Here is a 56,650-nt window from a genome sequence, read left to right on the forward strand (position 1 = left end):
GGGAACACTGATTCCTGTAACGCGACTGTGACCGTTGAGGACAACGTTAGCCCTAACGCCATATGCCAGAACATTACGGTACAGCTTGATGCCGCCGGTAATGCGTCCATCACCGCTGCTCAGGTTGACAACGGCTCTAACGACAATTGTGGTATTGCATCTATTACAGCATCTCAATTATCTTTTAATTGTTCTAATGTTGGAGACAATACAGTAACACTTACGGTTACCGATGTAAACGGAAACTCTTCTACATGTGATGCAATTGTTACAGTTGAAAATAATATTAGTCCAACAATTACATGTCCTGCTGATGTAATAGCTGTTACATCTGATGATGGAACAGGTAACTGTTCAACAACTGTAGCTTTAGGACTTCCAACTGCAACAGATAACTGTTCTATAAATTCTGTACTAGCTCAAGTTAATGGTACAACTATTGACCCTATAACTTATGAATTTAACTTAGGAGTTACTACTGTGACTTGGATAGTTACTGATCCTTCAAACAACTCAGCTTCATGTACGCAAACCGTGACGGTAACAGATGACGAGAACCCTACCATTACCTGTCCTGCTGATGTGTCCGTTACAGCTGATACCGATAGCTGTGAAACACTCGCCGCAAGCGTAACACTGGGCACTCCTGTTACAAACGACAATTGTTCCGTAGCATCAGTAACGAACGATGCCCCCAGTACATTCCCGCTTGGGGACACCACAGTAACATGGACCGTTACCGATGGCTCCGGAAATACCGCTACCTGTACACAGACCGTGACCGTGACCGACGACCAAGACCCCATTATTACAGAATGTCCAGCGCCCATATCCATTACTGCAGATGCAGATATCTGTGCCACAGATGCTACTAACGTAACTTTGGGAACTCCTGTATTTACCGATAACTGTTCCGCTGGGGCTACCATAACCAACGATGCCCCTGCCTCGTTCCCTATTGGTGATACCACAGTGACCTGGACCATTACAGATGGCTCTGGAAATACCGTAACATGTACACAAATTGTTACCGTAACCGACGACCAGGACCCCGTTATTACGGAATGTCCAGCAGATGTCGCCGTTACCGCTGATACCGGTGTATGTTCAACCGATGCCTCTAACGTAACCCTGGGCGCTCCCGTATTCAACGACAACTGTTCGGGCGCTATTGCCTCTAACGATGCACCTAGCACATTCCCGCTTGGGGACACTATTGTTACCTGGACGGTAACCGATGCGGCCGGCAACACAACTACCTGTACGCAAACCGTAACGGTAACAGACGATGAAGACCCTGTTATTACTACTTGTCCTGCTGATGCTACTGCCAATACCTCTGATGACGGTACTGGAAACTGTACCACAACTGTTGCCCTAGGTACTCCTGTATCTAACGATAACTGTTCAGTAGCTACTACTGAGGCACAAGTAAATGGTACTACCATTGACCCTATAACTTTTGAATTTGGTTTAGGGGATACTACCGTAACCTGGTTAATTACCGACGGTTCTGGAAATACAACTACCTGTACACAAACCGTTACCGTTACCGACGATGAGAATCCTACAATTACCTGTCCCGCTAACATAAACGTTAATATTGACGCTGCTGCTTGTGATGTTTCTACCGTAAATTTGGGTACACCTATCACAGACGATAACTGTTCCGTGGCCTCTGTAACCAACGATGCGCCTAGTACATATCCGTTAGGAGATACTATTGTTACCTGGACGGTAACCGATGGCTCTGGAAATACAGCTACCTGTACACAAACCGTTACCGTTATTGACAATGTAGACCCTACTATTAGCTGTCCTGCCGATATATCGATATCCGCCGATGCAGGGCTTTGTTCCGCTTCTGGTGTAAACTTGGGCACACCTACAACATCCGATTGTGTGGTGTCTACCGTAACTAACGATGCGCCTAGTACATTTCCGCTTGGGGATACTATTGTTACCTGGACGGTAACTGATAGCTCTGGAAACTCAGCTTCATGTACGCAAACCGTGACGGTAACTGATGACGAGAACCCTACCATTACCTGTCCTGCTGATGTGTCCGTTACAGCTGATACCGATAGCTGTGAAACACTCGCTGAAAGCGTAACACTGGGGACTCCTGTTACAAACGACAACTGTTCCGTAGCATCAGTAACGAACGATGCCCCCAGTACATTCCCGCTTGGGGACACCACAGTAACATGGACCGTTACCGATGGCTCCGGAAATACCGCTACCTGTACACAGACCGTGACCGTGACCGACGACCAAGACCCCGTTATTACAGAATGTCCAGCGCCCATATCCATTACTGCAGATGCAGATATCTGTGCCACAGATGCTACTAACGTAACTTTGGGAACTCCTGTATTTACCGATAACTGTTCCGCTGGGGCTACCATAACCAACGATGCCCCTGCCTCGTTCCCTATTGGTGATACCACAGTGACCTGGACCATTACAGATGGCTCTGGAAATACCGTAACATGTACACAAATTGTTACCGTAACCGACGACCAGGACCCCGTTATTACGGAATGTCCAGCAGATGTCGCCGTTACCGCTGATACCGGTGTATGTTCAACCGATGCCTCTAACGTAACCCTGGGCGCTCCCGTATTCAACGACAACTGTTCGGGCGCTATTGCCTCTAACGATGCACCTAGCACATTCCCGCTTGGGGACACTATTATTACCTGGACGGTAACCGATACGGCCGGCAACACAACTACCTGTACGCAAACCGTAACGGTAACAGACGATGAAGCCCCTACTATTATCTGTCCTGATGACATTACAGTTAATGCAGATGCAGGATTATGTTCTGCTTCAAATGTAGATCTTGGCGTACCTGTAGCAAACGATAATTGTGGTGTTGCAACTGTTCTAAATAATGCTTTAGAACCTTTCGCTCTAGGACAAACTATAGTAACATGGACCGTAACTGATAATTCTGGAAACACTGCAACTTGCGAACAAATAGTTACAGTAGTGGATGGAGAATTACCTGAACTTACTTGCCCACCTGCTGTTACAGTAAATGTTGATGCTGGTAGCTGTGAAGCTACTAATGTAGATTTAGGCGATTTAGATGTACAAGATTGTACAGATGTAATCATTACTAACAACGCTCCGTCTACTTATCCTTTAGGAGACACTACTGTTACATGGACAGTAACTGATCTTGCTGGTAATTCTGAAATATGTGACCAGATAGTAACTGTTATAGACAACATTCCGCCAACTTTTGTTGAGGCGCTTCCAACAGATATTACTGTTGAGTGCGATAATGTTCCTACTGAAGAAACATTAACAGCTACAGATAATTGTGGTGATGCTGTAGTAACCTTTGAAGAAGTTAGAATAGATGGTTCTTGTGTTTCTAACTATATTTTAGAACGTACTTGGACAGCTACTGATGAAGCTGGTTCTACAACCGTTCATACTCAAACTATAACTGTTCAGGATACAACACCCCCTGTGTTTGTAGAAAGATTACCAGACGATGTTACTGTAGAATGTGATGCAATACCAACACCTGAAACTATTACAGCTACAGACAACTGTAACACCGCTACTGTAACTACCCAAGATGTAATTATTGATGGCCCATGTGTTGGAACATATACAATAGAACGTACTTATACTGCAACTGATGAATGTAACCTATCTATAGCTTACACTCAAACCATTAATGTAGTTGATACTACAGCACCAACTCCCGTAGAAGCTATTGAGGAAAATATTACAGTAAGCTGTACAGACATTCCTGAAGCACCAGAAGTTGAGTTTCAAGATAACTGTTCTAGTGACATTGTAGTAGTGTTTAACGAAGTTAACGGATTTGATGATACTGTTTATGAAGATTATCAAATTGTAAGAACTTGGACTGTTAGAGATGCTTGTAATAATGAAGCTACTTACACACAAACGTTAAATGTAATGTTAGACGAAATTATTACTCAAGTTAATGGTCCTGATAGATGTTATGATGATGGTATAATAGACTTAGACGAATTCCTAACTTCTGAAAATAAAGAAGGTACTTGGGAAATGTTAGAAGGCGACCCTGTAGCAGAATTGAATGGTAACTTATTCAACCCAACTACTTTAGAGCCAACTGTTGATTTCTTACCAAATAATGGTGATTCTATTGACTATATTTTTAGATATACAGGCCTTGATAATGGTTGTATTAACATAACAGAAGTAACAATAAGAATAAATCCAGATTGTGTGGTTTTACCATGTGGCGACTCAGATATTGAAATCTCTAAAGCACTTACACCTAATGGTGATGGTTTTAATGACACGTTTGATATTATGGGTATAGATTTATGTGGATTTACAGCTAATGTTAAAATTTTCAACCGTTGGGGAGCATTGGTATATGAATCTGATAATTACACTTTAGGTGAAGGTCAAGGATCATGGCAAGGAAACTCACATAAATCATCAGTAGGATCTGCTGGAAAAGTACCTAATGGCACCTACTACTATATTATAAACTTAGAAAATAGTGGATTACCACCTTATACTGGCCCTATCTACATTGGAACCAAATAAAACGTAACCTATGAAATTTATTAAACATTACATAATTGCTTTTGCGTTATTTAGTTGTACAGTTGGAGTAGCACAACAGCTTCCACAATTTACACAGTACATGTATAACACAATTTCTATAAATCCAGCTTATGCTGGAAGTAGAGAAGCTTTAAGCATTGTTGGATTACACAGAAGCCAATGGGTTGGTTTTGATGGTGGACCAATAACACAAACACTATCTATACATTCCCCATTAAGAAATGATAGAATAGGTTTAGGGTTATCTTTTATTGAGGATGATTTAGGCCCTGAAAATTTCACCTATTTGTACGGAGATTTCTCTTATACTATTCCTACTGGTGCTACTGGAAAATTGGCTTTTGGACTTAAAGCAGGCTTTACCAGTTATAGTTTAGATCCAGATTTTAGAAATTCACAGAGTTTTGATCCCTCAATTAGAGGAATTCAAGATAGATGGACACCAAATATTGGGTTAGGTTTATTTTATCATACCAATAGATTTTATATTGGAGCCTCTGCCCCTAGAGTACTAAATACTGATAGAAATACCGACGAAGGTTTTGAAGCCCTAGAACGATTAAGTTATTATGCTATTGCGGGTGTTGTACTAGATATTAGTGACTCTGTTAAGTTTAAGCCTTCAACATTAATGAAAGCAACCAATGGAGCACCATTATCATTCGATTTTACAGCAAACTTTCTTTTTAACGAAAAATTCTGGCTAGGTGCATCTTACAGATTAAACCAAGATACAGGAGCATTTGGTGGTTTTGCCGATATTCAATTATCTAGACAATTACGCGTTGGGTATTCATACGAAAAACCAATTTCAGACATTAGAGCTTATACCAGTGGTACCCACGAGGTATTATTAATTTATGAATTTAAATTCCTAAGCTCTAAACTAAAATCTCCAAGATATTTCTAATAAACTGCAAGAAATCATTATGAAATCAAAAACTTACATATTAGTTTGTATTGCATTAGTAATGATGTCTGCAGTATTTGCCCAACCAGGTAAGCAAAAAAGAGCAGACACATTATTTAATAAATTTTCTTTTGTTAAAGCTGCAGAAGTATATAAAGATCTTATTAAAAATAATTATAATAAAGACTACGCTACAAGACAATTAGCCGATTGTTATGCTTACTTAAGAAATCCCTCTGCCGCTGCCAGATATTATAAGCGTGTGGTAGAACAAAAAGATGTACCTATTGAGTATTACTACAGTTATGCACAAGCTTTACGAGGTATAAAGAAATATAAAGAATCTAGAGAATGGATGCAACGTTTTAAAGATTCTGGTGGTGTTACCAATACCGATAGCTTTGAAAAAGACCAGCTTTTTATGGCCCATGTATTCAGTTCTAAGAAACAATATTTTTTAAAACGAACACGTATTAATTCAAAATTTAGTGATTTTGGAGCCATAGAACATAATGGTAAAATATATTTTGCATCATCTAGAGACGAAGGCGTTTCTGTAAAACGCGTTTATGGATGGAACGAGCAGCCTTTTTTAGATGTTTATGTAACTGAAAAGGATAGCAAAAAAAGAGTAGATCATACCCATAAGCTTAAAGGTGATGTAAACTCCATATACCACGATGGTCCTGTAGTAATTTCTAATGATGGGAAAACAATGTATTTTTCAAGAAATGCTGCTAATAAATATGGTAAGGAAAATGATAAAAGAGGAATTAGCAACATAAACATTTACAAGGCAACCCTTAAAGATAGCCTTTGGACAGATGTTGAAAAACTTTCAATTAATAGCAATGAATATTCTGTACAGCACCCTGCATTAAATAAAGACAATACTCGTTTGTATTTCTCTTCAGATATGCCTGGTGGCTACGGAGGTTCAGATATTTATTATGTAGATATTAATCCTGATGGTACTTATGGCGCACCAATAAACCTAGGAAATGTTGTAAACACTAAAGATTCTGAAGGTACACCTTTTATAAATAATGAAGGGATTCTATTCTTCTCTTCTGATGGGCATTTAGGTTTAGGATTATTAGATATTTTTGGAACGGTAACTGATGAAACCGGAACTATAACAGATGTTGTTAACCTTGGAGTTCCTGTAAATTCTGAAAAAGATGATTTTTCATTCACAATGAATACCGACGGATTATCGGGTTACTTCTCTTCAAACAGAAGAGGTGGTAGAGGTGATGATGATATTTACGAATATTACCGCAAACCTCTTCTTAATGTTCGCGGACAAGTTGTTGATGCTATAAACACCAAACCTATTCCAAATTCTGAAATAAATCTATTTGATGCCGATGGCAATAAAATAGCTTACATGGTTACAGATAAAGATGGGTACTACAATATAAATATTGATAGAAACAAAGATTATAAAATAGTAGCGAGCTTAGATAAGTATATAGATGATTACAGAGAATTTACCTCAAAAAATATATCTAGTATAGAGTCTGTTATTGTAGCAAACTTAATTTTAAACCCTGTTCAAAATGTAGAAATATTAGCAGATTTATCATTAAATACAATTTATTTCGATTTTGATAAACATAATATTCGAGAGGATGCTAAGAAAGAACTAGATAAAATAATTAACTTAATGAACAACGATTATCCGGAAATGATAATTAGAATAGAATCGCATACCGATTCTAGGGGTTCATTAACTTACAATGACAAATTATCTATAGACCGTGCTAACGCTACCTACGAATATTTAATTTCCAATGGTATAGATCCTAGCCGAATTACAGAACATAAAGGCTTTGGAGAGAGACGACTTACCAATGGTTGTGAAGATGGAGCAAAATGTGAAGATGAAGAGCATCAACTAAACCGTAGAACACAATTTATAGTTGTACAAATGGAATAAAACGCAAATTAACCACTTGTGTCATCAAAAATATGTTGTTTTATTAAAAACAAGACCCCATGAAACAAAAAAACTACTTGTTATTATATGCCCTTAGCGTATTAAGCTTTAGTACTTTTGCACAACAAGGCTTACAAAAAAGAGCAGACAGTCTTTTTCATAAATTTGCCTTTGTAGACGCTTCTAAAGCCTATAAAAAACTAATAGAAAAAGATTATAATACAGATTATGCCACTAGACAATTAGGAGATTGCTATGCTTACATGCGTAATCCTGAAAAAGCAGCTGTATACTACAAAAACGCTGTGGCACAAGATAACGTCCCTATTGAATATTATTACAAATACGCACAAGCCTTAAGAGGTATAGAAGATTACAAAGCATCTAGAGTTTGGTTAAAAAAGTTTAACGATGCAGGTGGTGTTATAAATGAAAATAAAATAACCAAAGATCCAGACTTTATAAATGCTATTTTTAATGCAAAACATCAGTACTTTCTAAAAGACGTAAAAATAAATTCAGAATTAAGCGATTTTGGCGCATTTGAACAAGATGGCAAACTATACTTCGCTTCATCTGCAGATAAGGGCGTATCTACTAAACACATATACGCTTGGAACGAACAGCCTTTTTTGGATGTTTATGTTACAGAAAAAAATGCTGACACCATCGTTCATCACCTATCAAAATTAAAAGGCGATGTAAACTCGGTATATCATGATGGCCCTGTTACCATTACCAAAGATGGAAAAACCATGTACTTTTCAAGAAACAATTACGACGATAAAAAACTAGGAAAAGATAGAAATGGTATAAGCAACCTAAAAATATACAAAGCTTCTTTGGTTGATGGAGAATGGACAAATATTAAAGAATTACCATTTAATGATGATAACTATTCTGTTGGTCATCCTACCTTAAATAAAGACGAAACAAAATTATATTTTGCTTCAGATATGCCTGGAGGCCTAGGTGGATCAGACATTTATTATGTAGACATTAATAAAAATAATGGTTACGGCATACCACAAAATGCTGGAAATATCATTAATACAAAAAGAAACGAACTGTTTCCGTTTATTAATACAGAAGATATTTTATTTTTCTCCTCAGACGGCCATTTAGGACTTGGGCTTTTAGATATTTTTGCAACTGTTTACGATGAGGAAGGTAAACTAACAGATGTTGTAAACTTAGGAATACCAGTAAACTCTAATAAAGATGATTTTTCATTTTTTATGAATACCGATGGTATTACAGGCTATTTTGCATCAAATAGAGATGGAGGTGTTGGTGATGACGATATTTATGCATACAATAGAATTCCTCGTTTAAAGCTTGAAGGTACTGTTAAAGATATTATTAATAACACCCCTGTAGAAAATGCCATTGTAACATTGTTGGATACAGATGGAAATAAAATAGCCTATGTTGAAACCGACAAAAATGGTGAATACGATATTAATATTGATAGAGATACCGACTATTTAGTAACTGCAAATAAAGATGGTTATCCACAGTATGAAACATCTGTTACAACAAAAGGGCTAGACGATACTATTAAATCAATAACCGCCAACTTTGAAATTAGTCCAACACAAAAACAAGAAGAAATTATTATAGACAATCTCGGTCCTATTTACTTTAATTTTGATAGTGCAAAAATAAGAAAAGACGACTCAGATGAATTAGCCCGAATTGTAAACTTAATGGTAAACAAATATCCTGAAATGACCATTACTATACAGTCGCACACAGATTCTAGAGGGCCATCGGCATATAATGATATTTTATCTTCAAAAAGAGCGCGCTCAACCTATAATTATTTAATATCTAAAGGAGTAGATCCTTCAAGAATAATAGAATATAAGGGCTTTGGAGAAAGCAAGTTGGTAAACGATTGCGATGGTACAACACCTTGTTCCGAGGCACAGCACCAACTTAATAGACGTACAAATTTTATAGTTATTAAAGTAAAATAATTTAAGCTTAGTATATAATATTCGCACCACCAAGATTTAAGTTTTGGTAGTGTTTTTTTTATCTTTATTTCAACTAGATAATTAAATATGTGAAGCATAAAAATCCTTCCAATTCCGGAAGGGTCTAATCCAAAAGCTAAATTTAATAATAACAAAGTTATACTATACAACCTGCTAATTAACTTATTAATTAAAAGGTTATGGGGTTTAATACTTTATAAGTTAAAAATATAGTTAAAGCTGCATTATTAATTTGTTTACTAAACTTATAATAAGCGTTTAAATATTTTAAGGGTGAGATATCATAAACGTTTGAAATAAATTAGGACGCATTTTATTTCAATAAATACACCTATTTAAATTATGTATGATAAAGAATATTTTTATAATTTATTTCTTAATAAATATGTTGGTAAAGTACCATTTATCGTTGATGTCTTTTTCTGCTGAAACATCAAAATATGTAAAATCGCCTTCAATATTATTTTTGTGCGATTCACTTCTTAACCACGCTCCTACTACAGATTCGGCAGAAGAGTATCCGTAAGCAACATTTTCTGATACACTTTTGGCACCGGCCTTACTCTTTAAATAATTACTTCTTGTAAAAAAATTGGCGTGTGATACTGTTTGGGTATCTACCATATAATCTGTGTGTGAAAAAGCTGTAGATTTAATTATCGTCATACTCTCTAAAGGCGCTAAACCTAAAGAAAGTCTGTGGTTATTAATTAATTCTAAAATTTGTACTTCTATGGTCTTGGTTTCCGGTACAGAAACGCTATCTATTAGGGCGTCTGCTTGATCATCCATAGACTCTGGTGCACAGGAAAATGAAAGTACAGCAATAACCGCCAATAGCGATAATTTGGTTAGTAACTTCATGGTTAAGTAAATTTAGATTTGGGACTATAAATCTACTTTCTAAACCATGGTTAGAGCGTTAACAAAATGTTAAAATCGATTAAAAACATGTATTTAGTCGAATATAAATGTTTTTAATCGATGAAATACATTATATAAGTAAGTAAATATCTAATAATCGATTTAAGGCGATAATCGCTCTATTTTCCAATTATAATCTGTCTGTATTTGGTACCTAATTCTATCGTGTAATCTATTTGGTCGCCCTTGCCAAAACTCGAGTTCTACAGGCTTTACTATGTAACCACCCCAGTACTTTGGTCTTTCTATAGCCTTACCCTCGTATTCATGCTCTAAAGCCTTTAATTTCTCTTCCAGAAAAGCTCTATCTGGTACTACTTCACTTTGGTTCGATGCTAATGCTCCAAGCTGACTTCCTATGGGGCGAGACTCAAAGTAACCATCACTTAAATTCGGGGCGATTTTTTCAGCCTTACCCTTAATAATTACTTGCCGTTCTGCACCATGCCAGAAAAAGGACAAACACACGTTTGGATTTTTAGCAATAGCCTTTCCTTTTTCACTATTGTAATTAGTGTAAAATATAAATCCTTCGTAGGTGAATTTTTTAAGTAGCACTACTCTACTTTTAGGAAAGCCATCCAGCCCTATTGTAGAAATAGTCATGGCATTATTCTCATCTTCAGAAAAGTACTTGTCTACCTCAAAAAACCACTTTTGGAACAATTCTAGCGGGTTTTCTGGCGCATTCTCTAATAACAATTCTCCCTTGTTATAAGTCTTTCTATAATTACTTAAATCGTTTTCCATTCAACGAAATTAATGAAAAAATAACTCCAATAAATACAAAAACTCATTTAAACTTCTTAATTTCGGTGCTCTCTCTTTTTAACTAATTTAATATAATTTAAAATTCATTCCCAACCAATGAAATTTGAAAAGTCCCCTTATTTTAAAACATTAAAACCTTATAAACTAGAACTTAATTTTGGCAACTATTACTTTTGTGAAAAATTTATTGTTAGCGAACTCTTTGAAGGCGTTCATTTCGACTGGGATATGGTGCAAGAGCTAATACAAGAAATTCATAAGTTTTACGGTGAAGGTGTAAAACTAGGATACATAGCCAATAGAATTAATGCGTATTCTGTAGATCCACAAAACTGGCTAAAAATTGAAAAAAAATATAACATCCTAGTAGCTGCCGCCATTGTAGTGTATAATAACGCCTCATATATTAATGCATCTTTAGAAAAATTATTTACCCAAAAAAGCATTAAAAGATGCTTATCTTTAAAAGAAGCTATAGAGTGGATAGAAAGTTTAGAAGAGTTTAACTAAACGGCTTTGTATTTAGGTTAATAAATTAATTTATACAGACAAATACTTTGTATTTTATTGTTTAAATTCAATAATGGATTTAAGATGCATGAAATTTGAATTGTCTGTTTACGCAAAAGAGCTAAACTACCATAAGGTGTCGTTTCCTTTTGGGGTACTATACCTTTGTGATAATTTTTTTATATCTGAAATTTTTTCTGAAATACACCTAAATGAAGATAAGATTTTTAAAATAGTAGAAACTCTTGTTGATTATTATGGTAAAAATGCAAAGGTATGTTACATTTCAAATCGAGTAAACTCTTATTCATCTACGCCACAATTATGGGTAAAAGCTCTGGAAGAAAATGATATTTTTTCATCAGGAGCCATTGTGTATTACAGTTTATCTGGTTTAATGAATTTTGAGATTGAAAACTACATATGCCCAAAGGAAATGAGAAGTTTTAATACTTTAAGCGCTGCTATAGAATGGGTAAAAAATAAAACTTGTGTTAGTGAAAACTAAATATCTTACCGTCTTGGGCTAGCTTTACGTTTTTAAATACAGTTTTGGCTTCATCCTTAAAAACTTCTAAGTTTGGATACCTAGATGAATAATGCCCTAATATTAAAGTACCTGCATTGGCTTGTTTTGCAATTTTAGCTGCTTCTTTTGCTGTAGAATGTTTAGTTTTAGGTGCTAAATGCGCATGAGCTTCTAAAAATGTAGACTCATGGTATAGCACATCTACATCCTTTATAATAGGTACAATATCCGTTTTATAAACGGTATCACTACAAAACGCATAGCTTTTAGGTTTTTCAGCAGGAAAGGTTACTGTTTCGTTATCTATTAAAACACCATCTTCATTTTCTATATCAAACCCCTGTTTAAGCTTTCGGTAGTATGCCATATCTATATTTGCTTCTTCTACGGCATCAATATCCAATTTTCTATCACCTTCCTTTTCCTTAAATAAATAACCATTTGTGTAAACCCTATGTTCTAAAGGAATGGTATGTACTTGAATTTTATCATCCTCGAAAATCAATTCTGAAGTTGTTGAAGACAGCTCATGGAAATACAATCTATAGTTAGTCCAAGAATCAGCAAGCTTCATTTGAAGGGTAACAACTTCCTTAATACCTTTTGGCCCGTATATATGTAAGTCTGTCTCACGAGTTAAAAGTCTAAAAGTTGAAATTAAACCTACCAAACCAAAAAAATGATCGCCGTGTAAATGAGATATAAATATATGTTTTATACGGTTAAATTTAATTTTGTGTTTGCGTAATTGTACTTGGGTGCCCTCGCCACAATCTATTAAAAACATGTGATTGGCAATTTCTAAAACTTGGGAGGTAGTGTTACCTAAAGTTCTTGGAGTTGCACTGTAACAGCCTAAAATGGTTAATTTCATTAAATTGTTATTAGTTTGTTGTTTAAACAGCTAAATGCCTTTTAAAACAACTAAACGTTTTAAAACCCTAAATCGCGTTCCATTTCTTCCATCTCAATAATATCAAAAGCTTCTTGCTGTGTTGGTACAACTACCAACTCATCTGGAACTTCATCTAAATTTATATTTTCTGAAACGATAACAAAAGAATGTTTTTTACCTCTATGGATGTTCGATATATTTAAAAACTCTATAATGTCCTTAAGACCTATTTTACCTAATGTGGTTAAAATAACAATAATATTGTCGTTCTTGTATTTAGGATATAAAGCTTCTAACTTTTTAACAAGCTCTACAATTGTATATTTTTCTTGGGTTAAAATGGTAATATTACCTGTTTTGTCTATAATCATAATCTACTATTTTATTTTAGAAGCCAATAAATAAATAACTGCCATTCTTATAGCCACACCGTTTTGAACCTGATCTAGAATAATGGCTTGTTTAGAATCGGCCACATCACTGGTAATTTCTACTCCACGATTTATGGGGCCTGGGTGCATAATGGTTATTTCTTTATTTAAGCTATCTAACAATGTTTTGTTTACTCCAAATTGTTGGGTATATTCTCTAGTTGATGGAAAATAGCTAATATCCATTCGTTCGTTTTGTACACGGAGCATATTGGCTACATCGCACCAATGTAGTGCCTTTCTTAAATTAGTTTCAACTTTAACACCTAGTTTACCTATGTATTTAGGAATTAAAGTTTTAGGGCCGCAAACCATTACTTCTGCGCCTTGCAATTGTAATGCAAATATATTGGAGAGTGCTACTCTACTGTGTAAAATATCGCCAACTATAACTACTTTTTTACCTTTTACCTCTCCTAGTCTTTCTCTTATGGAGTAAGAATCTAAAAGTGCTTGGGTTGGATGCTCATGAGCGCCATCTCCAGCATTAACTATACTTGCTTTAACATGTTTAGATAAAAATACACCAGCACCAGGGTTTGGATGACGCATTACCACCATATCTACTTTCATAGATAAAATGTTGTTTACGGTGTCTATTAAGGTTTCTCCTTTTTTTACTGAAGATTGACCTGAAGAAAAGTTAATAACATCGGCAGATAATCGTTTTTCTGCCAATTCAAAAGATAATTTAGTTCTCGTGGAGTTTTCAAAAAATAAATTAGCAATGGTTATATCTCTTAAAGAAGGTACTTTTTTTATTGGCCTATTAATGACTTCCTTGAAATGATCGGCTGTTTCAAAAATAAGTTTAATATCTTCTTTATTAAGATATTTTATTCCCAGTAAGTGATTTACACTTAATTCGCTCATATTATCGGTATTCTGTGGCAGTTTTTAATTGCCAGTACTTTTCTTTTTTAACTCTAGTATTTGTTTAAGCGTTCTGTATCATTTAATCATTTATCAATTAAATATACAGAATCTTCATCATCATATTCTTTCCAATTTACTTTTACTTTTTCACTATTAATTACATCTACTTGTCGTCCTCTATAATCGGGCTGTATAGGCAGGTGTCTACTAAAACGGCGATCTATTAAAGCTAGTAATTCTATCTCGTTTGGTCTACCAAAAGATTGTACTGCAGTTAATGCTGCTCTTATACTTCTACCTGTGTACAAAACATCATCAATAAATACTATGTTTTTATCTTCAACTAAAAAATCTATTTTGGTTTTGTTGGCTTCTAACGGTTTATCGCTTCTTCTAAAATCATCTCGATAAAAGGTAATATCTAAATATCCTAATTTAACATCTTTTACCTTATAATGTTCTTTTAGAATTTTTGTTATTCTATCTGCTAAAAACACCCCACGAGGCTGTAAACCAATTAATACCGTATTAGAGAAATCGTTGTGTTTTTCAATAAGTTGACAAGCCAATCGATGAAGAATGATGTTTACCTCTTTTGCGTTAAGTAAAACTTTCTGACTCATATGCTACCCAAACGTGTTTGGTACACAAAGGTAATGCAAAAATTTAAAACGAATTAATTTTAATTTGTTTTAAAAACTACAATTTTAAAATCTATTATATTATTCTAGATTTTAAATGCCAATTGGTATAATTTTGTAGGAACAAGTTATTTAATACAGTAAATTATGGATGAGTATATAGATGTTGCTACCAAAGATGGTGCCTTAACAGGAAGGCGCGAACTAAAATCAATTATCCATCAAAAAGGGTTGTATCACCATACCTCCCACGTTTGGTTATATACTAAGAAGAAAGAAATTTTATTGGCACAACGTTCTGCAAAAAAAGCAATTTGCCCCTTGCTTTGGGATGTATCGGTAGCAGGACATATTGATGCTGGAGAAACACCCAAAGGCGCTGCTGTTAGAGAAATAAAAGAAGAAATTGGACTGGAGATTCCTAAAGAACAGCTAAAATTAATAGGCGTATTTAATTGCTTTCAGAGTTATGATAACGGTTTGATAGACAATGAGTTTCACAATACATTTACAGCCGAACTTAAAGTAGATATTTCTGAATTATCACCTCAAAAAAACGAAGTAGAAGCCCTTAAATTGGTAACATTTAATGAATTTGAAACGCTACTAAATAATATTGGAAAAGACAATCATTTTGTAGCTTCAAATAAAAAGTACTATCAGGTAGTTTACAAAAAAATAGTAGATACTTTATCGTAAAACAATCTTTTAGTTTAAAAGCTAAATCTTGCTTATATTTACAGAAAGCAAGATAATTATGAGTAAAAATTTAAAAGCCAAAGTAAATAATAACTTTGATTTTGATATTAGTACAGATGATGTTTCTAAGCTGGATATCATAAAAAGTTCAAACTCAAACTATCACCTACTTCACAATAATAAATCGTTTCATTGCAAGATAATTGCTTCAAATTTCAATACTAAAGCATATCAAGTTTCTGTAAACAATACGGTTTATGATATTGCTATTGCTAACGATTTAGACGTACTAATTAAAGATATGGGCTTTTCCATTGGCTCTAAAAAGGCAATTACATCTATTACAGCGCCTATGCCAGGGCTTATATTAGAAATTAATGTTAAGGTTGGTCAGGAAATTCAAGAAAACGATCCGCTACTTATTCTTGAAGCTATGAAAATGGAAAATATCATTACATCACCTATTGATGGAGTTATTAAAGCGATTCACGCTACAAAAGGAGACGCTGTTACCAAAGACCAACTGATAATAGAATTTGAATAATTATGAATAAAATTCTTGTTGCCAATAGAGGTGAAATTGCTATTAGGGTAATGAAAACCGCAAAAAAAATGGGCATTAAAACTGTAGCTGTATATTCTACCGTTGATAGAAATGCACCACATGTAAAATTTGCAGATGAAGCCGTTTGTATTGGCGCACCTCCTTCTAACCAATCGTATTTAAAAGCCAATAAAATTATTGAAGTAGCAAAACATCTAAATGTAGACGGCATTCATCCTGGATATGGCTTTTTAAGCGAAAATGCAGATTTTGCAGAGTTATGCGAAAAAAACAACATTGTTTTTATTGGTCCTCGTTCTAAAGCCATAAAAATAATGGGAAGCAAACTAGCTGCAAAAGAAGCTGTTAAAGCCTATAATATCCCTATGGTTCCTGGCATAGACGAAGCCATTACAGATGTTGAAAAAGCTAAAGACATTGCTAAAGAAATTGGTTTTCCTATTTTAATAAAAGCTTCGGCTGGCGGCGGCGGAAAAGGCATGCGCATTGTTGAAAACGAAAAAGATTTAAAGTCTCAAATGAATAGGGCCATTAGCGAAGCAACCTCAGCTTTTGGAGATGGCTCAGTATTTATAGAAAAATATGTGAGTTCCCCTCGCCATATCGAAATTCAAATCATGGCCGATAGCCACGGTACTATTCTTCATTTTTTTGAGCGAGAATGTAGTATTCAACGCCGCCACCAAAAAGTAGTAGAAGAAGCGCCTTCATCAGTATTAACTCCTGAATTACGCGAAAAAATGGGACAAGCTGCCATAAAAGTAGCTAAGTCTTGTGATTATCTAGGCGCTGGAACCGTAGAGTTTTTGTTGGATGCTGATCACAACTTCTATTTTCTGGAAATGAATACGCGCCTGCAGGTAGAGCATCCTGTAACCGAAATTATATCGGGTGTAGACTTGGTAGAGCTTCAAATTAAAGTAGCTCGTGGAGAACAACTAAACATAGAACAAAACAATTTAAAAATTAACGGTCACGCTATAGAACTTAGGGTATATGCTGAAGATCCGCTAAACGATTTTCTTCCTAGTGTAGGTCATTTAGATGTTTATAAATTACCTGAAGGCAAAGGTATACGAGTTGATAATGGTTACGAAGAAGGTATGGATATCCCAATTTACTACGATCCAATGCTCTCCAAACTTATTACTTACGGAAAAACACGAGAAGAAGCCATTATGTTAATGAAACAGGCTATTGATAATTATAAGGTAAAAGGCGTACAAACCACATTACCTTTCGGAAAGTACGTTTGCGAACATGAAGCGTTTACCTCTGGAAACTTCGATACTCATTTTGTTAAAAACTATTATGCACCCGAAATACTACAAAAAAACACCCAAAACGAAGCTAAAATTGCTGCTTTGGTAGCTGTAAATCAATATTTAAAAGACCAAAAGACATTGAGATTACCCACCAACTAAAGATTATGGACTCTAAACAAGATAAAATAGATAAACTTAACGAACGTATTGCGCTTTCTAAGCTTGGAGGCGGACAAAAACGTATAGACAAGCAACACGCAAATAAAAAACTAACCGCCAGAGAGCGCGTAGACTATCTTCTAGACGAAGGGTCTTTTGAAGAAATTGGCGCTTTTGTAACACATAGAACTAAAGATTTTGGTATGGAAGACCAAATTATTTATGGGGATGGTGTAGTTACAGGTTATGGCACCATAGATGGAAGACTCGTTTATGTTTATGCGCAAGATTTTACTGTATTTGGTGGCTCTTTATCTGAAACTCATGCAGAAAAAATTTGTAAAATAATGGACATGGCCGTAAAAGTAGGTGCCCCTATAATAGGACTTAACGATTCTGGCGGTGCGCGTATTCAAGAAGGTGTACGCTCTCTTGGTGGTTATGCCGATATATTTTTTAGGAATGTGCAAGCCTCTGGAGTTGTACCACAAATTTCGGCTGTAATGGGACCCTGTGCAGGTGGAGCCGTGTACTCTCCTGCAATGACCGATTTTATTATTATGGTTGAAGAAACAAGCTATATGTTTGTTACAGGACCAAACGTTGTAAAAACCGTAACCAATGAAGAGGTAACCAGCGAAGAGTTGGGTGGGGCGCATACACATGCATCAAAATCTGGTGTGGCACATAAAACTTCAAGTAATGATGTAGAGTGCTTAAACGACATTAAAACACTAATTAGTTATTTACCACAAAATAATAAAGAAATACCCCAACCTCTAAACTATGACATGAAGGATGAAGTTAGAGAGGTTTTAAACAACATAGTACCAGACAACCCCAACAAACCTTACGATATGCACGAGGTTATTTCTGGTATTATAGATGACGATTCTTTTTATGAAATACATAAAGAATATGCCGAAAGTATTATTGTTGGTTTTGCAAGATTAGGAGGCAAAAGTATTGGTATTGTTGCAAACCAACCAATGTCCTTTGCAGGTGTTTTAGGGGTAAGAAGTTCTAGAAAGGCTGCACGCTTTACACGTTTTTGCGATTGTTTTAATATTCCATTGCTTGTACTTGTTGATGTACCTGGATTTTTACCAGGAACAGACCAAGAATGGAATGGTATAATAATTCATGGTGCTAAATTACTGTATGCGTTAAGTGAAGCTACCGTACCCAGAATTACTGTAATAACACGAAAAGCTTATGGTGGCGCTTATGATGTTATGAACTCTAAACATATTGGTGCAGATTATAATTTTGCATGGCCAGGAGCAGAAATAGCCGTAATGGGAGCTAAAGGGGCAAGCGAAATAATTTTTAGACGTGAAATAGCCGCTGCCGAAAATCCAGAAGAAAAACTGGCCGAAAAGGAAGCTGAATATGCCAAAAAGTTCGCAAATCCTTATCGTGCCGCTAAACGCGGTTTTATAGACGAGGTTATACTTCCCGAAAATACACGAAGAAAACTATTAAAAGCTTTTGCTACATTAGAAAATAAAGATGTTGTTAAACCAAAGCGTAAACACGGAAACATTCCTCTTTAAAATAATACATACAGAAAAAGGAGCCTAAATTTTAGACTCCTTTTAATTGTAATCAATAAACTTTTTCAAGTAAGAATAAGTTTAAAAAATTAATTGTAACATCTTTCTGTTATGTAATGAAAACGGATATTAATAGCCAACCAACCCTTGTATATTAAATCCTGTTTAATTTTTTCCCTAATAGAAACAGGAAAGACTGTTACGCACAATTAATTTAATTGATAATAGCAAAGCACAAATATGAAAAAACTTAGGTGTTAAGCATAATTTTTTACTACGCATTACGTACTCACTTTAAAATATAGCATATTAATTGTCATGAATTGTACTATGCAAGGTATCTTTAAAGGTTTTATGCAAATGTTCTACTAAGGTAGTTCGTTCTTTATCAAAATTTATTTTTTTAGAAATTCTATAACGTTTACTCTCTACCGATCTTATAGATGTATTCAAGAATACCGATATTTCTTTGTTATTAAATCCTATAAGAATGTAATAACATATAATAACCTCCGATTTATTTAACTGCGGATATGTCTCGTCTATTTTTCTAAAAAAATCAATATTTAATTCATTAATCAACTCTAGATGGCTTTCACTTTTATCTAAAATAGTAGAAGAGTTAATATGTAGATTTGTATAAAGTTCTTTAATTCTGGATTTTTGTTCCTCCAAACACTTTGTTGTTGCTATATCTTTAACTTCTTTCTTAAGGTTTTTTATATAGGCCTCTAAACCATGTACTTTTACTGTAAGCTGCTCGTTATTAGATTTTAAATATGATAGTCCTTTGGTTTTATCTTCTACTTTCTTTAAGTGAACGCGTTGTTTTACGTAAAAAAAGTAATAGATTAAACTTACTAAAACAATAAAACCCAATAACCAGAATACTATTTTTAATATAGATGCTTTTTGGTTTTTTTGTTCAATTAATTCAGATTCAGCATTTAACAAATCATTGTTAACATCAAAACTCGCACCTAAATTATCAACAAAAAGGTTGTTTCCATACATTACCAAAGAATCTATATAAGCTTTAGACATTTCAATATTATTTGAATGTTTATGTGCACGTGCCGATAACTCATAATAATCCTGAAGTGCATCTCCAACCATGTATTTTGTGTTTTTGGATGCATTTGTTAAATAATAAAACGTAGAATCTATTTGTGTTTTTTCAAAATATATTTCAGCAAAAAACAAATCTATTGAAGCCATAAAAGATTTATAATTGTAAAGCAAAATAGTCTTATTGTTTTTTAGCTTTTTTAATCTTTTTAAATATTTGTGTGCCTCTTGTAGGTTTTTAAGCTGTAAATAGTTAGATGCCAACATGTAGTTAGCGAACATATAATAGTAGCCAACCTCATCTTTAATACTACGGTAGTAATTTAACCTATTTAATAAAATAGCATTGCTTTCCTTAAATTTACCGTCAAGCGACTTGTAATAGGATTGCATTGTTTCAATTTGTAAAACTGCATATTTATCTTCCTCGCATTTTTCTAAATACATTTTGGCTTTGTCTAAATATTTAGTGTCGGCTGTATCTGCTGCAATTAAATATTTATCGGTATGTAAATCTAAACTAGCTTGCCCCGCAATACAATAGTTATCTTCCTCTACTGCGTATTTTAGTGCAAGAATATTGCTTTGTTGAAATTTAGTATACTCATTATGCTCATCATGAATAAGAGCTTTTACTGAGTAATATTCAGCTATTCGGCCTTTTATATTTTCTTCTAAAGGTTTTGGAATACTATCTAGAAACTGTAATGTTTTTTGGGAATTGATATCAACGGTAACATTCGCAGAATCTAAAAAGCGATAATAATCGCCTTCTCCTTGTCCATAACAAGAAGAGGACACTAGTGAGAGAAATAAAAGTACCCTAACTATTTTGAGAGAAAAATTGTTCTTAGGTGCTGCCAATTGTAAAGGCTATTGTTAATATGCTAATAGTACAAAAATAGAAAAATCATCGTAAATAGATAATTAAACACTCAGAAATTATAAAAAATATCTTACAACAAACACAATGCAGTGATTACTAACCTACTAGCTTATGCGAAATATGCTTAATCTATTTGAGTAGGTATATACAATATAAAAAGCTACATAAGTTTGAATGTGCCTACTACTACAGAATAATGGTTTAGCAATCAACACCTTGATAGGTATAAAATTAGTAACCATCAAGTTTAACAATAATAAGATTGTGTTATAAAATGAGAAATAAAGTATATAGCTTAGGAAATAATATACTTTTGCTGCATGCAAAAAGAAAACCAATTTAATTTTGAATTTGTAGCTTTAATGGCATCCCTAATGTCTATTGTAGCATTATCAATCGATGCCTTACTACCTGCCCTTCCTGATATTGGGGAACACCTTAACGTTACTAATACAAAAGACAACCAGCTCTTCATTACCATGATTTTTTTAGGTATAGGTTTTGGGCAGTTATTATTTGGCCCACTATCAGACAGTTTTGGCAGAAAACCTATTGTTTATGTTGGTTTTGCACTGTTTATAATTGCTAGTGTAATTTGTGTAAACACTAAAAGTTTTGAAATAATGGTTATAGGTCGTGTATTGCAAGGTGTTGGCTTATCTTCTCCCAGAAGTATCGCATTATCTATGATAAGAGACTTATTTAGTGGCGATTATATGGCCAAAGTTATGTCTATAATTGTAATGTTTTTTATTCTTGTACCTATTGTTGCGCCAACACTGGGGCAATGGTTAATGCATCTGTTTAATTGGCAATCTATATTTTATTTCAATTTGTTATTTGGTGTTTTAATTATGGTTTGGTTCTGGCTACGACAACCAGAAACTCTACCTAAGGAAAAACGTATAAAGTTTTCTTCTCATTTATTTTTTGATGGCCTAAAGGAATTTATTAAACACAAGGAAGCTGTGGCCTTTACATTTGTTTCTGGTTTTATAACGGGCTCTTTTATGGTATATTTAAGCACCTCGCAACAAATTTTTCAAGAGCAATATAATCTAGCGGAGTTATTTCCCTATATTTTTGCAAGTTTAGCCATTTCTGTAGGTTTGGCAACTTATTTAAATAGTAGGTTAGTTGAAAGATTTGGCATGTGGCGTATGGCATTTACAGCTGCTATTGCATATTCTGTTGTTTCTATAGTTTATGTGCTTGTATTTTTCTCTGGTAACAATCCAAATATTTTTGTGTTACTAAGTTTTTTTGCATTACAGTTTTTTGCTGTAGGCTTCCTTTTTGGGAATTTAAGAGCCATAGCAATGCAACCGTTAGGCCATATCGCAGGTATTGGTGCAGCAATAAATGGTTTTGTAAGTACGGTATTGGCGGTGCCTATTGCAAATTATATTGGTAATTTTGTATCTACTTCGGTATTACCTCTATTTATTGGATTTTCTATATTCGGACTTCTATCAGTATCTGTTTTTATAATAATGAGAAAAAAAGTTAAAACAGTGGAAGCATAATTTACAAATAGCGCTCTTTTATAATATCTATGTGCCATAAATAATGTCCTAAATTTATAAACGCCAGTGCGCGCGGCGATATTGGAGCATTACTTGCGGTACCTATAAATTCTAAGTCGGTTTCTTTTAATGTTTTTAGTAATACCATAAAACTGTCTCGGGTAGTTGTAAATTCTTCCAGAAGAAGCGTTATAGACTTGGAGTTAGCATTACTGGTCATTATATAATCATCTTGATTAAATCCAACCAAAGCACTATTATCCTTACGCCCTAAACGAAAACAACGGTACAGAAATATACGTTCTGTATCAATTAGATGCTGAAACACTTCCTTAATAGTCCATTTTCCTTCGGCATAGGCAAAATTTTGTTTTTCAATAGGAATAGACCTAAAGAACTGCAATACTTCATCTTTTCCTGTTTTAAAACCTTCATGTAAACTAATGGAGTCTGGAACTTTTTCTAGATATGTATTATAATAGTCGTGATACTCATTTTTGGTAATTACATGTCTTTTCATTCAGCTTAAATGTTGTAAATTCTAGTTTTCAATATCTAAAGTAAAACAAAAAAACGCTTAAATAAAATTTAACAGCTTCACCATGCTCTTTTAAAGAATTTTTATACTTTAATGGCTAATAATTTTAATACACAAACCCAATGAAAATAATAGGTATCGGTAAAAATTACGTTAACGAGACATCTGAAATAGATGCTATTAAAACTGGAAATCAGTTAATTTTTACAAAACCAGACAGTTCTTTAGTTACAGGAAACAAAGATGTGCCTTATCCAAAAATAACTAACGAGATTGCTTACGAAGTAGAACTCGTTGCCAAAATAGGTAAAACAGCCAAGGATATAGCTGTTACAGATGCGCCTTCCTATATAAGCGAAATAGCCATAGGAATAGATTATACAGCAAAAGATGTACTCGCAAAAAGCAGAGAAAACAAAGGGCCGTGGGCTTTAGCTAAAGGATTTGATGGTGCCTCCCCTATTTCTAGTTTTAAACCAATAACAGCGTTTTCAGATTTAAATGATATTAATTTCGATTTAAAAATTAATGGTGAACAAAAACAGAAAGGGCATACTGCTTTAATGATTTATAGTTTTGCTGAAATTATAGCTTATGTATCTACCTTTATGACACTTAACGAAGGCGACTTAATTTTTACAGGAACCCCAGCATCTGGTACCGGATTAATTTACAAAGGCGACCACTTACAGGCTTCAATTGAAGGCGAATTACTCTTAGATTTTAAAATGATATAAGCGTACCTTGTTGCTAAATCTATGAAAAACTCTATTGCAGACCGAGTTGTGTACTTTTTAAGTGGTTACCCGCCATTTAATATGCTTAATGAAAAGAGTTTACACAAAATAGCAGCTCAGGTACAAATTATATATTTAGAAAAAGGCGATGCTGTATTTGAAAAAGGTGATGCCTACCATAATGATTTTTACATAGTTAGAGATGGTGCTATATATCTATACCATACTAACGAAAACGACAAAAACATTATTGGCATAAATGATACAGGCGATATTTTTGGTTTAAGGGCATTAATTACCAAAGAAAATTACAAATTGTCTGCCGTAGCAAACGAAGAGTCCATAGTTTACGCAATACCTATTGAGGTTTTTGAGTCTGTTACAAACAATATTGTAAAAATAAATAAATATCTTATTACATCTTTTGCAAGTAACGCTTACGACCCTTATACTGCGGAGGAATACAATGAAATTTTTGTAGATTATATACCCAATAAATCTAGCGATATAGCTAATTTTCAAACAGCACATTTTACCACAAAGCCCATTACATGCAAACCTTCTAAAACTCTACAATATGCAGCAAATAAAATGTGCAAGCACGATATTAGCTGTATTATTGTAGTAGATGAAAATAAGCACCCTATTGGTATTATTTCTAACAATGATATTAAAAATAAAATTGCTACAGGCCTGTACCCTATTACAACAAAAGTGAGCAATATTATGTCGGCTCCTGTTATTACCGATAAAGAAAATATTACTGTTGCCAACGCACAATTAAAAATGATACAACACAGTGTAAGCCATATATGCATTACAAAAGATGGCACACCAAACTCTAAACTTACAGGTATATTAACACACCACGATATTTTAGTAACACAAGGCAACAACCCTTCTGTAATATTAAAAGACGTTAGACGCGCAAAACGCACACGCTATTTAAGAATAGCTAGATTAAAAGCAAACACACTTTTAAAAAGTTATTTAGAGCAAAACATACCTTTAACTCATATTCTAAAAGTTATTTCTTCTATAAATGATGCTGTTACAGAACGTGCTATCTATCTTTCTATTAAAAAGATGAAAACACCACCTCCTGTTGCTTTTTCATGGATTTCCATAGGAAGCCAAGGCAGGCAAGAACAATTATTATTCACAGACCAAGACAATGCACTTATTTTTGAAGATGTACCAAAACACAATTACAATACAGTAAAAACGTACTTTATTGAACTTTCTAAACATGTTACAAAAACCTTAAATATAATTGGGTTTGAGTACTGTAAAGCAGATATGATGGCTAGCAACCCTGAATGGTGTAAATCTATATCTGAATGGAAAACACAATTTAGCAATTGGATTTTAAACCCCGATGAAAAGAGCATTCTCTTATCTTCTATATTCTTTGATTACAACCATATTTACGGAGATAAAACGCTAGTAGATAGACTTACCGATAATATATTTGAAACCGTAGGAGACTCATCACGGTTTTACAGTATTCTTGCAAATGATGCCATGAAAAGCCCGCCGCCACTTGGTTTTTTTAAACAATTTTTGGTAGAACAAAATGGAGAGCATAAAGATCTTTTTAACATAAAAAGTAGAGCGTTAATGCCTTTAATTGATGCTGCACGAGTGTTGGTTTTAAGCAAAAAAATAAAAAACGTAAACAGTACCTACCAGCGGTTTGAGAAATTAGCAGAGTTGGAAGAAAACAATAAAGAACTATTCTTATCGTGTTCTTATGCGTTTAAAGCCTTGTTAAAATTTAAAACCAAACAAGGGATATTGCACGAAAACTCTGGAAAATTTATAGAGTTAAGCACACTAACAAAAGAAGAACAATTAAAACTAAAACGTTGCTTTAAACCTATTAAAGAAATTCAAGAGTCCCTTAAATTACGTTTTAATACGTCTAATAGTATTTTGTAAATGATTCCTAAATGGTTAAATAAAAAAAAGAAGGAGGTGCCCGAATTTTGGAATACCTACTTGGAGTATTTTAAAAACACCCATAAAACACCTATTTCTAGTACTAAATTTATTGCTTTTGATACCGAGACCACTGGTTTTGATATAGATAGAGACCGTGTATTATCTATTGGCGCTGTTACACTTAAAAATAATAGAATTGCCGTAAATAGTAATTTTGAAGTGTATATAAACCAAGAAATATTTAAACCAGAAACCGTTAAAATTCATGGTTTATTAAAAAAAGGAAACCTAAAAAAAATTTCAGAATTAGAGGCCATTGAATCTTTTTTAGATTATATAAAAAACAATGTTTTAATAGCACATCATGCTAGGTTTGATTTTAATATGATAAACAGCATGCTACTACGTAATGGCCTTGGTGAACTTAAAAATGAATTTATAGACACTGCTGTTTTATTTAAAAAATCAAAACATATCATCTATCAAGACAATTTAAAAAACTACTCACTAGATGAGCTTGCAAAAGAGTTGAACGTACCTGTGGTAGACAGACACACAGCTAATGGCGATGCTTTAATTACGGCTATAGTATTTTTAAAAACCTTGTCGCGTTTAAAAACAAAAAATCAAAACTTAGAGTGGGATTATTTATTAAAAACATAAATATTACGATGTTAACCATAATTTAAGAAATGACCACAGAATTTAAAACAGAAATAGTAAAAACAAAGGAAACCAATAAAATTTTTGTGGTTGTATTTGGGTTTTATATTTGGTTTCAACGTTTTATGTTTTCCTTTACGACAAAGAAAATCAAAATGCATATCTAAAACATATAGCTCTTGCTGTTTATATATCAGGTATTTATTTTCTATTTGGACAATCTTTTATAAAACTAAAAAATTGGATATCTAAAAATTTCAACTAATAAATTTGAATTTAACAACAGAAGTTCAAAAAATGATTTAAAGACAATTATGAATAGCCCAGAATATTGTGAAAAGTTTGATTTTATTAAAAAAACAAACTCTCGAACTAAATTCTAAACTTAAACCGTAATAAAAATTAAAAAACAGCTAGCTTATCTCATTTTGCCATAATACGCATTAAAAAAAGTCACTTATTACAGATATTCTCTTAAATAATCTATACCCGTAAAACCACGAAAACGTAATAGTTAATAATTTATACTTTTTTTTATCAAAACCTGATAAATGTAAGGTTTTGTAAAACCCAAACCAACTAATTTTAGCTCCTTAAATAATCATTTAATTAATAACGCCTTTAATTGAGTAACAATGAATACTAAAGTTAGTATGCTGTTAAGCATCATTCTATTAATTGTTGTGTCTTGTAACGACACAAAAAAAACAGCTCATGCCAATAATAACCACGAAGAAGCGCATTGGAGCTATTCAGGTGAAACGTCTCCCGAACATTGGGCAGAGATAGAAAAAAACTCTGATTGCAACGGCAATCACCAATCCCCCATCAACATTATCCATAAAGATGTAGATTCGGTACAAATAACTAACGATTTAAAAATATTATATACACCTACAACTTTAATTAGCGAAGTTGAGAATAACGGACATTCCGTACAGTTTGATTTTGAGGCTGGAGATTCCATTAACTACAAAAACGAAACCTACTACTTAAAACAAATACATTTTCACGAACCCTCCGAACATAAAATTAATGGTATTATTTACCCATTAGAGATGCATTTGGTGCATGTAAGTAAAGCTGGTAAAATAACCGTTCTTGGTGTTTTAGGTGAAGAAGGTGAAGAAAGTCAGCTTTTTGAATTCTTTGAAAGCTTTTTACCAATTAAAGAAGGTGAAACTAAGGACATTCATCAAAAAATTGATCTGTCCAGCTTATTTTTAGAAGATAAACATTATTACACTTATGGAGGTTCTTTAACAACGCCGCCTTGTAGCGAAGGTGTTAACTGGGTTGTATTTAAAGAACCTATAGTATTATCAGTTGAAGAGGTTTTAAAACTAAGAAACAACATGCCAATCAACAATTATAGAAACGAACAACCCATTAACGAACGTGTGGTAAATTATAATTATTAATACTTAATGATGTATAAAGCTGTAATTTTTGATTTAGATGGCACCTTAGTAAACTCCATACAAGATCTCGGAGATGCCATGAACACAGTATTGAAAAACCGAAATTACCCAATACACAACTACAATACCTATAAATTATTAGTAGGTAGTGGCATTAGAACTTTAGTTCATAGAGCGCTTCCTGACGCAAACCCTAATGAAAGTGAAGTAGATGACAGTCTCTCAGAAATGATGGGAGTTTACAGTAACATTTGCACCACTAAAACTCGACCATATGATGGCGTTTTAGAATTATTGGATGCCCTAAATTCTAGAAATCTAAAATTGAATATCCTTTCTAATAAAGATGAGATTTTAACAAAACGCGTAGCAGATACAATATTACCCAAATATTTCCATCAAGTTTTAGGGTTAACAATTGAGGCACTAAAAAAACCTAACCCTGAAAAGGCACTGAATATTTGTGATAGTTTTGGTATAAAGCCAGAAGAAGTCATATTCGTAGGCGACACAAACATTGATATACAAACCGCAAAAAACGCCAACATGCTAGCTGTTGGCGTTAGTTGGGGCTTTAGAGACACCCAAGAACTTATAGAACAAGGCGCTGATTGTATTTTAAATACACCCTTAGATTTACTTAAAGCTTTATAATTGTTTTAAATACGCCAAAACATTGTCTTCTATACGTTTTTGAATATTAGAAACATCGCCTTTTACAAAAGTTTCGCCTGTAATATTTTCATAAAGTTCTATATAACGTTCGGAAACGCTTTCAATATAGTCATCGCTCATAAACGGAACGGTTTGCCCTTCTAAACCTTGAAAGTTGTTTGATATTAACCATTGGCGAACAAACTCTTTGCTTAATTGCTTTTGCGCTTCGCCTTTATCTTGACGCTCTTGGTAACCATCGGCATAAAAATAGCGTGAGGAATCTGGGGTGTGTATTTCGTCTATCAACACGATTTTACCATCTTTGGTTTTTCCGAATTCGTATTTGGTATCTACAAGAATTAACCCACGAGATGCCGCAATTTCCGATCCTCTTTTAAATAACTTACGGGTATAATCTTCAAGAACAGTATAGTCTTCTTCTGAAACAATACCGCGTTTTAATATATCGTCTCTTGAAATATCTTCGTCGTGATCGCCCATTTCTGCTTTGGTTGCGGGTGTAATAATGGGTTCTGGAAAGGCATCGTTTTCTTTCATACCTTCTGGCATGGGCACACCACATAGCATACGTTTTCCTGCTTTGTATTCGCGTGCTGCATGTCCAGACATATAGCCACGAATTACCATTTCTACTTTAAATGGATTGCATAAGTGGCCTACGGCTACGTTAGGATCTGGTGTGGCGGTTAACCAGTTGGGTACCAAATCTGCTGTTGCAGCCATCATTTTGGTTGCTATTTGATTTAATATTTGCCCTTTGTATGGGATGCCCTTTGGCATTACCACATCGAAAGCCGAAAGGCGATCGGTTGCAATCATTACCAGTTGCTCATCGTTAATGTTATAAACTTCCCTTACCTTGCCTTTGTAAACTGATTTTTGATTTGGAAACTTAAAATTGGTATCTATTATTGTATTACTCATGCTATTCGTTTTATGAGTTAATTTGTTTGTTGTTTAAAGTTGAAACAGCAGCTGGCAAACACCTTAGCCCCGATTGAAACGGCATCCTTTTTTGAGGCACGAGAAAAAGATATAGTGGAAAGCGGGAAATAGCTCCTTAAAAAATTATTATTGTGTTTAAACATATGTTGTAGGCTTATGTATTTTTAAGTTGCCAATGTTATTGCTAACCGCAGCTGTACACTGCCAACTTACTAATCTCTGTTCTCTATGCTTTTGTAGGCTTCTATAACTTTTTTAACTAATTTATGACGAATTACATCTTTATCGTCTAAAAATATGATACCTACACCCTCTACGTTCTTTAAAATTAGCAAGGCTTCTTTTAAGCCAGAAATTGTGCGACGGGGTAAATCTATTTGTCCTGGGTCGCCGGTTAATAAAAATTTTGCGTGTTTACCCATACGGGTTAAAAACATTTTCATTTGTGCATGCGTGGTGTTTTGTGCTTCGTCTAAAATTACAAATGCATTATCTAAGGTGCGCCCACGCATAAAGGCCAATGGTGCAATTTGTATGGTGCCTTTCTCTATATAATTTGCTAATTTTTCGGGAGCAATCATATCACGCAAAGCATCGTATAAGGGTTGCATGTAGGGGTCTAGTTTTTCCTGCAAATCGCCCGGTAAAAAGCCTAGGTTCTCCCCTGCCTCTACTGCTGGGCGTGTTAATATAATACGCTTAACCTCTTTATTTTTTAGAGCTTGTACCGCTAGTGCAACACCTGTATAGGTTTTACCTGTTCCTGCTGGCCCAATGGCAAATACCATATCGTTTTTTTGCATGCTCTCTACCAATTTACGTTGGTTGGCAGTTTGGGCTTTTATAAGTTTTCCGCCTACGCCATGAACAATGGTTTCCCCGCTTTGTTTTGAGGTGGTGTATTCGTCGCTACTTTGGCTTGTTAATACACGTTCTATGGTGTTTTCGTCTAGTTTGTTGTATTTTCCAAAGTGCTTTAAAAGCATGGTAATACGCCTGTCGAATTCTTCTAGCAATTCTTCATCACCAAAGGCTTTAACCTTATTGCCGCGTGCTACTATTTTTAATTTTGGAAAATACTTTTTAAGAAGTTCTATATTTGCATTTTGAGCTCCAAAAAACTCTTTTGGGCTAATTTCTTCAAGTTCAATAATAATTTCGTTCAAAAGCGTTTATTTAATATAAGTTTTGGTTAAAAACATTAATTGAAATAATGTTCACTGAGATGAAATGATTTATTAGTTTTGTACATCACACTCCCTCAAATCAAAAATACATAATTTTAGAGGAGCTACCGTTAAAAACATATCAACAATTTTGCCCATGGCAATTATAACATTAACAACCGATTTTGGCAATAAAGACCACTTTACTGGCGCAACAAAAGGCGCTATTTATAGCGAGCTTCCTGATGTAAATATTGTTGATATCTCGCATAATGTATCGCCCTTTAATATTCCTGAGGCAGCTTACATTATTCAAAATGCCTACAGCAGTTTTCCAAAAGGCACCATTCATATTATTGGTATAGATGCAGAGTTAAATGTAGAAAATAAGCATATTGCAATGCTATTGGATGGCCATTATTTTATCTGTGCCAACAATGGTATAATGAGTATGATATGTTCTGAAATTGCCCCGGAAAAAATTGTAGAAATTAATATTCATGATAAAATACAAACCAGCTTTCCTGTACTGGATGTGTTTGTAAAAGTAGCATGCCATATTGCTCGCGGGGGCACCTTAGAGGTTATTGGAAAAGCTATAAATAGTATTAAGCCCATTAACAATTTAAAACCTACGGTAAATGACGATAAAACTAAAATTATTGGTAGGGTTATCTATATAGATACTTACGGTAACGTGGTTACAAATGTGAGAAAACAATTTTTTGAAAACATACAAAAAGGACGCAATTTTGAAATTACTGCCAGACAATACAAGTTTAAAACCATTTACAAAAAATATAGTGATGTTGTAAATTTTGATATTCCGAAGGAAAAGCGACAAGATGAAGGTAAAGGTTTGGTTGTTTTTAATTCCGGAGGGTTTTTAGAAATCGCCATGTACAAAAGCGATTCTAAAAAACACGGAAGCGCAGCAACACTTATGGGGTTACAGGTTAGAGATACCATTGGTATAGATTTTATAACCGTACCTGCCATATCGCAAAAAGAAGATATTTTTTAAAGAAAAACATGTATGCTTGTACGAATTGTAAAAATGAGTTTTGAAACCAATAATATTAAAACATTCTTAAGTATTTTTGAAAGCAGTAAAACACACATTAGAGGGTTTAAAGGTTGTAAGTTTTTAGAATTGTATAGAGATAAAAATAACCCTAATATATTTTTCACTTACAGCTATTGGGATTCTGAAGATGATTTAGAAAATTATCGACATTCTGAATTGTTTAAAGGTGTATGGGCCAAAACCAAAGCGCTTTTTAATGCAAAACCCGAAGCTTGGAGCGTAGATAAATTGGAAACTTTAAATTAATACTTGAAGATTAAAGTTAATATTGACGAGTGAAAATTAATGAATAACGATTTTTAAATAAACAGTGACCAGTAACCAGTAAACGGTAAACAGTAAACAGTAACCAGTAACCAGTAACCAGTAACCAGTAACCAGTAACAAAAATACATGCTAGCATTACTTAAAAAAGAAATTAATACATTTTTTGCATCACCTATAGGGTATTTAGTTATTGCTATTTTTTTAGTGTTAAACGGACTTTTCCTTTGGGTTTTTAAAGGAGAATTTAATATCCTGGATTATGGGTTTGCCGATTTATCTGCATTTTTTTTATTAGCACCCTGGATTTTATTATTCCTCATTCCTGCTGTAACAATGCGCAGTTTTTCAGATGAAAAAAAACAAGGTACTTTAGAATTGTTACTCACCAAACCAATCTCGCATCTCAATATTATTTTAGGTAAATATTTTGGCGCATTTGTACTTATAGCAATAGCCTTATTGCCAACCTTGTTATATGTATACACGGTTTACCAATTAGGGAACCCAATTGGTAACATAGATTTTGGCAGTACCTTTGGTTCCTATTTTGGGCTTATTTTTTTAGCAGGTGCCTATACTGCCATAGGTATATTCTGCTCTACTTTATCTAATAACCAAATAGTTGCTTTTATAATTTCGGTATTTATTTGCTTTATGTTTTACATTGGTTTTGAGGGTATTACAGCGTTTACCTCAAGTACTATTGTAGAGCAATTTGGTATGAATTACCATTACAAAAGCATGAGTCGCGGTGTCATCGATACACGAGATATTATTTACTTTTTAAGTGTTATTGTATTTTTTATCCTTTTAACAAAATTGGGTATTAAAACTGGAAAAGCCAACCAAAAAGATATAATAAAAATAGCAATTATTTTTAGCGTTATTTTAGTTTTAAATACCATTTCTAATTATGCTTACAAGCGTTTTGATGTAACTAAAGACCAACGTTATACGCTAAGTAATTCTGCTAAGGAAATTGCAACAAAAGCTAACTCACCATTAATTGTTGATGTGTTTTTGAAGGGGGAAGATTTTCCTTCAGAATTTAGACGTTTACAAACCGAAACACGTCAGCTTCTCGAAGAATTTTCAAACGTTAACCATAATATAGTTTTTCAATTCATCAACCCTCTTGAAAACGAAGCCAACAGGCAACAAACCATACAAGTATTAACTCAACGCGGATTAACGCCAATGCAATTGGAGGTTCGAGAAAACGGTAAAGCCTCACAAGAGGTTATTTTCCCCTGGGCTTTGGCAAGTTATAATGAGCAAACTGTTATAATTCCACTAGTAAAAACTAAAATTGGAGCATCGCAACAAGAACTGGTAAGCAATTCTGTTCAACATTTAGAATATGCATTTGCTGATGGATTCAAGAAGTTAGTAACGCCAAAATCTAAAAAAATTGCGGTTTTAAAAGGCAACGCGCAACTAGAAGATAAATACATAGCAGATATTGCCAAAACCTTAGGTGAATATTACTTTATCGCCCCTTTTACTCTAGATAGTGTTGCCAATAACCCACAAAAAACACTGCAAGATTTACTTAGTTATCATCTTATAATTTCTGCAAAACCTACAGAAGCTTTTACTGAAAACGAAAAATTTGTACTAGACCAGCACACCATGCATGGAGGGAAAAGTTTATGGTTAATAGATGCGGTTGCTATGGAAAAGGACAGTTTATATAACGAAGCTGGGAAGAACTATGCGGTAGGCAGAGACTTAAATGTTACAGACTTATTTTTTAATTACGGGTTCCGTATTAATCCCGTAATGGTAGCGACACCCTACTCCGCCCCTATTACCCTAGCTATTGGCGATGGTAGCGAATCGCAATTTCAGCATTTAAATTGGCCATATTCTCCCTTAGCAACGGCTACACAAAACCATCCTATTACCAACAACATCAATTTGGTGAGGTTTGATTTTGCAAACCCTATAGACACACTTAAAAATACCGTTAAAAAAACCATTCTTTTAGAAACAGCACCTATATCCAGATTAGAAGGTACGCCACGTGAGATAAGTTTAGACTTGGTAACACAACCTATAAATCCTAAAGATTTTAAAACTGAAAAGCAAACACTTGCGGTATTACTAGAAGGTGAGTTTAAATCGGCTTTTGCTAATCGTATAAAGCCTTTTAAAACAAACAATACTAAAGATAAGAGTGCTGCTACTAAAATGATTGTAATTGCCGATGGCGATGTTGTTAAAAATGATGTGGTACGCAACAGACCACAAGAATTAGGTTTTGACCGCTGGACAGGAAAACAATATGGCAACAAAGAATTTTTATTAAATGCAGTAAATTACCTTCTTGACGATAACGGACTTATAAACATTAGAACCAAAGAAATAGACGTTGCATTTTTAAATCAAGAAAAAATCGCTAGAGAAAAAACGCTTTGGCAACTCCTAAACATTGGATTACCAATAGCTTTACTCGCTATTTTTGGTTTTACATTCAACTACCTTAGAAAGAAAAAATACGCCGCGTAACTGTTAATAAGTTTGTTTCGAAAAAACATAGGTTTAGAATATATTTGTAGGTAACACATTTATAGCCTAAACTAGGCTATTTATATATATAAATGTTACATTAAGACTTCTAAAAAAATAAAGATCAACGCATGAAATTTATAGTATCAAGTACCTATCTTTTAAAGCAATTACAGGTTCTAGGTGGTGTTATTAATAGCTCTAACACACTACCAATTTTAGATAATTTTCTATTTGAATTAGACCATACCAAACTTACGGTTTCGGCTAGTGATTTAGAAACCACAATGTCTTCTACCCTTGATGTAGAAAGCGATAGCGAAGGTAGTGTTGCTATTCCTGCACGTTTATTACTAGATACTTTAAAAACATTCCCAGAACAACCGTTAACCTTTGTTGTTGAGGAAAATAATACTGTTGAAATTAGTTCTAACCACGGTAAATATGCCTTAGCGTATGCCGACGGTGCAGAATTTCCTAAGGCTGTAGCCTTAGAAGACCCTAGCAAAACTGTTATATTGGGCGATATTCTGGCGAATGCTATTAGCAAAACTATTTTTGCTGCAGGAAACGACGATTTGCGCCCAGTAATGAGCGGTGTATTTTTTCAGTTTTCTACAGAAGGTCTAACCTTTGTAGCTACCGATGCCCATAAATTAGTAAAATATACAAGAGAAGACGTTAATGCAAGTCAAGTAGCTGAATTTATCATGCCAAAAAAACCTTTAAATCTGTTAAAAGGTATTTTAGCTGGTAGCGAAGACGAAGTTGCTATAGAATACAACGATTCTAACGCAAAATTCACGTTTGATAATTCCGTATTAATCTGCCGCCTTATCGATGGTAAATACCCTAATTACGAGGCTGTAATACCAAAAGAAAATCCTAATAAATTATCTATAGACCGAACTCAATTTTTAAATTCTGTGCGTCGTGTTAGTATTTTCTCTAATAAAACCACACACCAAATTAGATTGAAAATTGCAGGTGCCGAGTTAAACATTTCAGCTGAAGATGTAGATTACAGCAATAAAGCCGAAGAACGTTTAACTTGTGATTATCAAGGTGATGATATGCAAATAGGCTTCAACTCTCGTTTTTTAACAGAGATGTTGAACAACCTAAGCTCTGACGATGTTCAATTAGAAATGAGTATGCCAAATCGTGCTGGTATTTTAACACCTGTTGATGGCTTGGATGAAGGTGAGCACATTACAATGTTGGTAATGCCTGTTATGCTTAATAGTTAAGCTGATAACAATATCGCTATTCCAACATTTACTTATTAAATAAAGCCTCATTGTAATGATGAGTCTTTTTTATGAAATAAAAAGGTTCATCAATTTATGATGAACCTTTAACTTTATATTCAATATAGAAATCTATTGATCTTCAGAAGTTATATATAAAAACGAACCTTCGTAAGTTCCTTTAATTTCAGTACCATCTCCTCTTGTAAAAGAAAATGATAAATTAATAGAATCTACTGTATAATCTATAACAGTAATACTGCCAGAAGTAACTTCTAAATCAGCACTACCTCCACTTTTATAAAATTGACTGAAACCGTTTTCAAATTCAGAATTAATAACATCTCCATTAACAATAAATTCTAAACTAGAAATATCATCTAAATCATACATTTCTCCTGATAAAAGATCTAAATGATTGATTCTTGCGGTAAAATAATCGACATTATTTAGTGTTATTCCTGAAAAAGAAGCATTAATTTCTGCTTCAGTTTTATTGGCTAAACTTAAAAAAACCGAATTTAATGATGGCTCTACTAATGCTGCTTTCATCTCAAAAGAAGATTCACCAACTTTAATGAAATTACTTTCTAAAGTATTGGAATCATCATCAGATGAACAAGAAGTTAATAAAATAGTAAGCACTACAAGTGTAATTGTTTTTAAATATTTCATAGTTTTTGTTTTGAATATTTTTATTAAAAAAAGCGCCCACAAGAGTGAGCGCTAGTTCAAGTTGATGCAGTATCAAACTAACCCTTAAGGAACTTCTGATTAATAGAATTGTTAGAGGTGTTGATTTGAATAATGTATAATCCTGAAGGTAATACAGACACATCTATACCGTTTGAAGTTTCAATAGCTTGCTTTACAAGCTGACCTTTAATATTGTAAATAGATATGCTTTCAACTTTCTCTTTAGACTTGATAAATAATCTATCACTTACAGGATTTGGGTATAGTTTTACTGAGTTTGTATTTAAAGAAATATCATCAATTCCTAATGTAGAATTGTACTCGTAAGCTCCTAAATCTATCGTAGTGTTAAAAACCCTATCATTACCTGATAAATCTAAATCGCCAAACAAAGCTTCATCGTAGTATGCGTTATCTCCTTGATCAACAATATAATTTGAAGCTGATGTTGGCTTATAATCAATATCTAAATTTAAATCATCAGTTGCTGGATCTAAAGTTGTTACGTTTGTTGCACTAAATGTCCCGTAAGTTCCGGCGTTTGATGATACATTTGCAATAGAATTTCTAATAAACACATCGTAATGCTCGTCTAATCCATTAGAAATATCTCTAGTTGCTGTTGTACCATTGACTGTATTCTGCCAAAAGATAGAATTATTAATATTTAGGTTTACACTACCATTACCTGATGCCGTTATAGAATTACCATAAGTACCGTTATAATCATTATTAACAAACGTACTATTATTAATTACAACATCTAAAGTGCTTCCGTTATTCCAATCTTCTCTGAAAATATGTAATGCCGAAAGATTAATATCGTTATCGGCTACCAAAACGTTTGCCCAACGTGTAAAAATATAGCCGTTTGTACTATCAGATTGCACATAAACCAATCCCATATTAACAATAGTGTTATTTATAAACTTGGTATTTTCAATAAGTAATCCTTGATTAAACTTTCTAATTTTAAGTAAATACCCATTGGAATAATTACTTCTGAATACCGAATTTTTAATTTTTAAATTATTAGTATTCAAACTATTTGGTATAAAAATCACACCGTTTTCTTCTACGCCACCAGATTGTGAAGTATCGTAAATATTTTCAAAAATAATACCATCAAAAGTGACGTTACTTGTTCTTAATTCAAATAATCGTTCAGCATTATCGGTTTTATTCGAAGAGAAATCACCATCGATATCATCACCATTAATATCACCAGTAAAAATGGTTGCATTTGTAGTATGAATGGCTGTTAAGTCTCTATCTGCTAAAGTAGTTTCAGTTCCTGCAAAACCTCCAATAATATCTACTTCGTTTGTACTAACAGCTATTGGTGTGTTTTTATCTGCTAATGTATACGAGCCTTTTGCTACCCAAACAGCATCATTTAAATTGGTAAGTGCTAAAGCGTCTGTTACGTTTGTAAAAGCATCTGTCCATGAACTACCATCGTTTGCGCCTGTTGCATTTGCATCTACATAATAAACTGCTGGTATACAATTTTCACTATAACTTGTTTGATTATCTTTAGTCCAACCTGCCGCATACAAACCACTGTTTGCTGGTGGTGAAAAGCCAGCATCTACTTGAATACAAGTTAAACTTGGATTACCATAAGCTTTCATCCAGTTTATATTGCTGTTATTACCATTAGCTATATTTAATTGGTATAAAACACCGTTATTATGACATTGTATGTCTGTAATTAGCGTATTGGCACTAATATCTAAAGTTTCAATTTGATTATCTGCACAATGTAAACGTGTTAATGATAAGTTATTACTAACATCTATAGTCGTTAAACTATTTGTGTAACAATCTAAACGTGTTAAATTGGTAAAGGCTTCAATACCTGTTAAATCTGAAATTGACAAACCATTGATAAGTAGCTCTGTTGTAGCTTGTGCTTCAGCCACTGTAATTTCAGTATCACCATTTAAATTGATACTATTATTGTTTACTAAATAACTTTTGAAATTAGCATCTGGAATGTTTACAATTTGATTTAATGCAGCACAGTCTTCACTATAAAATGCTGAGTTCCCTTTAGTCCAACCTTGGCTATATATTCCGGCATCTGCTGGTGGTGTATAACCAGCATCTATTTGAATGCATGATAAACTATTTCCATAAGCTTTCATATAGCTAAAGTTACTGTTATTACCATTAGCAATGTTTAATTCATATAAAACACCATTGTTATGACATTGTATATCTGTAATTGATGTGTTTGCACTAATATCCAACGTTTCTATTTGATTATCAGCACAGTGTAAACGTGTTAAGGCAAGGTTGTTACTTACATCTAAAGACGTTAGATTATTACTGTAACAATCTAATCTAGTAATATTTACAAAAGCTTCAATTCCTGTTAAGTCTGAAATTGACAAACCATTAATTAATAATTCACCAGAAAATGCTTGCGCTTCTGAAACCGAAATTTCGCTATCACTATTAGTATTAATAGCTGGATTTCCAACAAGATAAGCTTTAAAATTAGCATCGGGAATGTTTATTTGTGCATGTATGCTACACCATGCAGTTGCTATTAAAAAGGTTAATAAGAGTAATGTTTTTTTCATTGTAGTTGAGTATTTATATAATTAATCAACTACAAAACAACCGCAACATAAAAGGTTTTCAATTAGTTTTTTTCTGAATAGCTTTAATTTCTTTCTGAATGGAAAACTACATGAAGGTCTCCTTAATCACCTCTAAAAACTGATTACGCTTAGATTTTGAAATTGGAATACGCTTTTGGTTGTTCATTAGTAAATAATCGCCATCGTCTTTCACCAATTCATCTACATATTTTAAGTTGATTAAATACGAACGATGGCATTTAAAAAACATCGCGTTGCGTTCTAATTGTTCTACAAAATGCTTTAATGGCTTGCAAATGGTTTTTTGTTTACCATCAATAAGTTGTACGTTGGTGTACATGCCATCAGCTTCAAAATATACGATATCATTGTGCGACGCGAACATGATGCCTTTTGGAATTTCTAAAGCAATTTTATCCATTGAGAGTTGCTTTAACGAGTCGCGTAACTTATTTAGCTGGTCGTTTAAATTGTTGGCTTTTATCGCTTCTTCTGCTTTTGCAACTGCTTCTTTTAACTCGGTTGTATCAACTGGTTTTAAGAGATAATCTACTGCCGATAATTTGAAAGCTTCAATTGCATATTGATTGTAAGCCGTGACGAAAATAATTTTAAAATCTATCTGGTTTGGGAAGTATTCTAAAATATCTAATCCTGATTGATTTGGCATTTCAATATCCAAAAACACAATATCTGGTGTTGATGCTTTAATCAAATCTACGCCCGATGCTAAATCTTGTGCTTCTTCTATGGTAGTAATACTTAAGCAATGCTCGGTTATGAGGTTAAATAACAAATGTCTGGCGCGTTTTTCATCGTCTATTATTATGACTTTCATTGTTGTATTTATATTGGCATGGTTATAACCACTTTTGTACCCGTAGGTATTTTGTTTTCGTCGCACAAATCTTCAATAACTATGGTTATATCTCGTTTTAGTTTGTTTTTATAAAGGTGCACACGTTCCTCATTGGCTTTAGTAGCAAAAGGTTTGTGCTGTTGTTTTGATTGTTTTAATTTTTCAGACTGTTTTCTACCTATGCCATTATCTTCAACTGTAATCTGTAATTTGTTTTTCTGAATTACTTTTACTTCTACCTTTAATTTTCGGTCTTTTGGTTTGTGCAATAAGCCATGTTTTAAGGCATTTTCAACATAGGGTTGAATAAATAACGACGGTACTTTTATCTGGCTGGTTTTAAGATTGTTATCGATTTTAATTTGAAACTCTAATTCATCCTCAAAACGTACTTTTTCTAATTCTAAATAGAGGCTTAGCGCATTTAATTCTTCATTTAAAGAAATTTCGTTTTGCTGACTGTAATCTAAATACATTCGTATTAATCGGCTAAACTTCACTAAATACGAGCTTGCCAATTCTTTTTCGTTAGAAATAATGTAGTCCTGAATAGAATTTAATGCATTAAAAATAAAATGCGGATTCATTTGCGAACGTAGATTTTCTAAACGTAAACTTGTAATTTTTTTATCTACCAATATCTTATCAATTTCGGCAATGCGTTGCCTTTCTTTTTGTTTAAGTCGCTTTCTAAAATACAACCAAATTAACATAAAAAAGCATAACAATACTAAAGTATAAAACCAATAGGTTTCCCAAAATGGCTTGGAGATTTTAAACGTTATTGGTGTTGAAAAAACAGGATTTTTAGCACTTACGTTTTGTGCTTTAAGCTCGAAGGTATAAGTGCCATTAGCCAAACTATTAAAATTAACAAAGTGCGTGTTTAGCGGTATGTTATGCCAACCTGTATCTATCTCTTTTACTCGATAATGGTACTTAACATGCTGGTTGGATTGAAACCCGTTAGAGTTGAATGTAATACCAATTTTATTAAAGTTATAAGGTAATTTGTAATTTGGCTGTACTAATGTATCCTTATCGTTTATTTTAATAGATTCTATTGTAATTTTGGACGTTTTATAATGTTTGAAAACCTTATTGTTTTTGGGCACTAAATAAAAGGCATTTGGTGAAACAATAGTTATGTAATCTTTTAAAACAATAAACTCATCAACAGCCATATTTAAACCGTCCTGACCTCTTAGCACTTGTAATTGTTTTAATTGAGTATTGTAGCTATACAAGCCAACATCTGTAGATAGCCATAGTATATTTCCATCTGGTTTTATTGTGTTTACTTGAAGCTTGCTTGGTAATGATAATTTTGCCTGCTCTAAAGTATTACCTTTTAATTTAAGTAAACCTTTATGCTGCGTTGCTAGCCAAACAGTATCATTAATATTGGCCATAGTATGTGCTAAAATGCTGTTATTTCTATACTTTAGTTCTGTGGCACTAAAATTTAAAGGATGAAATGTAAATAACCCATCTATAAAAGAGACCAATAATTTACTATTTATAACTAAAGACGTTTTTACACGATTAGAGCGTATAATTTTTAAAGAATCTAGCAAAAACGGTTTATAGTAAACTATACCTTCTTTATAATTGCCATAAAATAAAGTATTGTTATTTAGCCTTGAAAACGATTTGGCAACAGAAAACTTATTTTTAGTATCAAATATAGTATTGGTTTCTAGATCTATAACATAAGATTCTGAAGCATTAATGCTTACTATAACACGATGTTCAAGTTCATCAAAAAATAAATTACCAATAATTTTTGCTCCCGGTAATTGTAATGTATTCACCAATTCAGCTTGGTTATAAAACAATAACTTGCCCTTGTTAGTTCCCAATAAAATTCTGTTGTCTTTTAGAGCGCATGCGGCAGTTATTTTATCTTTTAAAGTAGATAAATCTACTTTTTTAATATTGAGATTTGGTGACACAAAAACACCGTTATCTAAAGTTGTAAACCAATAATTATTGTTAAAATCTACAAGTAGATCGGTTATAGATTCGTTTTCAAAAATTTGATCTATAAATTCTAGCTTACCATTATTTAATTTATAGATATACGCTCCAGATGTTGTTAAAAACCAATAATTATTATTAAAATTAAGTATGTTATAAATAGTTAATTGCTGTAGCGCTTTAGGTACATGTAATGGTTTAGAATTATTGTTATTGGTGTTAATATGGTATATGTTATTTACACCATTACTTTTAAAATTTACCAGAACATCGTTATGAAATGCAAATACCTTTGGAGAGTCTATTGGTAAATTGCTATCAAATTTCAAAATGGTTTCAATAGCGTTTTCATCTATCCGATAAACAAAATGATGATGATTAGAAGGTTTCGTATTAAGCATAAAAGCATATGCTGTTGTATGGGCAGCCTCAACACTAAGTGTTGCTTCATTTAAATACTTAGTAACCGTTTTGTTGGTTTTATCAATATCAAAAACTCCTTGTGTTGTAAATAGCCTAATGGTATCATCTAAAATAATAAAGGGTGATAATTGTCCTTTTACCAGCAAATTGGCATCGTAAAAAAGCTTAAGACTATTATTTTCAACATAAAAAATCTGTCCATAAATATTACTACACCATAAACGATTTTGAGAATCTAATTTTAACTGAAATAAAGATTTTGCTTTTTGTTGTGGGTTACTAAACTTTTTATAAAGTCTTCCGTTGTAGCGATACAGGCCTTTGTTAGCAGCTAACCAAATATAGTTATGGTTATCCTCAAGAATATCATAAAACTCGTTATCTGGCAAATCTGAAATATCAGACAAATTATATGCAATTGGCTTTTGGGCTATAAGCGGCAAAAGACCAATTAACGTTACAAAAATAAACGCAATATGCTTATAGTATTTCTGCATAACATGAAAAAAAAAAAACAAACTTAAAACTTATATATATGTTTTGTTATATTTTTTTTCTGATATGCCTTGTTTTTTTTCTAAAAAGAGAGACTGAATGAAAAGTGTTTGAAAAATCATTAAAAGTGATAATAAATAAATTCAAAATACTGATTATCAATATTTTGTTTTTTTAGAGATACTTCATGTGTTTTTAAATGACACTTTTTAGACCACTGCTTTATTATATCCTGTAAATCGCAAAAGATGTAATCGCTTAGCATACTTGCTTTTACAAGAATTCACTAACTAATAAAATTAAAAGATAAAGGATATTTTGGTGTTTCGCCATTGCTAGCTTTTATAGCGTTTATAATAGGAAAAACTATAGAAAAAATACCCAAGATTATAAGACCTAATATCCCTAAACCGAACAAGAAAATTAACGGAATACATATTAAGCAGTACACAATTAAGCTTAGCTGGAAGTTAATAATATTTTTACCATGTGCATCCATTTGGTACACTTTTTCTTTTTGTGTAGCCCATAATATTAGTGGTACTATTAGGCTCCCAAAACCTATTACTAACGATATGAGTTGTGTTAAATGGGTTACTACTAATAATTGGTTATCTTGTCTCATGATAGTTATATTTGTATTGATACTTACAAGACGTAATTACCAAAAAAATGTTACATGTTTTTTAAAAAATTATGCGGAGAATAACTATTTATGCTTGTTACTTTTCATATTTTTTTGGTAATGCGCTTCGAACCACTCTGGCGCATCCAGAGCATTATCGTACATGTAATCTGCTATTTTTTTTATAACAGACTCTGGATATACCATTTTAGACATTACGCCAAAACGCGCTACAGCAGCATGCATTTTAGCGTTGTCTTCTGTAGGGTTTTTTATCCAGTTTTGCATATCGGCTATAAATTGTGCTTTTGTGGTTTTAGTAGTAATATAATGACGCTTAATTGCAATCATAGGCGGCCCTAATCTATTTTTTTCTGGGGTTGTAGCATCATGACATTGGTAGCAATATACCTTCATTAATTTTTTACCTGGATGCGTGGTTGTTTTGGTAGGAATTGGTCTTGCTACAGTTTCGTTTTTCTTTTTTTTGTTAGTATTACAACTCACAAACAACAGGATACATAAACACAGGGTTGTTAATTTCATTTATACAAACTTTAAAACTTAGGATTCTGGATTAGTTAATACCAAAAACGGTAAATCAAAACCATATGCAATTTTTTCTTCGGTATAACTGTGCACTAAGCGCTCTAAAAACGAGTGAGGTTTTTTTACCATTGCCAACATATTAAAATTTTGATCCTTCATATAGGTACTAATAGTATCAACAATGTCTTTATCAACAACATCAATATACTCGTGTGCTGCATCTGGAAAATGTGTCTCTAAAAACGTCATGTTATCTGCACGTTTGTGTGCTATTGTATTAGAATCTGCTAAATGCAATATGGTTAATTTTGCTTGGTAACTTTTTAGAATATTACTTAATGTTGCTAGAGTTTTGGTGGTGTAAAGTTCTATGTGGTTTGCGGTAAAGGCAATTTTTTTTAGTTTTTGGTATTTACAACCGCTAGGAATAGCTAAAAGCGGTGTAGTACATCTGTTAATAACCCTTACGGTATTACTGCCAAATAACACTTTTTGTAAACCAGATGCGCCTTTAGTTCCCATAACAATTAAATCTATATGATGTTTTACTACGCATTGCTGGATGGCGTCGGTAAAATTATCGTAATCTACTATTGAAAAAAATTGATGCTCCTCGTTTTTAAACTTTTGTTTTAGTTTTAAAATAATGTTCTCTATAGAGGTTTTGGCAGCATCAACAAGTGTTTTATATACTGTGGCCGATGAACTTACCACCATCATATCATCAGACAAAAACGATGATGCTTTTTGCACATTTAAAAAATAAAACTTACAAGGTTGGTCTTTTAGTAAAGCCACTGCATAATGTATAGCGTTAACAGAGTTTTTAGAAAAATCGGTAGGAAACAAAACAGCTTTCATAAACAATGGATTTAGATGGTTTATAAAGTTATGTTCTCTTACAAGAGTATCAAATGACTTTTATCAGTTCATCTTTAATTTTAAAAAAATATTAGCATTTAAGGCGCCTGCATTGTATTTTCGGCACAATAAATGCTTAACAATTCGTTAATAACCTAAAACCTCTTAAATGAAGCATATTCTTATAGCGCTACTTTTTTTTGCAACAGCAACCCTAAAGGCGCAAAACAATGCTGTAGCAGCAGGCGAAAAACTAGTGTACACTGCCTCTTACAATATGTCTGGTGTACTAAACGATATAGCACAAGTTACTTTAGAAACAAGTAATGTTAAAACCTCTAAAGCAACCTTATTGCATTTAAAATGTAAAGCTGTAACATACAGTAAATGGGATAACTTTTTTAAAATTAGAGATTTATACGAAAGCTATGTAAACCCAAAAACTTTAACACCATACCTCTACAAACGCGATATAAACGAAGGTGGCTATTCTAAAAACATGAAATATACGTTTAGCCACAAAACTAAAACAGTTAAAACCGTACAAACCAAGGGAGATTGGGTAGAAGAAAAGACCGTTAATATAAATTCTGGCACTTACGATATTGTGGCTACACTTTATAAAATAAGACTTTTTGATTTTGAATCTATGCAAGTTGGTGCAAAAAAATCATTCACGGTTATTTTTGACAGAAAAGAAATAAATGCACAAATTACCTATTTGGGTAAAGAAACCTTAAGTACCGCAATTGGTAGTAAAACATGCTATAAAATTGCAGTTGGCAGTAGCGAATCTAATGTTATAAAAGGCAACAAAGACAATATGCTATGGCTCACTGCCGATGCCAATAAAATTATGGTCTACGGAAAATTTAAGATCCCTGTTGGCAACGGAGAACTTAAAATAAAATCTGCCACAGGAGTAAAAAACTAAACATATAGCATCATGAAACAATTATTTACAATTCTTGCTTTAATTACTGCCATTCTAGCTTTAATCCTATCGGTACTACCTGTATCAAATTTGGCTATTTTTCCCGCAGCATTGGCCTTAATATTTGGACTAATAGCGTTTTACCTCTCTAAAAAAGCTGGAGAAGTAAAAAAAATTATTCAGTTTTCATTTTTGTTAACCATAATGGCACTAGCCGTTACAACTTACAAAGCTATTTTTAATACAACCGAAGTTGGAAACACAGAAACATTAGTTGAAAAAGAGGAAACCTCTAAAGAAGAAGCCATTGAAGAATTAGAAGAACTAAATTTAGAAGAGATTGAACTTGATGAGTAGTTATTTTTTTACGCTTTTTCTTATCTTTACAACGTTTTAAAAACAAAGCGAACATAGAGTTTATCCCCCTAAAAAACTTTTTATTGGCGTGTTGTTAATAATAAAAAGACCGCATGAAATTTTTTAGCACCCTCTCACTTTTAGCATTGGTTGGCACTTGCGCCACTCCAAAATACACCGCAAGAATAGAAAATTTAAAAACTAGTATAACACTTGTAGATACCAGTTTAGTTAAAAAATATTCTGAAACTATTACCGCCAAAGAATTAACCAAACACCTTTACGAGTTTGCCTCAAAAGAATTTGAAGGCAGAAAGGTAGGAGAGCCAGGACAAAAAAAAGCTGCCAATTATTTAAAATCGTTTTATGTAAACCAAGATATAAAGTCTCCTTTAGGAGGCAATAACTACTTTCAAGGTATCTCTAAAATTTATTTGTCTGAAGATACACCGTCTTCAGAAAATGTACTCGCATTTATTGAAGGTGCAGAAAAACCCGAGGAAGTACTAGTTATATCTGCCCACTTAGACCATCTTGGTGTAGAAGATGGCAATATTTATTATGGTGCAGACGATGATGGCTCTGGCACCGTAGCTGTAATGGAAATTGCCGAAGCTTTTAAAACAGCAGTATTAAACGGTCATCCGCCCAAAAGGAGTATTATGTTTACACACTTTACCGCCGAAGAAATTGGAAAACGCGGCTCTGAATTTTATGTAAAACAACCCGTTTTTCCATTAGAAAATACAATAGCTAACCTAAATATAGATATGATTGGACGTGTGGACGACAGGCACACAAATAACAAAAACTATATTTACCTAATAGGCTCTGATAGATTGAGTAAAGAACTGCACTACATCTCAGAAAAAGTGCGAGACACTTATGTAAATCTAGAATTAGACTATAAGTATAACGCATTAAAAGATATTAACCAATACTATTCCAGATCAGACCATTACAATTTTGCAAAACACGATATTCCTGTAATTTTCTATTTTAATGGCGAACATGAAGATTACCATAAACACACCGATACGCCCGATAAAATAGACTATAATTTATTAGAAAAACGAACAAGATTAATATTTGCTACTGCATGGCAATTGGCAAATCAGGAAAAGCGTGTGGCGATTGATGAAAATAGCGTATTTTTAAACTAATTTACACATTACAAAACTTTTTTTATGAAACAAATAGGCCTATTACTAATAGTCTTTATAGCACTATGTAGCTGTAGTAATTCCCAAAACAAAAAAAACCAAAATACAGCAAACCCAGAAACCTATGCCAACACCATTACTGCCAACGAGTTAAAAGACATGCTTTACACCTATGCCTCTAATGATTTTGAAGGCAGAAAAACCGGTGAAGCTGGCCAGAAAAAAGCAATACATTTTATTAAGGACCACTACATAAACAATAACATACCCTCGCCTATTGCCACAGGCGACTATTTTCAAGAAATACCAGTGGAATATTTTAAAGGAAGAGCCAGTAATGCTTCAGAAAACGTTATTGCTTACATAAAAGGTTCAGAAAAACCAGATGAAGTTATTGTTATTTCTGCACATTTGGATCACATAGGCATTTCCAGCACAGGAGAGGTTAACAATGGCGCCGACGATGATGGCTCTGGCACTGTGGGTATTTTGGAAATTGCAGAGGCTTTTAAAGCTGCTGAAAAAGATGGGTTTGCACCAAAACGCACCATAGTTTTCTTGCATGTTACAGGCGAAGAAATAGGACTATTTGGCTCTAAATATTACACAGACGAAGACCCTATTTTTCCGCTAGAACATACCGTAGCCAATTTAAATATTGATATGATAGGGCGCGTAGACGAAAAGCATGAAGGCCAACCCAACTATTTATATTTAATAGGCTCAGACAGGTTGAGCACAGAATTACATACCGTTTCAGATTCTATAAATAAAGCTACAGTAAACCTAGAACTAGATTACACCTTTAATGATGAAAACGACCCCAATAGATTTTATTACAGGTCCGACCATTACAACTTTGCAAAGCATAACATTCCAGTAATATTTTATTTTAATGGCACACATGCCGATTACCACAAACCAAGCGATACACCAGATAAAATTAACTACCCATTTTTAGAAACCCGTACACGCTTAATTTTTTATACAGCTTGGGAATTGGCAAACCGCGAAGAACGACTAAAAGTAGATTAAAAAACCAGTGTTATCCTTCTCGTTTGGAATGTTATTTTAAATTGAATTATTTTTATAAACTAGTTATGCGCAAGTTAAAAAAGCAACAAAACCTGCATCGGACTTTTAGGATTCATCTAGAAATTAAAGCGTCGGATTTGATAACATCGTAACTGATTTTTAAGACATCTGACTTAAAAAAAATAAAAACGCGGACTTTCAGCTTTGCCCAAAGCTAGTTTAAATATCAAAAATTAAGCATTGCCAAAAGTTCGTTCTGATTAAAAAAAAAGTCAAAAAAAGGCCCTAATGAAAATTGTGGGTTTTTCACTAAAATTGTTGAATATAAACAGCGGATAATTAAAATTTTGAATAATACGTCGGATTATGAATATAACGTTAAAAACAATAAAAAACCTGCGCATAACAATGTATAAAAATAATTGCTATTTTTAGACTAAACTAAGGTAATAGCACGTTTGTTCGCTTCTGATTTTCCTTCGGAAAATCCTCGCGCACACAAACGCAACTATTATTATACGCGAACGTTAGCCACAAGCTGAAAAAAACAACAGAATGACAAAAAAAGAAAGAGGGTCGGAATGGAGAATATGGGATTTACATATTCATACACCTGAATCAATATGTCAGGAATACAAAAACACACCAGAAAATTGGGAAAAGTTCATTAATTGTTTAGAGAACTTACCTAAAGAAGTCAAGGTTATTGGAATAACTGATTATTATTTCATAGACGGTTATGAAAAAGTAATGGGATTCAAGGCTAAAGGCAGACTTGCGAATATTGACAAAATCTTTCCAATACTAGAATTTAGAATTGACACTTTTGGAAGTGGAAATGAAAACAAACTTCAAAAAATTAATCTACATATATTATTTGATGTTGATGAATCAAATTTATCAAACGAAATAAAAAAAATTAGAGAAGAGTTTATTGACAACATTAAAATTTCGAAACTCGAAGCTCACAAAACAAAAAAGCTATCAAAAGAAAATTTTAGTGAAATTGGTGGCACTTTAAAAGATGGTTTTGAATCTTTAATTCCTTCCACTGAGGAAGTTCTAGAACTTGTAAATTCAACTGCTTGGAAAGACAAAACATTCCTTTTCCTTGGTTATAAAGAATGGAGTAATCTCGAAAAAAACCAGCAATTAAAGCCTCTTAAAGACCATTTATATTCTCAAGTAAAAGCATTTTTTAGCAATAACGTAGCAACGAATGAAAAAAATCAAAATTGGCTTAATGAATTTGGTAAGAAAAGATTACTTCATTCTCTAGATATTCATTCTTTTCAGAGCTTAGACACGTACGAGTTCAATGAAGATGGAAGTAAAAAACCATCAGAAAACTACCATTGTCATACTTGGATAAAAGCAGACCCGACTTTTAATGGAATTAAACAAATTGGTTACGAACCAGATGAACGAGTATCAATTGAACAAATCAAACCTCAAGAAAAAGCAGGTTATCAAGCAATAGATTCTGTTACTATTACTCATAGCGATTTTACAAATCAAACTTTGTATTTCAACCAAAACCTAAACTGTATCATCGGTGGTAGGTCTACAGGAAAATCAGTTTTGTTAGGAGCTATAGCTAAAAAGTTGAATTGCGATAAACCTGTGAAATTTGGCAATCAAGAGTACACTGATTTTGTTAATGCAATAGTATCCGGAATGTCGATAACTTGGAAAGATGGAGTTGAAAATAATGACAGGAATATCGAATACTTCCCTCAAAGTTATATGTATCAATTAGCTAAAAATAAAGGTGGCGAATTAGATAATTTGGTAGAGGAAATAATAAAGCAGGATGCAACGAAAAACCAACTAATTACTAACTATGAATCATTTTCAAGTGAAAACAACTCTGATATAACAGCAAAAATAAATAAGTTATTTCAGTTACAAGAGGAACTTGTAAAACGCAGAATCAAACTGAAGGAAAAAGGAGATGAAAAAGGGATTAAAGCCGAAATTGAGAAATTAACAAAGGAACTGTCTGAGTTAAAATTAAAGATTCAAATCACAGAGAAAGAATTAGAGGATTACAATAAACTTAAACTAGAATTTGAAGAACTCTTAAAAGTAAATGAAAATCTTAGATCGCAAGTATCAAAAATTCAATCTTTAAAGGAGAAATTCTTTATAAATAAAGATATTGATTTTGATATTGTCTCTTTGAGCGATTCAAATAGATTTGAGGTTAAATCTTCTTTTGAAAAACTTAAAAATAAGTTTCAAGATGAATGGGATTCAGAGTTGGACAAAATTTCACAGAAAAATGTTGCTACTCTAAAAGCAAATAGTCAAAAACTGTTAGAAATTGAAAAGAATGCGAGTTACATCAAAGGAATTGAAACCTTCAAGAATAATAAGCATTACAAAGAAACAGAACAAAAACTTAAAGTTCAAAGAGACAAACTTGCTGATATTACATTAATCAAAAAAGAGATAGAGGAGTTTTTGTTACAAATAAATAGTTTCAAAACCTCAATTATACAAGCACATAGAAACTTCTACAACAAAATCGAAGAAATAAAGGAGAAGTTAAATATTTCGGAAGGAAAATTAGAAATAATCGCCTTTCCAAAGCTAAAATCATTTGAATTTAGGGAGCTTTTAAATTGGAGCGTGAACCAACAAAGCGACCAAGGAAAAAAAATTGTAAATACCACATTTGATATAAATGTTGAACAATATTTTAAGCTAACTACCGAGATTTTTGAAAAACTTTTGAATCAATCTCTAACACTAAAAGGTGGGAACTCACATTTAGGTTTAGCCTTAAAATTAATGTCTACAAATTTCTTTGACATTTCCTACGATATACGCTATGATGATACATTTAATCAAATGTCGGAAGGTAAAAAAGCATTTGTAGTTTTAATGCTGTTATTGGACTTTAGCGACAAAGATTGTCCTATACTAATTGACCAGCCCGAAGATGATTTAGATAATCGTGCGATTTACAAAGAGTTAGTTAAGTACCTCAAAAAGAAGAAAAAGGAAAGACAAATAATAGTCGTAACTCATAACCCTAATATCGTTGTTGGTGCTGACTCTGAACAAGTAATTGTCGCAAATCAAAATGGAGTTGACACAAAAAACAGAAATGGAGCTAAATTCCAGTATGTTTCGGGCAGTTTAGAAAACTCAAAAGAAACTGATGAAGGAATTGAAATAATTTTGGAAAGACAAGGAATAAAAGAGCACGTTTGTGAAATCCTAGAAGGTGGAAACGAAGCTTTCAAACAACGTGAAATAAAATACGATTTGAAATAAAGCCAGTGGCTAACAACGTATATAAAAAATAGCAGTTTTAGTGCTTAAACTAAAGATAAATAATAAAACAAAGGTCAGTTATAAACCGAAAAGTTAGTGCTTACAACCTGCTACTTTTCATATACAAGACCGTTGTAGCCAATTTGAAGACAGCATGAAACAGCTATTAGTTTTAATGACCTTATTTAGCCTAAATTCATTTGGTCAAAAGAAAGACCTATTTCAACAAATGATACAAGGTTGCCTTTCAGATTCAACGTTCAAATACACCGTGCTTCATGACCCTAACCATAAATGTATCGACAGTCCTGCTTATAATATCCCCTATAGACCAGTCAACTATTCAGGCGACTTAGAGTTTGATTTAACTTTTAACGGAGCATCTCTGGAAGAACATAATTATAGCGATTCAACAAAGTGTTCTCCATTTCAGATTTCCTTTCTTCAAAAATCAAAGTCACGCTACGAAGTATCGGTGAGCTATATTGTTTTCCTACCGCTATCATGTGAACACCTTGAAGGACATGGAAAAAATCATGGGTGCTTCAGTAAAAAAGTAATTTCTATGAGCCGAAAAATCAAAATCAAAAGAAATGGAGACTGGAAAATCAAGGATACTCAATACGGTAACCAAATTATGACAGGGACTTATCTTTGAAACAACCGACAAAAAATAAAAACTGGCTACAACAAAAAATAAACGCAATGCGGCTTTAATCCTGCTTTTAAAGGGCATCACGGCAGACAGAGAAACATTTTGTTATTTTACAAAACCGAGGACGAAGCCGCACTGCGCTTATTTGAACCGTTGTAACCAATTTCAGAAAATGAGAGTAATCACATTAATATTTGGATTTTTGATTTCCCTAAATATGTTTGGAAATGAACAATTAGGAAAAATCAATGACCCTGACGGTTATACCAATGTTAGAGAAAAGCCAACGACTAAATCTAAAGTTCTTTTTAAGATTTTGGATACTGAATACTTTTATTACGAAAGTTCAGAAATTGAAAATTGGTGTAGAGTTACGAATATGAATGGGCGTTCTGGATTTATGCACCAATCCAGAATAGAAAATTTGAGCGAATTCACTATAAACGGAAAAACCTATCAATCGAATGAATCAAAACTAAAAGTGAGGTCTAAAAAGATTGGTAACACTGAAATAAAAATATCTCAAATAAAGAATCCTAAATCATATTGTGACGCTTACATTGAAATCACTTCGGATAAAACTAAAAAGTTCAAATATGAATTTATAGAAGCTCTTGGTGGTTCAGCTGGAATTGCTTTTTTGGAAAATGTAGTACCTAATCATATTTTAATTGTCAAACACGGAGATTATGATGGAAGAACTATTATTGTTAGCAAAAATGGACAAATAACAGAAGTTGCTGGAGGTTCAGTATCTGAATTAATTGACAACAAATACCTTATAAACTTAGCTGAGTGTGATATTGGCTATTGTGGCTTCTCAATCTATGATATTCTTCAAGAAAAAATAGTATTCAACTATGAGACTGAATTTGAATTATATCAGTTCAAAGACCAAATAATTTTTGATTTGGATTATGACAATGGAAAAGACTACCATTTATTTGACTTTGACAACAAAGAGTTTAAAAAATTAGAAATTAAAGAAAACATAGAAAACAACTACTTCAAGAAGACCATTAATTATGAACTTGAAAATGGTTGTTTATGTTATTAAAAAAACTGGTTACAACAATGGCTATAAGTAATTGCTTGTTCTCGCCTACTTCTGAAAATCCTCATGGATTTTCAGTTTGGTGTGTACTTGCAAAGTTAATCGCTAAACCACGCAACTACTCATAGCCGAGACCGTTGTGCATAATTAAAAAACTCAGTGATTCTTGAACTAATTTAATAGAATTCCCTATCATTTTCTCATTAAGAATTACTGCATATTTAAATAAATTATTATGCTGATTTTTTTTTAATACTTAATATATTAATTTTTCATAATCTTAACAATTTGGGTTCCAATTTCTGTATCAATCTTCACGAAATAAACTCCACGATTTAAATCGGATACTGAATATTTATCTTGAGACGACTCGAATTCTTTTACTAAATTTCCTAAAATTGAGTATATTTTTACTTTATTAATAATCAATTCCGTTTTTATATTAAAATATAAATTAGCTGGATTTGGAAATAATTTGAACCTTATCGCCTCATAATTCTCAACAGATAATTGCCCACAATTATCTATTATTTCTTGGCGATTATTACACCCTACTGCATTATTACGTAATGTATAGCTCAAATTTGGGTCACTAAATAAATTGCAAAAACTATTTACAGAACAAAATGATAAATTAGGGCTAGAAGTTATTGTCACTCGTCCCATGGTTGTATAATCAATATTATCCATTCCATTCAAACTTGAGAGGCTGTCCATATCGTACTGAATTGTTATTGTACCATTGTTCAGATTAGTTAAGCTTTCAAGACCTTTGAAATCCACAAGTTTTTCGCAAAAATCAATATAGAGACTACCTATTGATGTTAAATTATCCAAACCAGTAAAATCTACTAAAGAAGAACTGGTTACTGCAAATTCACCAGTAATCGTCTCAAGATTTTCTAAACCAACAAAATTAAGTAAGGAATCATTGCTAGCCAAATGAACATTTCCAATTGTAATTAAATTATCCAACCCTTTAAAATTTGTTAATGGTGTACCCCAAAAATTAAACAATCTTGATATCTCACTTAGGTTATTGAGCCCTTCTAAATCTTCTAATGAATTATTTCCATTGATTCTTAAAGTGAGTACATTTGTTAAACCTTCAAGGCCTTCCATATTTAATAAAGCATTATTTCGAGCAATTTCAAATGTATGATAATACAAAGTTCCTACCGAGGATAGGCTATTCATCCCACTAAAATTTTTCAATCCGTCATTATGTTGAACTGAAAATGATTCATGAACTCTCTCAAGACTACCCAGACCTACCATGCTCATCAACACTTGATTATTACTAATATTTGCTTCTCCATATATATTAGTTAAGCTGTCAAACCCTGTAAAATTAACCAAAGATGAATTACTTGAAATATTAAAATCTCCTGATATGGTTGTCAGTTTACCAATGCCCTTAAAATCAACCAGTGAGCTGTTATTGGTTATTTTAATATCGCCTCCAATGGAGTCCAAATTGTTAAACCCATAAAAATGGGTAAGATTTTCATTATTTATTATTTCTAAACTCCCTCCAATATTAATAAGTGAATTTAAACCCGCAATACTAGAAAAAGTTACATTATCAATAATAATACTATTCCCAAGACTATCCAAAGCATCTAACCCTTCTAAACTTAATAGACTAGTATTATCTTCAATTTCAAGTGATTGACCTATTGTTTTTAAATTATTCAATCCGTTTAAATTAGTAATACTATTACTATTTAAAATTAAATCTCCTTGAATTGATTCAATTTGCGATAATCCTTGTAAATTGTTTATTGAATTACCGCTGATTGTTATAGAACCTAATATTTCAGTACATTCAGGATAATTAGTATTGAAATTATCTATCTGACTTTGCATATAAAATGTAATTCCAGACGATAAACAATTTTGGGCGTTAGAATTTATATTTAAAAGGAATAAGTAAAAAATAAAAAAAGAAATTATTTGCTTCAAAATTATTATGATTAAATTAAAAGTAATAATACGAAAATTTAATCAAATCTGAGTAGATTACTATTAAAATGATTTAGTTGTCAACTTTCATAAAATTTTATAAGAACCTTTTAAATAAAGCGAGTATGATAAATTATTTCTAATTTAAAGAGTTTTCTAATCAAGAATGATTCGTGAAAATATTGCGTTATTGAATTAACTCTTTAATGAAAATCTTTTAATTGTCTTTTGGTTTCAGAAAAAACTATGCACAACAAAGTGTATGGTTTATTGCTATTCATTGCTAAATCAAAGTTAAGTCGTTTTAAATTGAGTTATTGCTAAACTGAAAATTCATACATTTATATTCGCAACAAGCCATACACAGAACGTTGTACATAATTATGAGCCAAACCATTGAAATTTTTGATGTTAGAGAAAATTTGCCCAATAATTTTCTGAGCTTAAAATATCTACCATTTTATAAAACCGGAAAATGGAATAAACTATGGAATTTTATTAATGATGTAAAAATTGATAATCCACAAACTATTATTATTCAGAATATAAACGAATTGAGAAATAGAAATCCTAAACTATCTGAAAAAATAGAAGACTTGGTTATTCTATATAACCATAAAAATAAAGGTAATTTTAGTATAATCTACGATTACTTTGATGAATTAAAAACAGACTCAATAAGTGATTTATTCAATGATAGACCAGGACAATATGGATTTCGTGGAGACATTGAATTATGGGAAGATTTAATCGAGTATTTTAAAAACACTAAACTGCCAAAAACGGAATTAGAATTAGAACAATTAATACATGATGCGATAAAAAAATTAACAGGAACACCAATAGAAGAACATGATTATAATTCAATTTTTGTAGAAAAATATAATAAAGGTGGAATGTCTGGAGGTGTTGTTAGTACAAAGTTTTGGTTATATAAAGGAATTCCTATATTAATAGGAAGATATAAAAGAATAACTATGTACAACAAAGAACTGAGGTAAAAAACAAGTAAACTATTACTTATTTATTACTAAAGAGCTTCTGTAATCTGCATCGTATGGCAATCTATTTTTTACAACTGCAAATGCTTGTTTTAATAACTTGTTGCACACTGCAATAAGAGCTAGTTTTTTGCTTTTGCCCTTG

The 56,650-nt window shown here is 33.0% G+C and carries 46 protein-coding genes and 1 pseudogene; 28 read left to right on the forward strand and 19 right to left on the reverse strand.

Features of this window, described 5'->3' with window-relative positions; genetic code table 11:
- The 4 genes from CLV33_RS15895 to CLV33_RS17820 form a co-directional block, all read left to right on the forward strand.
- Positions 1 to 4,572, forward strand: a 4,572-nt coding sequence (locus CLV33_RS15895; protein WP_146109758.1) for an HYR domain-containing protein, incomplete at its 5' end; no start/stop codon positions are given.
- Between the two features lie 10 nt (positions 4,573 to 4,582).
- Entirely contained in the window at positions 4,583 to 5,503 is a 921-nt protein-coding gene (locus CLV33_RS15900) for a PorP/SprF family type IX secretion system membrane protein (protein WP_105474708.1), read from the forward strand.
- A gap of 19 nt (positions 5,504 to 5,522) precedes the next feature.
- Positions 5,523 to 7,445: an OmpA family protein gene (locus CLV33_RS15905; RefSeq protein ID WP_105474709.1), complete on the forward strand. Its 1,923-nt coding sequence runs from the start codon at positions 5,523 to 5,525 to the stop codon at positions 7,443 to 7,445.
- A 59-nt stretch (positions 7,446 to 7,504) separates the two neighbouring features.
- Complete coding sequence (locus CLV33_RS17820) at positions 7,505 to 9,427, forward strand: OmpA family protein (RefSeq protein ID WP_105474710.1); 1,923 nt, start codon at positions 7,505 to 7,507, stop codon at positions 9,425 to 9,427.
- Positions 9,428 to 9,817: 390 nt separating this feature from the next.
- Here the strand turns inward: CLV33_RS17820 and CLV33_RS15915 are convergent, their stop codons facing one another.
- Complete coding sequence (locus tag CLV33_RS15915; protein ID WP_105474711.1) at positions 9,818 to 10,312, reverse strand: CAP domain-containing protein; 495 nt, start codon at positions 10,310 to 10,312, stop codon at positions 9,818 to 9,820.
- 162 nt (positions 10,313 to 10,474) lie between these two features.
- Positions 10,475 to 11,122, reverse strand: a complete 648-nt coding sequence (gene pdxH, locus CLV33_RS15920; protein ID WP_105474712.1) for a pyridoxamine 5'-phosphate oxidase — start codon at positions 11,120 to 11,122, stop codon at positions 10,475 to 10,477.
- 117 nt (positions 11,123 to 11,239) lie between these two features.
- On the opposite strand from pdxH, the gene CLV33_RS15925 reads away from it, so the two are divergent.
- Complete coding sequence (locus CLV33_RS15925) at positions 11,240 to 11,653, forward strand: hypothetical protein (RefSeq protein ID WP_105474713.1); 414 nt, start codon at positions 11,240 to 11,242, stop codon at positions 11,651 to 11,653.
- An 88-nt stretch (positions 11,654 to 11,741) separates the two neighbouring features.
- Complete coding sequence (locus CLV33_RS15930) at positions 11,742 to 12,161, forward strand: hypothetical protein (protein WP_105474714.1); 420 nt, start codon at positions 11,742 to 11,744, stop codon at positions 12,159 to 12,161.
- Here the strand turns inward: CLV33_RS15930 and CLV33_RS15935 are convergent.
- From CLV33_RS15935 to pyrR, 4 genes are all read right to left on the reverse strand, one after another.
- On the reverse strand, positions 12,148 to 13,056 hold the full coding sequence (locus CLV33_RS15935; protein WP_105474715.1) for a ribonuclease Z: 909 nt from the start codon (positions 13,054 to 13,056) through the stop codon (positions 12,148 to 12,150). The two genes, CLV33_RS15930 and CLV33_RS15935, sit on opposite strands and share 14 nt — an antisense overlap.
- A 59-nt stretch (positions 13,057 to 13,115) precedes the next feature.
- Positions 13,116 to 13,448 (reverse strand): hypothetical protein, encoded by a 333-nt coding sequence (locus tag CLV33_RS15940; protein ID WP_042246717.1) that lies wholly within the window; start codon positions 13,446 to 13,448, stop codon positions 13,116 to 13,118.
- Between the two features lie 6 nt (positions 13,449 to 13,454).
- Positions 13,455 to 14,381 (reverse strand): aspartate carbamoyltransferase catalytic subunit, encoded by a 927-nt coding sequence (locus CLV33_RS15945; RefSeq protein WP_105474716.1) that lies wholly within the window; start codon positions 14,379 to 14,381, stop codon positions 13,455 to 13,457.
- Between the two features lie 86 nt (positions 14,382 to 14,467).
- Positions 14,468 to 15,007 carry a bifunctional pyr operon transcriptional regulator/uracil phosphoribosyltransferase PyrR gene (pyrR, locus tag CLV33_RS15950; RefSeq protein ID WP_042246722.1) on the reverse strand — a complete coding sequence of 180 codons (540 nt, stop codon included), beginning with the start codon at positions 15,005 to 15,007 and terminating at the stop codon, positions 14,468 to 14,470.
- A 165-nt stretch (positions 15,008 to 15,172) separates the two neighbouring features.
- On the opposite strand from pyrR, the gene CLV33_RS15955 reads away from it, so the two are divergent.
- Genes CLV33_RS15955 through CLV33_RS15970 form a run of 4 tightly spaced genes read left to right on the forward strand, consistent with a single transcriptional unit; the run spans position 15,173 to position 19,269 of the window.
- A complete protein-coding gene (locus tag CLV33_RS15955; RefSeq protein ID WP_105474717.1) occupies positions 15,173 to 15,724 on the forward strand; it encodes an NUDIX hydrolase in 552 nt (183 codons plus the stop codon).
- Between the two features lie 58 nt (positions 15,725 to 15,782).
- Entirely contained in the window at positions 15,783 to 16,268 is a 486-nt protein-coding gene (locus CLV33_RS15960; RefSeq protein WP_042246729.1) for an acetyl-CoA carboxylase biotin carboxyl carrier protein subunit, read from the forward strand.
- Positions 16,269 to 16,270: 2 nt separating this feature from the next.
- Positions 16,271 to 17,713 (forward strand): acetyl-CoA carboxylase biotin carboxylase subunit, encoded by a 1,443-nt coding sequence (gene accC, locus CLV33_RS15965; RefSeq protein WP_105474718.1) that lies wholly within the window; start codon positions 16,271 to 16,273, stop codon positions 17,711 to 17,713.
- Between the two features lie 5 nt (positions 17,714 to 17,718).
- Positions 17,719 to 19,269 (forward strand): acyl-CoA carboxylase subunit beta, encoded by a 1,551-nt coding sequence (locus CLV33_RS15970; RefSeq protein ID WP_105474719.1) that lies wholly within the window; start codon positions 17,719 to 17,721, stop codon positions 19,267 to 19,269.
- 309 nt (positions 19,270 to 19,578) lie between these two features.
- Here CLV33_RS15970 and CLV33_RS15975 read toward each other — a convergent pair whose 3' ends face one another.
- Positions 19,579 to 21,138 carry a helix-turn-helix domain-containing protein gene (locus tag CLV33_RS15975; RefSeq protein ID WP_105474720.1) on the reverse strand — a complete coding sequence of 520 codons (1,560 nt, stop codon included), beginning with the start codon at positions 21,136 to 21,138 and terminating at the stop codon, positions 19,579 to 19,581.
- Between the two features lie 405 nt (positions 21,139 to 21,543).
- On the opposite strand from CLV33_RS15975, the gene CLV33_RS15980 reads away from it, so the two are divergent.
- Positions 21,544 to 22,749 (forward strand): multidrug effflux MFS transporter, encoded by a 1,206-nt coding sequence (locus tag CLV33_RS15980; RefSeq protein ID WP_105474721.1) that lies wholly within the window; start codon positions 21,544 to 21,546, stop codon positions 22,747 to 22,749.
- Between the two features lies 1 nt (position 22,750).
- Here the strand turns inward: CLV33_RS15980 and CLV33_RS15985 are convergent, their stop codons facing one another.
- Positions 22,751 to 23,269, reverse strand: a complete 519-nt coding sequence (locus CLV33_RS15985) for a DinB family protein (RefSeq protein ID WP_105474722.1) — start codon at positions 23,267 to 23,269, stop codon at positions 22,751 to 22,753.
- A 140-nt stretch (positions 23,270 to 23,409) separates the two neighbouring features.
- On the opposite strand from CLV33_RS15985, the gene CLV33_RS15990 reads away from it, so the two are divergent.
- The 5 genes from CLV33_RS15990 to CLV33_RS16010 all read left to right on the forward strand — a co-directional run bounded on the left by CLV33_RS15990 (position 23,410) and on the right by CLV33_RS16010 (position 28,706).
- A complete protein-coding gene (locus CLV33_RS15990; protein WP_105474723.1) occupies positions 23,410 to 24,024 on the forward strand; it encodes a fumarylacetoacetate hydrolase family protein in 615 nt (204 codons plus the stop codon).
- Between the two features lie 21 nt (positions 24,025 to 24,045).
- Positions 24,046 to 25,965, forward strand: a complete 1,920-nt coding sequence (locus CLV33_RS15995; RefSeq protein ID WP_105474724.1) for a DUF294 nucleotidyltransferase-like domain-containing protein — start codon at positions 24,046 to 24,048, stop codon at positions 25,963 to 25,965.
- Complete coding sequence (locus tag CLV33_RS16000) at positions 25,966 to 26,631, forward strand: 3'-5' exonuclease (RefSeq protein ID WP_105474725.1); 666 nt, start codon at positions 25,966 to 25,968, stop codon at positions 26,629 to 26,631.
- A gap of 635 nt (positions 26,632 to 27,266) precedes the next feature.
- The gene (locus CLV33_RS16005; RefSeq protein ID WP_105474726.1) at positions 27,267 to 28,052 is read left to right on the forward strand and encodes a carbonic anhydrase; all 786 of its coding nucleotides are present in this window, start codon (positions 27,267 to 27,269) and stop codon (positions 28,050 to 28,052) included.
- 6 nt (positions 28,053 to 28,058) lie between these two features.
- Positions 28,059 to 28,706 (forward strand): HAD family hydrolase, encoded by a 648-nt coding sequence (locus tag CLV33_RS16010; RefSeq protein WP_105474727.1) that lies wholly within the window; start codon positions 28,059 to 28,061, stop codon positions 28,704 to 28,706.
- On the opposite strand, the gene CLV33_RS16015 is transcribed toward CLV33_RS16010, so the two are convergent.
- Together CLV33_RS16015 and CLV33_RS16020 are read right to left on the reverse strand one after the other, a co-directional pair.
- Positions 28,701 to 29,654 (reverse strand): phosphoribosylaminoimidazolesuccinocarboxamide synthase, encoded by a 954-nt coding sequence (locus CLV33_RS16015; RefSeq protein WP_105474728.1) that lies wholly within the window; start codon positions 29,652 to 29,654, stop codon positions 28,701 to 28,703. The two genes, CLV33_RS16010 and CLV33_RS16015, sit on opposite strands and share 6 nt — an antisense overlap.
- 233 nt (positions 29,655 to 29,887) lie before the next feature.
- Positions 29,888 to 30,841, reverse strand: coding sequence for a PhoH family protein (locus tag CLV33_RS16020; RefSeq protein ID WP_042249565.1), 954 nt, complete (start codon positions 30,839 to 30,841; stop codon positions 29,888 to 29,890).
- A gap of 157 nt (positions 30,842 to 30,998) precedes the next feature.
- Here CLV33_RS16020 and CLV33_RS16025 point away from each other — a divergent pair, with 157 nt between their 5' ends.
- From CLV33_RS16025 to dnaN, 4 genes are all read left to right on the forward strand, one after another.
- A complete protein-coding gene (locus CLV33_RS16025; RefSeq protein ID WP_105474729.1) occupies positions 30,999 to 31,865 on the forward strand; it encodes an SAM hydrolase/SAM-dependent halogenase family protein in 867 nt (288 codons plus the stop codon).
- A 12-nt stretch (positions 31,866 to 31,877) separates the two neighbouring features.
- The gene (locus CLV33_RS16030) at positions 31,878 to 32,174 is read left to right on the forward strand and encodes a putative quinol monooxygenase (protein ID WP_105474730.1); all 297 of its coding nucleotides are present in this window, start codon (positions 31,878 to 31,880) and stop codon (positions 32,172 to 32,174) included.
- Between the two features lie 147 nt (positions 32,175 to 32,321).
- Positions 32,322 to 34,706, forward strand: a complete 2,385-nt coding sequence (gldG, locus tag CLV33_RS16035) for a gliding motility-associated ABC transporter substrate-binding protein GldG (protein ID WP_105474731.1) — start codon at positions 32,322 to 32,324, stop codon at positions 34,704 to 34,706.
- A gap of 131 nt (positions 34,707 to 34,837) precedes the next feature.
- A complete protein-coding gene (gene dnaN / locus CLV33_RS16040; RefSeq protein WP_042246954.1) occupies positions 34,838 to 35,956 on the forward strand; it encodes a DNA polymerase III subunit beta in 1,119 nt (372 codons plus the stop codon).
- A 132-nt stretch (positions 35,957 to 36,088) separates the two neighbouring features.
- On the opposite strand, the gene CLV33_RS16045 is transcribed toward dnaN, so the two are convergent.
- The 7 genes from CLV33_RS16045 to CLV33_RS16075 all read right to left on the reverse strand — a co-directional run bounded on the left by CLV33_RS16045 (position 36,089) and on the right by CLV33_RS16075 (position 45,056).
- The gene (locus CLV33_RS16045; protein ID WP_146109759.1) at positions 36,089 to 36,601 is read right to left on the reverse strand and encodes a hypothetical protein; all 513 of its coding nucleotides are present in this window, start codon (positions 36,599 to 36,601) and stop codon (positions 36,089 to 36,091) included.
- Positions 36,602 to 36,708: 107 nt separating this feature from the next.
- The gene (locus CLV33_RS16050) at positions 36,709 to 39,243 is read right to left on the reverse strand and encodes a T9SS type A sorting domain-containing protein (protein WP_105474733.1); all 2,535 of its coding nucleotides are present in this window, start codon (positions 39,241 to 39,243) and stop codon (positions 36,709 to 36,711) included.
- Between the two features lie 106 nt (positions 39,244 to 39,349).
- Positions 39,350 to 40,102 carry a LytR/AlgR family response regulator transcription factor gene (locus tag CLV33_RS16055; protein ID WP_105474734.1) on the reverse strand — a complete coding sequence of 251 codons (753 nt, stop codon included), beginning with the start codon at positions 40,100 to 40,102 and terminating at the stop codon, positions 39,350 to 39,352.
- A gap of 8 nt (positions 40,103 to 40,110) precedes the next feature.
- On the reverse strand, positions 40,111 to 43,023 hold the full coding sequence (locus CLV33_RS16060; RefSeq protein ID WP_105474735.1) for a sensor histidine kinase: 2,913 nt from the start codon (positions 43,021 to 43,023) through the stop codon (positions 40,111 to 40,113).
- Positions 43,024 to 43,307: 284 nt separating this feature from the next.
- On the reverse strand, positions 43,308 to 43,646 hold the full coding sequence (locus CLV33_RS16065; protein ID WP_042246950.1) for a DUF4870 domain-containing protein: 339 nt from the start codon (positions 43,644 to 43,646) through the stop codon (positions 43,308 to 43,310).
- A gap of 84 nt (positions 43,647 to 43,730) precedes the next feature.
- A complete protein-coding gene (locus tag CLV33_RS16070; RefSeq protein WP_146109760.1) occupies positions 43,731 to 44,192 on the reverse strand; it encodes a hypothetical protein in 462 nt (153 codons plus the stop codon).
- 18 nt (positions 44,193 to 44,210) lie between these two features.
- Positions 44,211 to 45,056, reverse strand: coding sequence for a universal stress protein (locus tag CLV33_RS16075; RefSeq protein ID WP_105474737.1), 846 nt, complete (start codon positions 45,054 to 45,056; stop codon positions 44,211 to 44,213).
- Positions 45,057 to 45,225: 169 nt separating this feature from the next.
- Between CLV33_RS16075 and CLV33_RS16080 the strand changes: the two genes are divergently transcribed.
- The 7 genes from CLV33_RS16080 to CLV33_RS16110 all read left to right on the forward strand — a co-directional run bounded on the left by CLV33_RS16080 (position 45,226) and on the right by CLV33_RS16110 (position 53,542).
- Positions 45,226 to 45,990, forward strand: coding sequence for a DUF3108 domain-containing protein (locus tag CLV33_RS16080; protein ID WP_105474738.1), 765 nt, complete (start codon positions 45,226 to 45,228; stop codon positions 45,988 to 45,990).
- A gap of 12 nt (positions 45,991 to 46,002) precedes the next feature.
- Positions 46,003 to 46,347: an FUSC family protein gene (locus CLV33_RS16085; RefSeq protein WP_105474739.1), complete on the forward strand. Its 345-nt coding sequence runs from the start codon at positions 46,003 to 46,005 to the stop codon at positions 46,345 to 46,347.
- A 113-nt stretch (positions 46,348 to 46,460) separates the two neighbouring features.
- A complete protein-coding gene (locus tag CLV33_RS16090; RefSeq protein WP_105474740.1) occupies positions 46,461 to 47,510 on the forward strand; it encodes a M28 family peptidase in 1,050 nt (349 codons plus the stop codon).
- Positions 47,511 to 47,534: 24 nt separating this feature from the next.
- Complete coding sequence (locus tag CLV33_RS16095) at positions 47,535 to 48,545, forward strand: M28 family metallopeptidase (protein WP_042246937.1); 1,011 nt, start codon at positions 47,535 to 47,537, stop codon at positions 48,543 to 48,545.
- A 555-nt stretch (positions 48,546 to 49,100) separates the two neighbouring features.
- On the forward strand, positions 49,101 to 51,830 hold the full coding sequence (locus CLV33_RS16100; protein WP_105474741.1) for a TrlF family AAA-like ATPase: 2,730 nt from the start codon (positions 49,101 to 49,103) through the stop codon (positions 51,828 to 51,830).
- A gap of 154 nt (positions 51,831 to 51,984) precedes the next feature.
- Positions 51,985 to 52,488 carry a hypothetical protein gene (locus tag CLV33_RS16105; RefSeq protein ID WP_105474742.1) on the forward strand — a complete coding sequence of 168 codons (504 nt, stop codon included), beginning with the start codon at positions 51,985 to 51,987 and terminating at the stop codon, positions 52,486 to 52,488.
- Positions 52,489 to 52,657: 169 nt separating this feature from the next.
- Positions 52,658 to 53,542 (forward strand): SH3 domain-containing protein, encoded by an 885-nt coding sequence (locus CLV33_RS16110; protein WP_146109761.1) that lies wholly within the window; start codon positions 52,658 to 52,660, stop codon positions 53,540 to 53,542.
- 261 nt (positions 53,543 to 53,803) lie between these two features.
- Here CLV33_RS16110 and CLV33_RS16115 read toward each other — a convergent pair whose 3' ends face one another.
- Entirely contained in the window at positions 53,804 to 55,504 is a 1,701-nt protein-coding gene (locus CLV33_RS16115; protein WP_105474744.1) for a T9SS type A sorting domain-containing protein, read from the reverse strand.
- A 383-nt stretch (positions 55,505 to 55,887) separates the two neighbouring features.
- Between CLV33_RS16115 and CLV33_RS16120 the strand changes: the two genes are divergently transcribed.
- Positions 55,888 to 56,505 carry a hypothetical protein gene (locus CLV33_RS16120; RefSeq protein WP_105474745.1) on the forward strand — a complete coding sequence of 206 codons (618 nt, stop codon included), beginning with the start codon at positions 55,888 to 55,890 and terminating at the stop codon, positions 56,503 to 56,505.
- A gap of 15 nt (positions 56,506 to 56,520) precedes the next feature.
- Here CLV33_RS16120 and CLV33_RS17740 read toward each other — a convergent pair.
- Positions 56,521 to 56,650: pseudogene (locus tag CLV33_RS17740) on the reverse strand (IS110 family transposase); the annotation flags it as partial.

The sequence above is a fragment of the Jejuia pallidilutea genome, assembly GCF_002973595.1.
Lineage (GTDB): Bacteria > Bacteroidota > Bacteroidia > Flavobacteriales > Flavobacteriaceae > Jejuia > Jejuia pallidilutea.

Bases quoted from the DNA above. Each gene is read 5' to 3' on its own strand.
- CLV33_RS15930 (WP_105474714.1), top strand. From the start codon at position 11,742: ATGAAATTTGAATTGTCTGTTTACGCAAAAGAGCTAAACTACCATAAG.
- pyrR (WP_042246722.1), bottom strand. From the start codon at position 15,007: ATGAGTCAGAAAGTTTTACTTAACGCAAAAGAGGTAAACATCATTCTT.
- CLV33_RS17820 (WP_105474710.1), top strand. From the start codon at position 7,505: ATGAAACAAAAAAACTACTTGTTATTATATGCCCTTAGCGTATTAAGC.
- CLV33_RS16090 (WP_105474740.1), top strand. From the start codon at position 46,461: ATGAAATTTTTTAGCACCCTCTCACTTTTAGCATTGGTTGGCACTTGC.
- CLV33_RS16000 (WP_105474725.1), top strand. From the start codon at position 25,966: ATGATTCCTAAATGGTTAAATAAAAAAAAGAAGGAGGTGCCCGAATTT.
- CLV33_RS15990 (WP_105474723.1), top strand. From the start codon at position 23,410: ATGAAAATAATAGGTATCGGTAAAAATTACGTTAACGAGACATCTGAA.
- gldG (WP_105474731.1), top strand. From the start codon at position 32,322: ATGCTAGCATTACTTAAAAAAGAAATTAATACATTTTTTGCATCACCT.
- CLV33_RS16065 (WP_042246950.1), bottom strand. From the start codon at position 43,646: ATGAGACAAGATAACCAATTATTAGTAGTAACCCATTTAACACAACTC.
- CLV33_RS16025 (WP_105474729.1), top strand. From the start codon at position 30,999: ATGGCAATTATAACATTAACAACCGATTTTGGCAATAAAGACCACTTT.
- CLV33_RS16015 (WP_105474728.1), bottom strand. From the start codon at position 29,654: ATGAGTAATACAATAATAGATACCAATTTTAAGTTTCCAAATCAAAAA.
- CLV33_RS16080 (WP_105474738.1), top strand. From the start codon at position 45,226: ATGAAGCATATTCTTATAGCGCTACTTTTTTTTGCAACAGCAACCCTA.
- CLV33_RS16055 (WP_105474734.1), bottom strand. From the start codon at position 40,102: ATGAAAGTCATAATAATAGACGATGAAAAACGCGCCAGACATTTGTTA.
- CLV33_RS15900 (WP_105474708.1), top strand. From the start codon at position 4,583: ATGAAATTTATTAAACATTACATAATTGCTTTTGCGTTATTTAGTTGT.
- CLV33_RS15925 (WP_105474713.1), top strand. From the start codon at position 11,240: ATGAAATTTGAAAAGTCCCCTTATTTTAAAACATTAAAACCTTATAAA.
- CLV33_RS16085 (WP_105474739.1), top strand. From the start codon at position 46,003: ATGAAACAATTATTTACAATTCTTGCTTTAATTACTGCCATTCTAGCT.
- CLV33_RS16110 (WP_146109761.1), top strand. From the start codon at position 52,658: ATGAGAGTAATCACATTAATATTTGGATTTTTGATTTCCCTAAATATG.
- CLV33_RS16010 (WP_105474727.1), top strand. From the start codon at position 28,059: ATGATGTATAAAGCTGTAATTTTTGATTTAGATGGCACCTTAGTAAAC.
- CLV33_RS15980 (WP_105474721.1), top strand. From the start codon at position 21,544: ATGCAAAAAGAAAACCAATTTAATTTTGAATTTGTAGCTTTAATGGCA.
- CLV33_RS15970 (WP_105474719.1), top strand. From the start codon at position 17,719: ATGGACTCTAAACAAGATAAAATAGATAAACTTAACGAACGTATTGCG.
- CLV33_RS16050 (WP_105474733.1), bottom strand. From the start codon at position 39,243: ATGAAAAAAACATTACTCTTATTAACCTTTTTAATAGCAACTGCATGG.
- CLV33_RS16070 (WP_146109760.1), bottom strand. From the start codon at position 44,192: ATGAAATTAACAACCCTGTGTTTATGTATCCTGTTGTTTGTGAGTTGT.
- CLV33_RS16060 (WP_105474735.1), bottom strand. From the start codon at position 43,023: ATGCAGAAATACTATAAGCATATTGCGTTTATTTTTGTAACGTTAATT.
- CLV33_RS15960 (WP_042246729.1), top strand. From the start codon at position 15,783: ATGAGTAAAAATTTAAAAGCCAAAGTAAATAATAACTTTGATTTTGAT.
- CLV33_RS16095 (WP_042246937.1), top strand. From the start codon at position 47,535: ATGAAACAAATAGGCCTATTACTAATAGTCTTTATAGCACTATGTAGC.
- CLV33_RS15955 (WP_105474717.1), top strand. From the start codon at position 15,173: ATGGATGAGTATATAGATGTTGCTACCAAAGATGGTGCCTTAACAGGA.
- CLV33_RS16120 (WP_105474745.1), top strand. From the start codon at position 55,888: ATGAGCCAAACCATTGAAATTTTTGATGTTAGAGAAAATTTGCCCAAT.
- CLV33_RS15915 (WP_105474711.1), bottom strand. From the start codon at position 10,312: ATGAAGTTACTAACCAAATTATCGCTATTGGCGGTTATTGCTGTACTT.
- CLV33_RS15945 (WP_105474716.1), bottom strand. From the start codon at position 14,381: ATGAGCGAATTAAGTGTAAATCACTTACTGGGAATAAAATATCTTAAT.
- pdxH (WP_105474712.1), bottom strand. From the start codon at position 11,122: ATGGAAAACGATTTAAGTAATTATAGAAAGACTTATAACAAGGGAGAA.
- CLV33_RS15995 (WP_105474724.1), top strand. From the start codon at position 24,046: ATGAAAAACTCTATTGCAGACCGAGTTGTGTACTTTTTAAGTGGTTAC.
- accC (WP_105474718.1), top strand. From the start codon at position 16,271: ATGAATAAAATTCTTGTTGCCAATAGAGGTGAAATTGCTATTAGGGTA.
- dnaN (WP_042246954.1), top strand. From the start codon at position 34,838: ATGAAATTTATAGTATCAAGTACCTATCTTTTAAAGCAATTACAGGTT.
- CLV33_RS16030 (WP_105474730.1), top strand. From the start codon at position 31,878: ATGCTTGTACGAATTGTAAAAATGAGTTTTGAAACCAATAATATTAAA.
- CLV33_RS15985 (WP_105474722.1), bottom strand. From the start codon at position 23,269: ATGAAAAGACATGTAATTACCAAAAATGAGTATCACGACTATTATAAT.
- CLV33_RS15935 (WP_105474715.1), bottom strand. From the start codon at position 13,056: ATGAAATTAACCATTTTAGGCTGTTACAGTGCAACTCCAAGAACTTTA.
- CLV33_RS16005 (WP_105474726.1), top strand. From the start codon at position 27,267: ATGAATACTAAAGTTAGTATGCTGTTAAGCATCATTCTATTAATTGTT.
- CLV33_RS15940 (WP_042246717.1), bottom strand. From the start codon at position 13,448: ATGATTATAGACAAAACAGGTAATATTACCATTTTAACCCAAGAAAAA.
- CLV33_RS16100 (WP_105474741.1), top strand. From the start codon at position 49,101: ATGACAAAAAAAGAAAGAGGGTCGGAATGGAGAATATGGGATTTACAT.
- CLV33_RS16075 (WP_105474737.1), bottom strand. From the start codon at position 45,056: ATGAAAGCTGTTTTGTTTCCTACCGATTTTTCTAAAAACTCTGTTAAC.
- CLV33_RS15905 (WP_105474709.1), top strand. From the start codon at position 5,523: ATGAAATCAAAAACTTACATATTAGTTTGTATTGCATTAGTAATGATG.
- CLV33_RS16105 (WP_105474742.1), top strand. From the start codon at position 51,985: ATGAAACAGCTATTAGTTTTAATGACCTTATTTAGCCTAAATTCATTT.